The organism is Variovorax sp. GW821-FHT10C12 (assembly GCF_059415405.1).
Map to the genome: position 1 here is coordinate 57,672 of NZ_JBWKNE010000006.1, position 56,118 is coordinate 113,789.

Annotated in this window: 48 protein-coding genes and 1 tRNA gene (2 of these 49 running past the window's edge); 18 read left to right on the forward strand and 31 right to left on the reverse strand. The window is 68.7% G+C overall.

The window, feature by feature from the left end:
- From AC07OH_RS23295 to AC07OH_RS23315, 5 genes are all read left to right on the forward strand, one after another.
- Window positions 1-405, forward strand: the 3' portion of a protein-coding gene (locus tag AC07OH_RS23295; protein ID WP_369645173.1) for a GNAT family N-acetyltransferase. Its footprint begins 183 nt before the window's first position; 405 of the gene's 588 nt are visible here — the last part of the coding sequence; its start codon lies beyond the left edge, outside the window; its stop codon occupies window positions 403-405.
- Window positions 406-426: 21 nt separating this feature from the next.
- A complete protein-coding gene (locus AC07OH_RS23300; protein ID WP_062482585.1) occupies window positions 427-1,614 on the forward strand; it encodes a vWA domain-containing protein in 1,188 nt (395 codons plus the stop codon).
- Window positions 1,615-1,672: 58 nt separating this feature from the next.
- On the forward strand, window positions 1,673-3,604 hold the full coding sequence (locus AC07OH_RS23305; protein ID WP_495302287.1) for an autotransporter assembly complex protein TamA: 1,932 nt from the start codon (window positions 1,673-1,675) through the stop codon (window positions 3,602-3,604).
- 8 nt (window positions 3,605-3,612) lie between these two features.
- Window positions 3,613-7,710, forward strand: a complete 4,098-nt coding sequence (locus tag AC07OH_RS23310; protein ID WP_495302288.1) for a translocation/assembly module TamB domain-containing protein — start codon at window positions 3,613-3,615, stop codon at window positions 7,708-7,710.
- Between the two features lie 61 nt (window positions 7,711-7,771).
- Window positions 7,772-7,846: transfer RNA gene (locus AC07OH_RS23315), tRNA-Arg, on the forward strand.
- A gap of 69 nt (window positions 7,847-7,915) precedes the next feature.
- Here AC07OH_RS23315 and AC07OH_RS23320 read toward each other — a convergent pair.
- Together AC07OH_RS23320 and AC07OH_RS23325 are read right to left on the reverse strand one after the other, a co-directional pair.
- Window positions 7,916-8,299 carry a hypothetical protein gene (locus AC07OH_RS23320; protein ID WP_307696962.1) on the reverse strand — a complete coding sequence of 128 codons (384 nt, stop codon included), beginning with the start codon at window positions 8,297-8,299 and terminating at the stop codon, window positions 7,916-7,918.
- Window positions 8,300-8,368: 69 nt separating this feature from the next.
- On the reverse strand, window positions 8,369-8,905 hold the full coding sequence (locus AC07OH_RS23325) for a hypothetical protein (RefSeq protein WP_495302289.1): 537 nt from the start codon (window positions 8,903-8,905) through the stop codon (window positions 8,369-8,371).
- A 187-nt stretch (window positions 8,906-9,092) separates the two neighbouring features.
- On the opposite strand from AC07OH_RS23325, the gene AC07OH_RS23330 reads away from it, so the two are divergent.
- Window positions 9,093-9,494, forward strand: a complete 402-nt coding sequence (locus AC07OH_RS23330; protein WP_216846569.1) for a hypothetical protein — start codon at window positions 9,093-9,095, stop codon at window positions 9,492-9,494.
- Here the strand turns inward: AC07OH_RS23330 and AC07OH_RS23335 are convergent.
- The 10 genes from AC07OH_RS23335 to AC07OH_RS23380 are packed head-to-tail and all read right to left on the reverse strand — an operon-like array spanning window position 9,457 to window position 20,603.
- A complete protein-coding gene (locus tag AC07OH_RS23335) occupies window positions 9,457-10,179 on the reverse strand; it encodes an EthD domain-containing protein (RefSeq protein WP_495302290.1) in 723 nt (240 codons plus the stop codon). The two genes, AC07OH_RS23330 and AC07OH_RS23335, sit on opposite strands and share 38 nt — an antisense overlap.
- The gene (locus AC07OH_RS23340) at window positions 10,176-11,360 is read right to left on the reverse strand and encodes an NADH:flavin oxidoreductase/NADH oxidase (protein ID WP_495302291.1); all 1,185 of its coding nucleotides are present in this window, start codon (window positions 11,358-11,360) and stop codon (window positions 10,176-10,178) included. The genes AC07OH_RS23335 and AC07OH_RS23340 overlap by 4 nt, the downstream gene beginning before the upstream one ends.
- A 9-nt stretch (window positions 11,361-11,369) precedes the next feature.
- Window positions 11,370-12,293, reverse strand: coding sequence for a DMT family transporter (locus AC07OH_RS23345; RefSeq protein WP_495302292.1), 924 nt, complete (start codon window positions 12,291-12,293; stop codon window positions 11,370-11,372).
- A 1-nt stretch (window position 12,294) separates the two neighbouring features.
- On the reverse strand, window positions 12,295-13,263 hold the full coding sequence (locus AC07OH_RS23350; protein WP_095746773.1) for an MBL fold metallo-hydrolase: 969 nt from the start codon (window positions 13,261-13,263) through the stop codon (window positions 12,295-12,297).
- Between the two features lie 28 nt (window positions 13,264-13,291).
- Complete coding sequence (locus AC07OH_RS23355; protein ID WP_495302293.1) at window positions 13,292-14,002, reverse strand: ABC transporter ATP-binding protein; 711 nt, start codon at window positions 14,000-14,002, stop codon at window positions 13,292-13,294.
- A gap of 20 nt (window positions 14,003-14,022) precedes the next feature.
- Window positions 14,023-15,801 carry a branched-chain amino acid ABC transporter ATP-binding protein/permease gene (locus tag AC07OH_RS23360; protein ID WP_495302294.1) on the reverse strand — a complete coding sequence of 593 codons (1,779 nt, stop codon included), beginning with the start codon at window positions 15,799-15,801 and terminating at the stop codon, window positions 14,023-14,025.
- Window positions 15,798-16,721, reverse strand: a complete 924-nt coding sequence (locus AC07OH_RS23365; RefSeq protein WP_062469725.1) for a branched-chain amino acid ABC transporter permease — start codon at window positions 16,719-16,721, stop codon at window positions 15,798-15,800. The genes AC07OH_RS23360 and AC07OH_RS23365 overlap by 4 nt, the downstream gene beginning before the upstream one ends.
- 56 nt (window positions 16,722-16,777) lie before the next feature.
- Window positions 16,778-17,977, reverse strand: coding sequence for an ABC transporter substrate-binding protein (locus AC07OH_RS23370; RefSeq protein WP_062469728.1), 1,200 nt, complete (start codon window positions 17,975-17,977; stop codon window positions 16,778-16,780).
- Between the two features lie 60 nt (window positions 17,978-18,037).
- Window positions 18,038-18,814: an SDR family NAD(P)-dependent oxidoreductase gene (locus tag AC07OH_RS23375; protein ID WP_139704791.1), complete on the reverse strand. Its 777-nt coding sequence runs from the start codon at window positions 18,812-18,814 to the stop codon at window positions 18,038-18,040.
- A gap of 34 nt (window positions 18,815-18,848) precedes the next feature.
- Window positions 18,849-20,603 carry an FAD-dependent oxidoreductase gene (locus tag AC07OH_RS23380; protein ID WP_495302295.1) on the reverse strand — a complete coding sequence of 585 codons (1,755 nt, stop codon included), beginning with the start codon at window positions 20,601-20,603 and terminating at the stop codon, window positions 18,849-18,851.
- 191 nt (window positions 20,604-20,794) lie between these two features.
- On the opposite strand from AC07OH_RS23380, the gene AC07OH_RS23385 reads away from it, so the two are divergent.
- Entirely contained in the window at window positions 20,795-21,592 is a 798-nt protein-coding gene (locus AC07OH_RS23385; RefSeq protein ID WP_495302296.1) for an IclR family transcriptional regulator, read from the forward strand.
- A gap of 204 nt (window positions 21,593-21,796) precedes the next feature.
- On the opposite strand, the gene AC07OH_RS23390 is transcribed toward AC07OH_RS23385, so the two are convergent.
- The 6 genes from AC07OH_RS23390 to AC07OH_RS23415 are packed head-to-tail and all read right to left on the reverse strand — an operon-like array spanning window position 21,797 to window position 26,386.
- A complete protein-coding gene (locus tag AC07OH_RS23390; RefSeq protein WP_495302297.1) occupies window positions 21,797-22,543 on the reverse strand; it encodes a lysophospholipid acyltransferase family protein in 747 nt (248 codons plus the stop codon).
- 58 nt (window positions 22,544-22,601) lie between these two features.
- The gene (locus AC07OH_RS23395) at window positions 22,602-23,885 is read right to left on the reverse strand and encodes a dihydroorotase (protein ID WP_495302298.1); all 1,284 of its coding nucleotides are present in this window, start codon (window positions 23,883-23,885) and stop codon (window positions 22,602-22,604) included.
- Window positions 23,882-24,844 carry an aspartate carbamoyltransferase catalytic subunit gene (locus AC07OH_RS23400; protein ID WP_056577783.1) on the reverse strand — a complete coding sequence of 321 codons (963 nt, stop codon included), beginning with the start codon at window positions 24,842-24,844 and terminating at the stop codon, window positions 23,882-23,884. Before AC07OH_RS23400 ends, AC07OH_RS23395 begins: the two co-directional genes overlap by 4 nt.
- Window positions 24,844-25,341: a bifunctional pyr operon transcriptional regulator/uracil phosphoribosyltransferase PyrR gene (gene pyrR, locus AC07OH_RS23405; protein ID WP_495302299.1), complete on the reverse strand. Its 498-nt coding sequence runs from the start codon at window positions 25,339-25,341 to the stop codon at window positions 24,844-24,846. Before pyrR ends, AC07OH_RS23400 begins: the two co-directional genes overlap by 1 nt.
- Entirely contained in the window at window positions 25,338-25,790 is a 453-nt protein-coding gene (ruvX, locus tag AC07OH_RS23410) for a Holliday junction resolvase RuvX (protein ID WP_070062755.1), read from the reverse strand. The genes pyrR and ruvX overlap by 4 nt, the downstream gene beginning before the upstream one ends.
- Complete coding sequence (locus AC07OH_RS23415) at window positions 25,787-26,386, reverse strand: YqgE/AlgH family protein (protein WP_095948042.1); 600 nt, start codon at window positions 26,384-26,386, stop codon at window positions 25,787-25,789. The genes ruvX and AC07OH_RS23415 overlap by 4 nt, the downstream gene beginning before the upstream one ends.
- Between AC07OH_RS23415 and AC07OH_RS23420 the strand changes: the two genes are divergently transcribed.
- Window positions 26,387-27,889: a cryptochrome/photolyase family protein gene (locus tag AC07OH_RS23420; protein ID WP_495302300.1), complete on the forward strand. Its 1,503-nt coding sequence runs from the start codon at window positions 26,387-26,389 to the stop codon at window positions 27,887-27,889.
- Between the two features lie 68 nt (window positions 27,890-27,957).
- Here the strand turns inward: AC07OH_RS23420 and AC07OH_RS23425 are convergent, their stop codons facing one another.
- From AC07OH_RS23425 to AC07OH_RS23450, 6 genes are all read right to left on the reverse strand, one after another.
- Complete coding sequence (locus AC07OH_RS23425) at window positions 27,958-33,984, reverse strand: hybrid sensor histidine kinase/response regulator (protein WP_495302301.1); 6,027 nt, start codon at window positions 33,982-33,984, stop codon at window positions 27,958-27,960.
- Between the two features lie 31 nt (window positions 33,985-34,015).
- A complete protein-coding gene (locus AC07OH_RS23430; protein WP_495302302.1) occupies window positions 34,016-36,349 on the reverse strand; it encodes a methyl-accepting chemotaxis protein in 2,334 nt (777 codons plus the stop codon).
- Between the two features lie 42 nt (window positions 36,350-36,391).
- The gene (locus AC07OH_RS23435) at window positions 36,392-36,925 is read right to left on the reverse strand and encodes a chemotaxis protein CheW (protein ID WP_489061669.1); all 534 of its coding nucleotides are present in this window, start codon (window positions 36,923-36,925) and stop codon (window positions 36,392-36,394) included.
- A gap of 19 nt (window positions 36,926-36,944) precedes the next feature.
- Window positions 36,945-37,310, reverse strand: a complete 366-nt coding sequence (locus AC07OH_RS23440; protein ID WP_062479114.1) for a response regulator — start codon at window positions 37,308-37,310, stop codon at window positions 36,945-36,947.
- Window positions 37,310-37,708 carry a response regulator gene (locus AC07OH_RS23445; RefSeq protein ID WP_021012487.1) on the reverse strand — a complete coding sequence of 133 codons (399 nt, stop codon included), beginning with the start codon at window positions 37,706-37,708 and terminating at the stop codon, window positions 37,310-37,312. The genes AC07OH_RS23440 and AC07OH_RS23445 overlap by 1 nt, the downstream gene beginning before the upstream one ends.
- An 81-nt stretch (window positions 37,709-37,789) precedes the next feature.
- Entirely contained in the window at window positions 37,790-37,960 is a 171-nt protein-coding gene (locus tag AC07OH_RS23450; protein WP_099792923.1) for a rubredoxin, read from the reverse strand.
- A gap of 111 nt (window positions 37,961-38,071) precedes the next feature.
- Between AC07OH_RS23450 and thiD the strand changes: the two genes are divergently transcribed.
- Together thiD and hemL are read left to right on the forward strand one after the other, a co-directional pair.
- Window positions 38,072-39,034 carry a bifunctional hydroxymethylpyrimidine kinase/phosphomethylpyrimidine kinase gene (gene thiD / locus AC07OH_RS23455; protein ID WP_495302303.1) on the forward strand — a complete coding sequence of 321 codons (963 nt, stop codon included), beginning with the start codon at window positions 38,072-38,074 and terminating at the stop codon, window positions 39,032-39,034.
- On the forward strand, window positions 39,034-40,314 hold the full coding sequence (gene hemL, locus AC07OH_RS23460) for a glutamate-1-semialdehyde 2,1-aminomutase (protein ID WP_495302304.1): 1,281 nt from the start codon (window positions 39,034-39,036) through the stop codon (window positions 40,312-40,314). The genes thiD and hemL overlap by 1 nt, the downstream gene beginning before the upstream one ends.
- Before the next feature lie 16 nt (window positions 40,315-40,330).
- Here hemL and AC07OH_RS23465 read toward each other — a convergent pair whose 3' ends face one another.
- Window positions 40,331-41,731 (reverse strand): amidase family protein, encoded by a 1,401-nt coding sequence (locus AC07OH_RS23465; protein WP_495302305.1) that lies wholly within the window; start codon window positions 41,729-41,731, stop codon window positions 40,331-40,333.
- A 45-nt stretch (window positions 41,732-41,776) separates the two neighbouring features.
- Window positions 41,777-42,754 carry a Bug family tripartite tricarboxylate transporter substrate binding protein gene (locus AC07OH_RS23470; RefSeq protein WP_495302306.1) on the reverse strand — a complete coding sequence of 326 codons (978 nt, stop codon included), beginning with the start codon at window positions 42,752-42,754 and terminating at the stop codon, window positions 41,777-41,779.
- A gap of 159 nt (window positions 42,755-42,913) precedes the next feature.
- Between AC07OH_RS23470 and AC07OH_RS23475 the strand changes: the two genes are divergently transcribed.
- Both AC07OH_RS23475 and AC07OH_RS23480 read left to right on the forward strand, forming a co-directional pair.
- Window positions 42,914-43,810: a LysR substrate-binding domain-containing protein gene (locus tag AC07OH_RS23475; protein ID WP_062479122.1), complete on the forward strand. Its 897-nt coding sequence runs from the start codon at window positions 42,914-42,916 to the stop codon at window positions 43,808-43,810.
- Between the two features lie 144 nt (window positions 43,811-43,954).
- Window positions 43,955-44,431, forward strand: a complete 477-nt coding sequence (locus tag AC07OH_RS23480) for a hypothetical protein (RefSeq protein ID WP_056577761.1) — start codon at window positions 43,955-43,957, stop codon at window positions 44,429-44,431.
- A gap of 78 nt (window positions 44,432-44,509) precedes the next feature.
- Here the strand turns inward: AC07OH_RS23480 and purH are convergent, their stop codons facing one another.
- Genes purH through dusB form a run of 3 tightly spaced genes read right to left on the reverse strand, consistent with a single transcriptional unit; the run spans window position 44,510 to window position 47,457 of the window.
- On the reverse strand, window positions 44,510-46,117 hold the full coding sequence (gene purH / locus AC07OH_RS23485) for a bifunctional phosphoribosylaminoimidazolecarboxamide formyltransferase/IMP cyclohydrolase (protein ID WP_495302307.1): 1,608 nt from the start codon (window positions 46,115-46,117) through the stop codon (window positions 44,510-44,512).
- A gap of 16 nt (window positions 46,118-46,133) precedes the next feature.
- Complete coding sequence (locus tag AC07OH_RS23490; RefSeq protein ID WP_056577757.1) at window positions 46,134-46,370, reverse strand: Fis family transcriptional regulator; 237 nt, start codon at window positions 46,368-46,370, stop codon at window positions 46,134-46,136.
- A 28-nt stretch (window positions 46,371-46,398) separates the two neighbouring features.
- Window positions 46,399-47,457 (reverse strand): tRNA dihydrouridine synthase DusB, encoded by a 1,059-nt coding sequence (gene dusB, locus AC07OH_RS23495; RefSeq protein WP_070062764.1) that lies wholly within the window; start codon window positions 47,455-47,457, stop codon window positions 46,399-46,401.
- Between the two features lie 183 nt (window positions 47,458-47,640).
- On the opposite strand from dusB, the gene AC07OH_RS23500 reads away from it, so the two are divergent.
- Window positions 47,641-48,111: a YqaA family protein gene (locus AC07OH_RS23500; RefSeq protein ID WP_056577751.1), complete on the forward strand. Its 471-nt coding sequence runs from the start codon at window positions 47,641-47,643 to the stop codon at window positions 48,109-48,111.
- 117 nt (window positions 48,112-48,228) lie between these two features.
- Here AC07OH_RS23500 and AC07OH_RS23505 read toward each other — a convergent pair whose 3' ends face one another.
- A complete protein-coding gene (locus tag AC07OH_RS23505) occupies window positions 48,229-48,903 on the reverse strand; it encodes a glutathione S-transferase (protein WP_495302308.1) in 675 nt (224 codons plus the stop codon).
- A gap of 134 nt (window positions 48,904-49,037) precedes the next feature.
- On the opposite strand from AC07OH_RS23505, the gene AC07OH_RS23510 reads away from it, so the two are divergent.
- Window positions 49,038-50,027 (forward strand): trypsin-like peptidase domain-containing protein, encoded by a 990-nt coding sequence (locus AC07OH_RS23510; protein ID WP_495302309.1) that lies wholly within the window; start codon window positions 49,038-49,040, stop codon window positions 50,025-50,027.
- A 134-nt stretch (window positions 50,028-50,161) separates the two neighbouring features.
- Here AC07OH_RS23510 and ychF read toward each other — a convergent pair whose 3' ends face one another.
- Complete coding sequence (gene ychF / locus AC07OH_RS23515; RefSeq protein ID WP_307584454.1) at window positions 50,162-51,253, reverse strand: redox-regulated ATPase YchF; 1,092 nt, start codon at window positions 51,251-51,253, stop codon at window positions 50,162-50,164.
- Between the two features lie 262 nt (window positions 51,254-51,515).
- Between ychF and AC07OH_RS23520 the strand changes: the two genes are divergently transcribed.
- The 4 genes in view from AC07OH_RS23520 to AC07OH_RS23535 are tightly spaced (at most 42 nt apart) and all read left to right on the forward strand, a layout consistent with a single transcriptional unit that may run on beyond the window.
- Complete coding sequence (locus tag AC07OH_RS23520) at window positions 51,516-52,469, forward strand: sugar ABC transporter substrate-binding protein (RefSeq protein ID WP_495302310.1); 954 nt, start codon at window positions 51,516-51,518, stop codon at window positions 52,467-52,469.
- A gap of 42 nt (window positions 52,470-52,511) precedes the next feature.
- The gene (locus AC07OH_RS23525) at window positions 52,512-54,128 is read left to right on the forward strand and encodes a sugar ABC transporter ATP-binding protein (protein ID WP_495302311.1); all 1,617 of its coding nucleotides are present in this window, start codon (window positions 52,512-52,514) and stop codon (window positions 54,126-54,128) included.
- Between the two features lie 5 nt (window positions 54,129-54,133).
- Window positions 54,134-55,132 (forward strand): ABC transporter permease, encoded by a 999-nt coding sequence (locus AC07OH_RS23530; RefSeq protein WP_495302450.1) that lies wholly within the window; start codon window positions 54,134-54,136, stop codon window positions 55,130-55,132.
- Window positions 55,133-55,154: 22 nt separating this feature from the next.
- A protein-coding gene (locus tag AC07OH_RS23535; protein ID WP_495302312.1) for a LacI family DNA-binding transcriptional regulator crosses the window boundary here: on the forward strand, window positions 55,155-56,118 show its 5' portion. The gene runs 119 nt beyond the window's last position; the window shows 964 of its 1,083 coding nt (coding positions 1-964); the start codon lies at window positions 55,155-55,157; the stop codon falls past the right edge of the window.

The following is a 56,118-nucleotide window of genomic DNA, read 5'->3' on the forward strand; positions in this document are numbered from 1 at the left end:
GACCGCTTCGCCTTCGCCGTGACCGACGAAGCCAGCGGCACCGTGCTGGGCAGCACGAGCTTTCACGACATCCTTCCGGGCGTGAAGCGCGTCGAGATCGGCTACACTTGGTACGCCGAGCGCTGCCAGCGCACCCACGTCAACACCACCTGCAAGCTGCTGATGCTCACGCACGCGTTCGACACGCTGGGCTGCAACGTGGTGGGCTGGCGCACCGACAACTTCAACTTCGCCTCGCAGCGCGCCATCGAGCGCCTGGGCGCCAAGAAAGACGGCGTGATCCGCGGCCACGTGATGCGCCGCGACGGCACCATCCGCGACACCGTCATGTACAGCCTGCGCGCGGGCGAATGGCCCGAGGTGAAGGCCCAGCTGCAGTACCTGCTCGACAAGCCGCGCGGCTGAACGAAACACAAGGAGCGCTCCATGCTCATCGACTTCTTCTACACCCTGCGTTCGGCCAAGCTGCCGGTGTCGGTCAAGGAATACCTCACGCTGCTCGAGGCGCTCAAGTCCGACGTGGTGGGCCCGAACTCCGACGGCGCCTACGGCATCGACGACTTCTACTACCTCTCGCGCACCGCGCTCGTGAAGGACGAGAAGCACTACGACAAGTTCGACCGTGCCTTCGCCGCCTACTTCAAGGGCGTCGAAATGCTCACCGACTTCACCAAGGAAGTGCCGCTCGACTGGCTCAAGAAGACGCTGGAGCGCGAGTTCACCGCCGAAGAAAAAGCCAAGATCGAGAAGATGGGCTGGGACGAGCTCATGGAGACGCTCAAGAAGCGCTTCGAAGAGCAGAAAGAGCGCCACGAAGGCGGCAGCAAGTGGATCGGCACCGGCGGCACCTCGCCCTTCGGCAATGGCGGCTACAACCCGCAGGGCATCCGCATCGGCGGCGCCGGCAAGAACCGCAGTGCCGTGAAGGTGTGGGACCAGCGCGCCTACAAGGACTACGACGACACGCAGGAGCTGGGCACGCGCAACATCAAGGTCGCGCTGCGCCGGTTGCGCAAGTTCGCGCGCGAAGGCCACGAGGAAGAGCTCGACCTGGACAACACCATCCACTCGACCGCGGCCAACGCCGGCTACCTCGACATCAAGATGCGGCCCGAGCGCCACAACAACGTCAAGGTGCTGCTGCTGATGGACGTGGGCGGCACGATGGACGAGCACATCCAGCGCGTCGAAGAACTGTTCTCGGCCGTGAAGACCGAGTTCAAGCACCTGGAGTTCTACTACTTCCACAACTGCGTCTACGACTTCATGTGGAAGAACAACAAGCGCCGCTTCTCCGAGAAGTTCGCGACCTGGGACATCCTGCGCAAGTACAACAAAGACTACAAACTCATCTTCGTGGGCGACGCCACGATGAGTCCTTACGAAATCTTGCAACCTGGCGGCAGCGTCGAATACAACAACGAAGAGGCCGGCGCCGAGTGGATCCAGCGCCTCACGCACACCTTCCCCAAGTTCGCCTGGATCAACCCCGAGCCCCAGGGCGTGTGGCAGTACCGCCAGAGCATCGCGGTGATGCAGCAGCTCATGTCCAACCGCATGTACCCGCTCACGCTGCGCGGCCTCGAAGAGGCGATGCGCATGCTGTCCAAGTAACCCGCGGCCCCGCACAAGTGGGGGGCACCGCCCGCACGGGTGCTGTCAGAATGCCGCCATGGTCAGGGTGGCATCCGTTCTTTCGCCGGCGTTGTGGCCGGCTTTGCTTTTTTCCGGCGTCCTGCTTTTGCAAGGCTGCAGCCTGCTGCCTAAAAAAGAGGCGGCGGACACGGGTGCGTCCACCGTCGGCGTGGTGCGCAGCGGCGACAGCAACGGCGACACCGCCAAGGACGACGACAAGGCCAAGGCCGACGGCCGGCGCCGCGCCTTCACGGTCGACGTGCGCGGCCCCGAGACCGAGCGCGACTACCTGGCGCGTCACCTCGAAATCCAGCGCTACCGCGAGCTCGACGACCTGGGCGTGACCGAGGTCTCGCGCCTCATGGTCGCGGCCGAGGCCAATGCGCGCGAGCTGCTGGGCACGCTGGGCTACTTCACGCCCACGCTCACGCTCGAACTCAACGAAACACCCGACAGCACCGAGGCCCCGCGCGAGGTCGTCATCACCGTGGCACCCGGCGAGCGCACGAAAGTGTCGACCGTGCAGATCCGCTACGCCGGCCAGATCGCCGACGACCCCAGCGCCGAAGCGCAGCGCGACGCCATCCGCACCGGCTGGGCGCTGCGCGCCGGCGAGCCCTTCACGCAAGGCGCGTGGGACGACGCCAAGACCACCGCGCTGCGCAGCCTCACGGCCAAGCGCTTTCCCACCGGCAGCGTGGAGATCAGCCGCGCCGAGATCGACGCCGACCGCCACGAGGCCCGCCTCGGCGTGACCTACCAGTCGGGCCCCGCCTACAAGTTCGGACCGCTGGTGCTGCGCGGCGTGGAGCGCTACGACGCCGACGCCGCGCGCCGCATCGCGCGCCTGCCCACTGGCACCGACTACGACCAGCAGAAGCTGCTCGACGCCCAGCAGCGTCTGGCCAGCAGCGGTTATTACGACTCGGTGTTCCTCACGCTCGACACCGACAGCCACACGCCGCTGGCCGCGCCCGTGATCGCGCAGCTGCGCGAGGCGCCGCTGCAAAAGGTGGTGATGGGCGTGGGCTTCACCACCGACAACGGCCCGCGCCTGTCGATCGACCACACCCACAACCGCATGCCGCTGCTCGGCTGGCGCGCGGTGTCGCGGCTCTCGCTGGACAACGACATCCAGTCGCTGGGCACCGAGTGGAACGCCGTGCCCAACGACCGCGGCTGGCGCTGGTTTGCCGGTGGCGAACTCAAGAGCGAGCAGTCGGGCAGCTACGTGGTCGACAGCGGCCGGCTGCGCGGCGGGCAAAGCAAGTCGAGCGACCACATCGACCGCAGCCTCTTCCTGCAGTACGACTACGCCCACAACCGCGGCACCGACGCGCCGCCCTCGGCCTCGGCCGTCACCGCCAACTGGGGCTGGACCGGGCGCTACTTCGACGACAACTCGGCGCCCTCGCGCGGCTACGGCCTGGCGCTCGAAATGGCCGCGGGCTACACGCTCACCGGCCAGCAACTGCCCTTCACACGCACCTATGCGCGCTTTCTCGGCGTGCTGCCGCTGGGTGCGGCCGAGGACAAGAACGCCCGCGCGCGCCGCAGCCGGCTGCAGATGCGCCTGGAGGCCGGTGCCGTCGCGGCCAAGGACAGCGCGCAGATCCCGTCCACGCTGATGTTCCTCACAGGCGGCGACACCACCGTGCGCGGCTACAGCTACAAGCAGATCGGCACCGTGCGCGCCGACGGCAAGACCGTGGCGGGCCGCTACCTCGGCGTGGCCAGCCTCGAATGGCAGCGCCCCTTCGTCTACAAGGACAAGCTCACCGAATGGGAGAGCGTGGTGTTCGTGGATGCCGGCGCCGTGGCCGACAAGCCCGGCGAGCTCAAGCCCAAGGTGGGCGTGGGCGTCGGCGCGCGCTGGCGCAGCCCGGTCGGCCCGGTGCAGGCCGACCTGGCCTACGGCGTCGACTCGAAGAAATTTCGCCTGCACTTCCGCCTCGGCTTCACCTTCTGACCCGCTTCATGCCGACCACGCCCACCACAGCCACGCCCCGTCCCCGCTCGCGCACCCGCCGCGTGCTGCGCGCGCTGGGCTGGACGCTGACGGGCCTGTTGCTCGTCGTGCTGCTGCTCGCCGCAGGCACCTGGTGGTGGCTCGGCTCGAACACATCACTGGCCTTCGCGCTCGCCCAGGCCGCGCAGCGCCTGCCCGCAGGCCAGACACTCGAGAGCCGCGACGTGACCGGCTCGCTGCGCACCGGCGGTCGCATCGGCTGGCTCAAGTGGCAAAGCGAGAGCCTCGCGGTCGAGGTGAACGACGCCACGCTCGGCTGGCAGCTCGCGCCGCTGTTCCAGCGCAAGGTGCAGCTCGGCGAGATCCACGCCGCGCGCCTGTCGATCGAACGCCGTGGCCCGCCCAGCGACACACCGACCGAGCCGCTCACGCAGGTCGCGCTGCCCGTCGAAGTGGCCGAGGTGCCCTTCCGCATCGACGAGGTGCGCTGGGCCGGACCGCCCGCGCTGGAAGCCAAAGGCCTCGCAGGCCGCTACAGCTACCTGGCCGCGCAGCACGCGCTGGACATCGAAGGCGTCGACATCGCCGACGGCCACTACAGCGCCCGCGTGCGGCTGCAAGGCCCGGCACCGATGGCGCTCGACGCCACGCTCGACGGCCGCGTGAAAGCCCCGCTCGCCGAAGACCGCCACATCGAGGTGCAAGCCAAGGCCTCGGTGAAGGGCACGCTGGCCGGCCCCGAGGCGCGCCTGCAGGTCGCCGCCGACCTGCAGCCCACCGAGCCCGACGCCGAAGCGCCCATGGCCGCCCAGCTGCGCGCGCAGATCGCGCCCTGGCTGCCGCAGCCCGTGGTCGACGCCAAGGCCGACCTGCGCAACGTCGACGCCGCCAGCCTCTGGCCCGGCGCGCCCCGGACCCGGCTCACCGGCACCGTTGAGCTCGCGCCCGATGCCGCCACCGGCCCCGCCGCGTGGAAGGCCTCGGCCGACATCCGCAACGCCGTCGCCGGCCCGTGGGACGAACAGAAGCTGCCCCTCGAGCAGGTCCAGGCCCAGGTCGGCTTCAACGGCACGACCTGGACCGTGCCCGAAGCCACCGTGCGCGCGGGCGGCGGCCGCATCGACGCCGAAGGCAGCTGGAGCCCCGCGCCCTCGCCCTGGCAGGTGCGCGCCACCGTGCGCGGCGTGCGGCCCGGCGCGCTGTACAGCGAGCTGTCGGGCGCGCCCGTCGGCGGGCAGATCAGCGCGCGGCAGGCCGAAGACTCCGACACCCTCGTCTTCGACGTCGCCCTCCGCGCCGAAGGCAACGGCGGTGCCGGCAGCAAGGCGCTGCCCGGCTTCGGCCTGGACCGCGCGCTGGCGCAGGGCCAGTGGAAAGACCAGGTGCTCGACCTGCGCACGCTGCGCGTCGAGGCGATGCGCGCCAGCATCGACGGCAAGCTGCAGGTGCGCGTGGCCGAGCAGGCCGCCAGCGGCAAGCTCGCCCTCTCGCTGCCGGGCGGCAGCGCGCAGCTCGACGGCCGCATCGCGCCCACCACCGGCGGCGGCGACCTCCAGGCGCGCATCGACGACGCCGAGGTACTGCAGCGCTGGGTGCAAGGCCTGCCGGGCCTGTCAGCTGTGTTCGCGAACGCCAGCGCCAAGGGCAGCGCCCGCCTCGACGCCAGCTGGCAAGGCGGCTGGCAGACCGTGCAGCGCCGCATCGAAAACCCCGGCGCTGCCGCGCGCGGCAACGCCGAGCCCAGCCTCAAGGCCGCGCTCGCCGTGCCGCGCCTCGACCTGAACCTGCCCGCGGCCCAGCCCGGCGGCACGGCCACCAGCGTGCAACTGCGCGCACTGCAGGCCGACCTCGCCGGCAGCATCGCCCAGGCCACGCTGACGCTCAAGGGCGAAGCCACCACCGGCACGCAGAAGCTCGCACTCGACACCCGCGCCAGCGGCGGCCTCGCCAGCACCAACCAGTGGCGCGCCACCCTCGCCAGCCTGCGCCTGCAAGCCCAGGACACCGTCACCGCGCGCCCCGGCCAGGGCCCCTGGGTGCTGGAGCTGGGTCGCGAGGTCACGGCCACCGTGCGCGCCGCCGACAACCGCCTCGACGTCGAAGCCTCCGCCGCCGACGCCACCCTGCGCGGCCCGCTGCCCGGCACCGTGCGCATCGACTGGCAGCCGCTGCGCTTCAACCAGAGCGGCGCCGCGCCCAACCGCGTGTTCCGCCTGCAGTCCAAGGGCCAGATGCAGGGCCTGCCGATGGCCTGGGCCGGCGCGTTCGGCGCCAACGCCACGCTGAGCGAACTCGGCATCAGCGGCGACCTGCTGTTCAACGGCGACTGGGACATCGACGCCGGCGACACCCTGCGCGCCAAGGCCCGGCTCGCGCGCCAGAGCGGCGACATCCGCGTGCAGGCCGGCGAGGCCGCGCTCGTCACCCGCATCACCAGCACCGGAACCGGCACCGCGAGCGAACGCACCATGAGCTCGGCCAGCGGCAAGAACGAGGTCAACGGCGTCGACCTCACCGCCACCCCGGCCGGCCTGCGCCGCGCCGAACTGCAGCTCGACGCGCAAGGCGACGCCGTGCGCGCCACCCTGGCCTGGGACAGCGAACGCGCCGGCCGCCTGGACGCCGAGCTCGGCACCCGCATGCAGCAGCGCAGCGGCGGCTGGCAGTGGGCGCCCGACGCGCCCCTGAACGGCACCCTGCGCGCCGCGCTGCCCAACCTGGGCGTGTGGTCCATGCTCGCGCCGCCCGGCTGGCGCATCGCCGGCACACTCGACGCCAACGCCACCCTGTCGGGCAACCGCACTGCGCCGCGCTGGAACGGCACGCTCGGCGCCGACCAGCTCGCGCTGCGCGCCCCGGTCGAAGGCCTCGACCTGCGCGACGGCCGCCTGCGCGCCTCGCTCACCGGCGACCGCCTCGAAATTGCCGAGTTCACGCTCAAGGGCGGCGCCGGCAGCAACGCACGCATCGGCGGCCAGAGCGGCAACCGCAGCACCGCCGCCAGCGAAGCGCGCACCGACGGCGGCTCGCTCACCGCGCGCGGCGACCTCAGCTGGGGCAGCAACAACAGCACGACCAGCACCGGCATCCGCATGGCCCTGCAGGCCGAGCTGCGCGCCCTGCGCGTGCTGGTGCGCACCGACCGCCAGGTGTCGCTGTCGGGCAACCTGCAGGCACGGCTGGACGACGGCCAGTTCAACGTGCGCGGCAAGCTCAAGACCGACCGCGCCGTCATCATCCTGCCCGACGAGACCGCGCCCAGCCTGGGCAGCGACGTCGTCGTGCGCTCGGCCGCCAAGGACAAGGCCGCCGCCGAGGCCGCGCAGCGCGAAGCCGCCAAGGCCGACGCCCAGGCGGCCAAGGCCGCCAACAAGCCCCAGACCGCCAAGCCGCCCGACATCGTCGTCACCTTCGACCTCGGCGACGACTTCGCCGTGCAGGGCCGCGGCATCACCACGCGGCTCGAGGGCGAACTGGAAATCCGCAGCACCCGCCTGGACGCCCCGCCGCGCATCACCGGCGAGGTGAAGACCGTCAAGGGCCAGTACCGCGCCTACGGCCAGCAGCTCGACGTCGAGACCGGCATCGCGCGCTTCAACGGCCCCTTCGACAACCCCGCGCTCGACATCCTGGCCATCCGCCCGAACATCGCGCAGCGCGCCGGCGTGCAGATCACCGGCTCCGCGCAGTCGCCGCGCGTGAAGCTCTACGCCGAGCCCGCGCTGTCCGACGCCGAAACGCTGTCATGGGTCATCCTGGGCCGCGCCTCGGCCACCAGCGGCGGCGAGTCGGCTCTCTTGCAGCAGGCCGCCCTGTCGCTGCTCGGCAAGATCGGCGGCACCACCACCGGCGGCAGCCTGGCCAGCCGCTTCGGCCTGGACGAACTCGGCTTCAAGGGCCCCGGCAACGGCGGCGACCTGCGCGAGTCGGCCGTCACGCTCGGCAAGCGGCTGTCCAAAGACTTCTACATCACCTACGAACGCAGCCTGGGCGGCACCTTCGGCACGATCTTCATCTTCTACGACTTGACCAAGCGCCTCACGCTGCGGGGGCAGGCGGGACAGACGAGCGGGGTGGACCTGATCTATACGATGAAGTACGACTGAGGGCGGCCGGGACACCCCAAGCTGGTAAAGTGCGGGCCGCGCCGCAGCAGCGGCGCACACCGTCTTCGTAGTTCAATGGATAGAACGGGGTCCTCCTAAGACTCAGATACAGGTTCGATTCCTGTCGAAGGCACCATGAGGTCGCATCGCGCCGTCTCATGGACCGTCGAGGCGAGACGCCCGAAAGCCCCTCACTCCTGCCCGCTCAAGAGGTCGCGAACTTCTTCAGGCACGCCGCCGAAGCGTCCACTTCCTTGCTGAAGGGGAGCATGTCGGAGTACTTGGAACGGCGCAGTTCGTACGTACCGTCGTCATGAATGTCGGCCACGATGTACTGAAACGCTTGCGCGATCACGTCGACCCGGTACCCGAAGGCCCGCTTGGTCTGCCGGACATGCGTGGCGATCGCGGTGTTCTGCGCGCCCAGGAATCCATCGAAAACGCAATCCATGAACTCAGGCTGCTCGGCCTTGTTGTAGGTACCGTGATGCACGGTCCAGAACGTATCCGGCTTCGCCGCGGTCGTGGGGGCCGTCGTGCAAGCAGACAAAGCGCCAGCAGCCAGCGCAGCCAATACAACTCTCAACATTCCTCGTCCTCCAAGATTTTTGAGCCCCGATCGTAGTGGCTCGATACGCATGGAGGAGACGTCACCCACCTACTTGAACGGCGGCGGCACCCGGATCTGCTGCCACTCCTCCGGCGTGATGAACTTCGCGCACGTCGGCAACGCGCTGATGACGCGACGCTGCGGCTTCATCGGAACGAGTTGCGCGTTCTCCTCTTCCCGATAGAGGTTCACCCCGCAGGCTTCGTACGAGATGCCCTGCTTGCTCTCGATGTCGCGGCGCGCCTCGAAGCGTTCGCGCAGGTTTCGGAACGACTGCCCGACGATGCGGTAGCGCTTGCCTTCCTCGGGCAGGAACGAAAACGAAATCCGGCACGCGGCACGGCCGTGGTACTCGATGAGCGCCTCTTCCCCCGCGCGGATGAACATCGCACCCTTGAGTTCGGTGCGCCCGCGGTAGCAGCCCTCTGCATTGAGGTTGTTGATGACCACGTCGTCCTTCGACTCGACGGTGACCTGTGCCCGGCTTTCCTGCTCGGTCGGCAAACGGTATGGTGTTTCACAGGCGCTCAGCAATGCAGCGGCGGCGATGGCGAATGCGTGCGAGCGAATCGCTCTGGGTGACATGGTGCGGCCCTCCCCTTGGTCTTGCGGTGCCGCGCGATGCTAAGGCAGCCGCCCCCCGCGTACGCCCCGCCCCGCGCAGGGACGAGATTTCAATCGACGACCCGACGGCGCGATGGACTACTTTTGGATGCACCGCGTAACGGCATGCTGCCCTTCGTAGCAAGAGACAAACAACAGGGGGCACACAATGAACAAGACCGAGGCCTTGGCGGCCATGGTGGAGGTGGCACGGATCGGGCGCGGCATGACGCCCGCCGATGCACTCACGCAGCTGGGCGAGCTGATCGCGCAGGAGTCGCCGGACGATCCGGCGCATGACGTGAAGGTCGAAAAGCTGCTGCGCCTGGGCGCCTGCATCTGGTCGTTGCGGCGCGGGGTGTTCCTGCCGGAGCCGCCCGGGCGCGGCATGGAGCCCGAAGAGGCCACGGCGCCCGCCCGGGTCCGCGAGATCGCGCCCATCGGCACCGTCCCCGCGCGGGTCTCGCACCCCGCCGCCTACCAGCCGGTGATCCCGGCGCTGAGCACGTCGGTGCACTACGCACGCGCGGCCTTCACACCACCCGAAACTCCTCCACCACAAAGGCCGTGATCTCCGCCAGGAAGGTCTTGGCGTGCGCCATGGTGCGCTGGCCTTCGGGCGAGGCGAACGCGGCGTTCAGCGTGTCGGTGTCCTCGAACCACAGTTCCACGATGCCGTCGATCGGCAGCTCGGCGTAGCCGCAGGGCGTGCCCTTCTCGAACTCGCGCGCAACCACCACGTTCTGACGGTAGCCGGCCACGCCGGGCATGCGGCGCACGTGGTCGGCGTGCACCTTCCATTCGCGGCGGAAGTCTTCTTCGGACTGCGCGACCGGGCGGCGCAGGGTCGAGATGCGCTTGAGCATCGCCGGCCCCGCCGACGATGCGGACGACGGCGGCGCGATGACCTCGGTCTGCTCGACCGTCACGATATGCAGCCCGCCCAGGAAGTGGTGCTCGTCGGCGCGGATCTCCGCGGCGAGTTCACCGGTGTTGAAGGCTGCATCGGCCTGCGCCGCCGCGTCGAACTGCAGCTGCGAGAAGCCATCGAAGTCCCACGGTCCGCGCGCGAAGTCGATGCCGCGCTGCAGCCGGTCGGTCACGCGGTTCTGGCGGTAGGCGCGCAGCGTGGGCAGGCGCGCGACGAGCGGGCCGTGGCGTTCGCGCCAGTGGCGGCTGAAGGCCTCGTCGGTCCAGCCGGGCTGCTTGCGGATCAGGCCCATGCGCAGGGTCGTGGTCGTCGTGGGTTCGGTCATCGGTCGGTCTCCTTGTGGGGCTGCGCGTTCTGCGCTTCGGCGCGCGCACGCGCCAGGCCGGGCGCACGCTTGGCGAGCCACACGCCGTGGCGCACGGGCCAGCGCTGGTACTGCGGATCGGCGCCGAGCGCGGCGGCCGCGTGGTGCGGCCAGTAGGGGTCGAACAGGGCTTCGCGGCCGAGCGCGACGAGATCGGCCTGCCCGGCGGCGAGCACGGCCTCAGCCTGCTGCGCGTCGACGATCATCCCGACGGCCTGCGTGACCACGCCGGCCTCGCGCCGGATGCGCTCAGAAAAAGGCACCTGGAAGCCCAGGCCACGCGGCACGGGCAGCGCGCGCGTCTCTTCGGTGAGGCCGCCCGACGAGCAGTCGATCACGTCGACGCCGCAGCGCTTCAGCTCGCGCGCGAGCACCACCGAGTCGTCGAGGTTCCAGCCGTCGAGCGTGCCGTCCACGGCCGAGAGGCGGCAGAACAGCGGCTTGCCGGCGGGCCATGCGGCGCGCACGCGCTGCGCGATTTCCAGTGCGAGCGACATGCGGTTCTCGCGGCTGCCGCCGAGCGCATCGTCGCGGTGGTTGGCGTTGGGCGACAGGAAGCTCGCCACCAGGTAGCCGTGGCCGAAGTGCAGCTCGACCACGTCGAAGCCCGCCCGGTCGGCGCGCACGGTCGCATCGACAAAACGCTGCACGACCTCGGCCATGTCGGCGGCATCGAGCGCGCGCGGCGCCGACCAGCCGGGGCCGGCCGCGAGCGCGCTGGGGCCCAGGCGCTCCCAGGGTTCTTCGTCGGCCGCCATGCGCGCCGGGTCGATGGCCGCCCCGCCCTCCCACAGCGGCTCGCTGCCGGCCTTGCGGCCCGCGTGCGCGAGCTGCACGCCGATGGCGCTGCCTTGCGCGTGGACAAAATCGACCACGGCCTTCAGCGGCGCGATCTGGCTGTCGTTCCACAGGCCGAGGTCGGCGGTGCCGATGCGCCCGCGCGGATCGACGGCGGTGCTCTCGGTGAGGATCAGGCCCGCGCCGCCGAGCGCGAACTTGCCCAGGTGCACCAGGTGCCACGGCGTGGCATGGCCGCGCTCGGCGGCGTGCTGGCACATGGGCGAGATGACGATGCGGTTGGCCAGCATGAGCTCGCGCAGCTGCAAGGGCTGGAACAGCAGGGGAAGAGAAGAGTCAGGCATGTGAAGGAATCAAGGGGCCGGCGCAGCCACGGGCCGCGTGCCGAGCCAGGTGCCGCTCATCACTGCGGCAAAGCCGAACAGGTGCCACCACGTGAGCACTTCACCCAGCAGCAGCGCCGCGAACAGCACGCCGAACACCGGCACCCAGTAGAGAAAGACGGCCGTGCGCGCCACGCCGATGACGGAGATCGCACGGTTCCAGATGAGGTTGCCTACGGCGGTGGCCGCGATGCCCGAGAACAGCACGAGCGCCCACGGCCACAGGCCGGGAAAGAGCTGCGCCGCGCCGAGTTGCGACGGTCCGAGCAGGGTGTGCACCACGAGCATGAACGTGCCGATGAGGTAGATGACCCAGCTGATCGACAGCGGATCGACCTGCCGCGCCAGCCGCTGCACGCCCACGCCGCCGACCGCGAAGCTCACCACCGACAGCGCGAGCATCAGGTCGCCGATGCCGGCGCTCGACAGCCCCGCGCCCGGGTGGCTCAGCACCACCGCCGCCACGCCCGCGAAGCCCAGCGCCACGCCCACCATGCGGCGCGCCGTGAAGCGCTCGCCGAAGACCAGCGCGGCCATCAGCGCCGACACCAGCGGGCTCAGCGCCATGATGAGCGCGCCGTTGGTGGCGGTGGAACGCAGCAGCCCCTGCGCGAACAGGATCTGGTTGCCGTAGACCATGAGGAAGGCGCAGCCCGCCATCACCGCGAGTTGCCGCGCCGTGAGCCGGGGCACGCCGCCGCGCCGCCACAGCACGATGGCGCTGAGCGCGATGCACGCCACGCCCATGCGCAATGCCGCGAGCGGCAGCGTCTCGAAGGACGCGGTGAGCGCCTTCACGGCCGAGACGTTCACGCCCCACACCAGCATCGCGAGCAGCATCCAGCCCTGCACGGACGCGGGCGTGGCGCCGTGCGAAGGCGCGGGTTGGTTCACCTCAGCTCTCGAGGGCGTTCCACATCTCGATGTCGCGCTCGGCGGTCCAGATGCGCGGGTGCACGTGGCCGGTGGCTTCGTCGTAGGCACGGGTCACGTCGAAGGGCATGCAGTGGTCGAAGATCACCCAATGGCCGTAGGTCGGGCGCAGCGCGGCCACGGTTTCCTTGTAGATCACGTTGAGCGACTTGCCCTCGGCCACGCCGTTGTTCACCAGCGTGTAGACGTCGGAGATGAAGGCGCGCGTGGAAGCGATGGCCTTGCGCACGTCGGCGGCGTTTTCCAGTGCGGCGCCACGGCCGGGCACCAGCTTCTCGAAGCCGAAGCCGGCCAGGCGGTCCAGCGTGGTGGGCCAGTCGCGGAAGTAGCAGTCGCCCGCGTAGGCGGTGCTCTGGTATTCGACGAGGTCGCCCGCGAAGCAGATCTTCTGGTCTTCGAGGTAGGCGATGGTGTCGCCCTTGGTGTGGCCGCGGCCCACCTGTGCGATCTTCACTTCGAGCTTCTTGCCGAGCCACACGCTCATCGTGCCGTCGAAGGTCATGGTGGGCCAGGTGAGGCCGGCGGGCACCGACTCGACGTTGCGGAACAGGCGCGGGAAGCGGCCGATCTCGCTGGCCTTGTCCTGCTCGCCGCGCTCGACGATCAGGTCGTAGGTGTCGCGGCTGGCCAGGATCTGCTCGGCGCCTTCCTTGAAGTACGCCGACGCGCCCAGCACGCGCACCGCGTGGTAGTGGCTCAGCAGCACGTACTTGATGGGCAGCGGCGTGACTTCGCGGATACGGCGGATCACGTCCTGCGCCATCGCGGGCGTGGCCTGGGTGTCGACCACCATCACGGCCTCGTCGCCGATGAAGACGCCGGTGTTGGGGTCGCCCTCGGCGGTGTAGGCGTAGGCGTTCTCCGAGAGGCGGGTGAACGAGACCTTCTTTTCTTCGAGGTCGGCCTGGCTGGCGAATTTCTTGGTGGTCATGAATGGTCCTTTGATGTGAGCGGTGAATTCAATGCGTGCCGAGGTACGCGGACTTCACCTTGGGGTTGTCGAGCAGCTCGCGGCCGGAGCCTTCGAGCGTGATGCAGCCGGTTTCGAGCACATAGGCGCGGTCGGCCACGCCCAGCGCCTGCTTGGCCATCTGTTCCACCAGCAGGATCGTGAGACCCGAGCTGCGCAGCTGGCGGATGGCGTCGAAGATGTCCTTGATGATGAGCGGCGCCAGGCCCAGCGAGGGCTCGTCGAGCAGCAGCAGGCGCGGCTCGCTCATGAGCGCGCGGGCGATCGCGAGCATCTGCTGCTCGCCGCCCGACAGCGTGCCGGACAGTTGATGTTCGCGCTCCTTCAGGCGCGGAAAGCGCACGAACTCACGTTCGATGGCGCGCTCCACGAAGGCCTTGTCGTTGCGGCGCGAATAAGCGCCGAGCATCAGGTTCTCGCGCACGGTCTGGTCGGGGAACACGCCGCGCCCCTCGGGCGACAGCGCCACGCCCAGGCCCACGCGCTGGTGCGCGGGCACGTGCGTGCAGTCCTTGCCGTCCACGAGCACGCGGCCTGCGGCCACGGGCTCCAGCCCGACGATGCTCTTGAGCAGCGTGCTCTTGCCGGCGCCGTTGGCGCCGATGATGGTGACGACCTCGCCCGCGCGCACTTCCAGGCTCACGCCCTTGACGGCCTCGATGGCGCCGTACGAGACCTTCACCGATTCGATTTTCAACATGATGGTTTCGGTCCTCTGGCTCAGGCGGGCACTGCTTCGGGTTCTTCGTCGTCCACGCCCAGGTAGGCCTCGACCACGCGCGGGTTCGACTGCACCTCGGCGGGCTTGCCCTCGGCGATCTTCACGCCGTAGTCGAGCACGATCACGTGGTCGGAGATCGACATCACCAGGTCCATGTGGTGCTCCACCATCAGGATGGACACGCCGCACTTGCCGATGCGCACCAGCAGTTCGCCGAGCTCGGCCGTTTCCTGCGGGTTGAGGCCGGCGGCGGGCTCGTCGAGCAGCAGCAGCTGCGGCTCGGTGGCCAGCGCGCGCGCCAGTTCCACGCGGCGCTGCAGGCCGTAGGGCAGGCTGCCGGCGGGCCAGTGCGCCAGGTGGCCCAGGCCCACGAGGTCGAGCAGCTGCAGCGCGCGTTCGCGCGTGGCGCGCTCCTGCTTGCCGGCCGTGGGCCAGGCCACGAGCGACGACAGGAAGCCGTTGCTCATGCGGCTGTGCCGCCCCAGCATCACGTTGTCGAGCACCGAGAGGTCGGCGAACAACCGCAGGTTCTGGAAGGTGCGGCCCATGCCCAGGCAGCAGATGGTGTGCGCCGGCTGGCCCACGATGTTGCGGCCCAGGAAGCGGATCACGCCCGCGTCGGGTTCGACCACGCCGGTGAGCATGTTGATCATGGTGCTCTTGCCGGCGCCGTTCGGGCCGATGATCGCATGGATGTGGCCGCGCTGCAGGCGGAACGACACGTCCTGCGCCGGCTTCACGCCGCCGTACGACTTGGTCACGCCCTGCACCACCAGCAGCTCGCCTTCGCCACCGGGACCGATCTGGCCCGGCACGCCGTTGCCGGCCGCCCCTTCGCCGCGGTGGCGCGACTTCAGGAACCACTTGTTGAACAGGCCCACCACGCCGCCCGGCATCACGTACAGCGCGAACAGCAGCAAAAAGCCGTACAGGAAGTGCTGCGCCGAGGGCCAGCGCGCGAGCAGCGCGTCGGTCGCCGTGAGCAGCACCGCGCCCACGATGGGGCCGTACATCGAGCCCGCGCCGCCGAACAGCACCAAGAGCAGGATGAAGATCGACAGATGGAAGGTGATGAAGTCGGAGTTGATGTACTGGTTCTGCTGCGCCACGAGCGCGCCCGCGATGCCGCAGGTGACGGCCGCGACCACGAAGGCCATGACCTTGGCGCGGTACACGCGCACGCCCACCGACGACGAGGCGATCTCGTCCGCCTGCAGCGACAGCAGCGCGCGGCCGAAGCGGCCCTGCAGCAGGTTGCGCAGCAGCAGGTGCAGCGCGGCGCTGAGCACGATGCCCAGGATCACCCATTGCACGCTGCTCAGCGGCTGGCCGTTCCAGGTCAGCGGGCGGATGCCGTAGATGCCCTGCGCGCCGCCGAACACGTCGGTCCATTCGCCCACGAGCTTCTCGACCACGATGCCGAAGGCCAGCGTGACCATCGCGAGGTACGGGCCTTTCACGCGCAGCGAGGGCAGCGCGATGAGCACGCCGCACACGCCGGAGACAACCGCCGCGATCACCAGCGCGAGCCACGGGCTCAGCTCGGTGCGCGAGGTGATGAGCGCGACCGCATAGGCACCGGCCGCGAACAGGCCGGCTTGGCCCAGCGATTTCTGGCCTGCATAGCCGACCAGCACGTTCATGCCGGCGGCACACAGGTAGTAGACGCACATCATGAAGGCGATGCGCAGGTAGTAGTCGTTGCCGGACAGCGAGACCAGGCCGCACAGCACGGCCGCCACCAGCACCACGGCGGCGGGATGGGCGAGGCGCTTCATACCTTCTCCACCGTCGAGCGGCCGAACAGGCCCGTGGGCCGGAAGGCCAGCACCAGGATCACGAGCGCGAACACCGCGACCTCGCGCCACTGCGCCTGCCAGAGATTCACCATCGACTCGAGCACGCCCAGCAGGAAGCCGCCGATGACGCAGCCGCGCGGGTTGCTCAGGCCGCCGATCATGGCGCCCGAGAAACCCTTGAGCCCCACGGTCAGCCCCATGAAGAGCGACGCCTGCGCGATGGGCGCGAGCAGGAAGCCCGACAGCCCCGCCAGCGCCGAGCTGACGACGAAGGCGCCGATCATCATGGCGTTGGTGTTGATGCCCATGAGGCTGGCGACGTTGCCGTTCTGCGCCACGGCGCGCATGGCCTTGCCGATCATGGTGCGGTTCATCACGCGGTCGAAGCCGATCATCACGACCACGGCCACGCCCAGCGTCAGCAGTTCCTGCGGGCGCACGCCCACGCCGAACATGCGGATCACGGTGTCACCCACGGGTGCGGGCACCACCACGGGCTTCGGGCCCCAGATGGCCAGGCCCACGCTCTGCAGGATCACGCCGAAGCCCAGCGTGCTCATGACCCAGGCCATGCCCGGGCGGCCCGCGAACGGACGCACGCCAAGCACATAGAGCAGCCAGCCCAAGAGGCCCATCACGCCGAGCGCGGCGACCAGCGCGAACAGCTGCGCGCCCGCGCCGGGCACGGCATCGCCGAAGGTGGTGGAACTGAGCGGCTTGCCCAGCACGAGGAACAGCGCGCTCATGCCGATGAACGCGCCGGCCGAGACGAACTCGCCGTGCGAGAAGTTCAGCGTCTTGGTCGTCGTGAACGTGATGCTGAATCCGAGGGCCACCAGCGCATAGGCACCGCCGACGGCGAGCCCGCTGATGAGCGCCTGCAGGAGCGCTTCAACCATGGTGTGTATCTCCGTTGCGGAACGGGGCGGTGCCCCGTTCCTTTTGTCTCAGACGTTTATTGCTTGAAGTCGGCCGGCTTGAGCGCGCCGATCAGCGCGTCGCTGTAGGGCAGCAGCTTGCCGTCCTTCCAGCGGATCCAGACCAGATCCTTGGCCGTCAGGGCTTCGTGGTTGGTCTTGCTGAAGGGCTTCTCGTAGGTCTTGAGCACGCCCTGCACCGGCGTCTTCAGGTCTTCGAGCGCAGCACGCACAGCGGCGCCGTCGGTGCTGTTGGCCTGCTTCATGGCCTGGGCCAGCAGCAGCACCGAGTCGTAGCCGTGCAGCGCGAACGAGAACGAGCCCGGTGCCTTCAGCTTGCTGCCGATGCGGTCGAACAGCTTCTGCTGCACGGGCGTGCGCGTTTCGCTCACGGTGCGCATGAAGATCGGCTTCTCGGCCAGCGCCTTGCCGGCCGCGTCATAGAAGGTGATGTTGTCGGCCGCCCACGAGGTGAGCGTCAGCGGGAAGTAGTTGATCTTCTCCATGCTGCGCACCAGCTGCGCGATGGGCGTGCCCTGCGCCCACACCACCACGGTGTCGACGTTGGCGGCCTTCATCTTCGAGAGCTGCGAGGTCATGTCGGTGTCGCCCACGCCGAAGCGCTCGGTGGCCGCGATCTTGATGTCCTGCAGCTTGGCGATTTCTTCCATGTCCTTCAGGCCGCCCTGGCCGTAGCCGGTGGTCTCGGCCATGAGGCCCACGACCTTGGAGCCGGCCGTGTTGCGCTTCACGTAGGCCATGAGCGCGGCGACCTGCTCGCGGTCGACCATCGAGACGCGGAACATGTAGTTGTCGGCGCCCGCGCTCATGGGCTTGGTGATGTCGGTGCCCGAGCCCACGTTGCCCAGCACCGGAATCTTCTTCTGGTTGGCGATGTGCTTCCAGGCCATGGCGTTGCCCGAGTTGGTGGGGCCGAACACGGCGACGACCTTCTCGTTGTCGACCAGGTCGCTCATGTTCTGGATCGACTTCGGCGGCGCCGAGACATCGTCGCGCGTGACCAGCGTGAACTTCCGTCCGAGCGCGCCGCCGGCGGCGTTCAGGTCGGCAATGGCCGCTTCCATGCCCAGCACCGCGGCCTGGCCGCTCTGCGCCGAAGGCGAAGCCGAGAGGTCGCCGTTGTAGCCGAGCTTGATGTCTTGCGCGTAGGCGCCTGCCGAGAACGCCGCGAAGGCGGCGGTCGCGAGCAGGGTCTTGTACAGACGGATCGTTTTCATTCTTTGTCTCCTAAGGGTTGACGGACGGGGAACGGGAAATCGAAAAGGAAGAGGTGCGGCTCAGACGGCGAGGAAGCCGCCGTCCACCGGCAGCGTGATGCCGGTGACGTAGCGCGACATGTCGCTGGCCAGGAAGATCACCGGGCCCACCAGGTCTTCGGTCTGGCCGACGCGGCCCAGCGGGATGCGCGTCATGAACGACTCGAGGCGCTGCGGGTTCTCGCGCGTGGCCGCGGTCATGGGCGTCTCGATCACGCCGGGGGCCAGTGCGTTCACGCGCACGCCGGCCGGTGCGAGCTCCTGCGCCAGCGACTGCGTGAGCATCTTGATGGCGCCCTTCGAGGGCGAGTAGCCCAGGCTCGCGGCCTGCCCCGCGTAGGCGGCGATGGAGGCGATGTTGATGATCGAGCCCTTCGTCTGCTTGAGCACGGGGATGAAGGCCAGCGTGGTGTTGAAGGTGCCGTGCACGTTCACGTCGATGGTCTTCTTCCAGTTGGCCGCGGCGTTCGGGCTGCTGGTGGTCTCGCGGATGATGATGCCTGCGTTGTTCACCAGCAGGTCGACGTGGCCGACCTCTTGCGCCACGCGCGCCGCCAGTGCCTGGCAGGCCTCGGGCGCGGTGACGTCGAGCACGAACGACCAGGCCTCGCCGCCTTCATTGCGCACCAACTGCGCGGTCTCGGCCACGGTGGCTTCGTTCATGTCGGTGACGACAACGCGCGCGCCCGCCTGGGCCAGGCCGAGCGCGAGCGCGCGGCCGTTGCCCTGGCCGGCGCCGGTGATCAGCGCGAGGCGGCCTTCGAGCAGGCGCGGTGCGACGTGAGGAGGAAAGGGCATGGTCGGCTCCTTGGGTTGACTATCGGAACGGGGATCAGGCGCCGCGCGGCACGGCCACGGCTTCGCGCTGTTCGACGTGCAGGGGCACGGCCACTTCGGCCTGGGCGACCTGCAGGCCCGCGACGTAGCCGAAGGTGAGCGCCGGGCCGAGCGTGATGCCCGCGCCGGGGTAGTTGCCGCCCATCACGCTGGCCGCGTCGTTGCCGACGGCGTACAGGCCCTTGATCGGCTGGCGGTCGGCGTCGAGCACGCGCGTCTTCTCGTCGGTGACGAGGCCGGCGAAGGTGCCGATGTCGCCGATGACGAGCTTGATCGCGTAGTACGGGCCGTTGTCCAGCGGCGCGACGCAGGGGTTCGGCGTGACGTTGGCGTCGCCCTGGTAGCGGTTGTAGGCCTTGCTGCCCTTGCCGAAGGCGGGGTCGTCGCCGGTGCGCGCGCCCTGGTTGAACTCCTGCACGGTGGCTTCGAGCGCGGCGGGGGCGATGCCGATTTCTTTCGCCAGCTCGCCGATGCTCGCGCCGCGCTTGAGGTAGCCGGTCTTCAGGTGGCGGCCGATGGGCAGCGGCGCGGGCGCGACGCAGCCCAGGCCGTAGTCGCGCAGCGCCTTGTGGTCGCACAGCAGCCAGGCCGTGACCTCGGGCTCGCCCTCGCAGGCCTTGACCATCGCCTGCACGAAGTCGTGGTACGAGTTGCCTTCGTTGGCGAAGCGCTTGCCCTTGGGCGTGACCGCGATCACGCCGGGCTTGGCGCGGTCGATGAAGTGCGGCATGACGCCCTTGCTGCCGTCGGGGCGCGTGGTGACCGAGGCCGGCACCCAGGCCGCGGCGTGCGGGATGGTGCCGTCGACGCGGCCGCCCACGGCCTCGGCCAGGCGCAGGCCGTCGCCGGTGTTCGTGGAAGGCGACGGCGAGTAGTGCTCCTTGCCGGTGGGTGCGTGCGGGAACAGCTGCTTGCGGCGCTCCACGTCGTAGGGGAAACCGCCGCAGGCCAGCACCACGCCGCGTTTGGCGGTGATGCGCACCGACTTGCCTTCGTGCTGCACCACGGCGCCCGAGACGCCGTCGTACTCGACCACGAGCTTCTTCACGGGCGACGAGAGCCACACGGGAATGTCCAGGTCCATCGCGGCCTTGGCCAGCCGGCCGGCCAGCGCGTTGCCGTTGGTCAGCGTCATGCCACGGCCGTGGCGCACCACGTCCAGGAAGTGGCGGGTCAGGCGCTTGGTCACGTACCAGAACGAGGTCGGCGACTTGAAGGCCCGCATGAAGTGTTTGATCTCGGGGCCCGAGCCCAACATCATTCCGAACACCGTGAGCTCGGGCAGCGGCGGTGCCAGGTGCTTGATGCGCGCACCGAGCTCGCGGCCGTCGAACGGACGCGTGACCATCGAGCGGCCGCCGGGCTGGCCGCCGGGCGCTTCGGCGTGGTAGTCGGGGAAGACGGCCGGCATGTCGAACTGCACGCAGGTCTGGCGCGTGAAGAAGTCGATGGCCTTGGGGCCCATGTCGAGGAAGGCACCCACGCGCGCGGCGTCGAAGTGCGTCGTGGTCTCGTGCTTCATGTAGTCGAGCGCCGCGCCGGGCGGCTCATGGATGCCCTGCTCCGTGGCCAGGCGCGTGCCCGGAATCCACAGCCAGCCACCCGAGCGCGCGGTGGTGCCGCCGAAGCGCGGCTCTTTCTCGACCACCAGCACCTTCAAACCCTGCGACGCCGCCGTGACGGCGGTAGCCATGCCCGATGCGCCGCTGCCGACGACGAGGACATCGCATTCCCACGTGTTCTGTTCCATCTCTGCCTCTGTTCGCTCTCGTGTTGTGTGTACGACTTAAGTTGCGGCGGAGTGTAGGCAGCGATGTTGATATGGTCAAGTCGTTTAGTTACTATCAGATGATCAGTCATCGTCGATTGAACACGACAATATCAGTAGAAACCCTGATGGCTATACTCGCTCCCACTCTCAACCCCCACGCCGGGCGCCCCATGGAAAAGCCAAGACGTGGCATTCAATCCGTCGAAATCGGAACGCAATTGCTGGTCGCGCTCGGGCGGCACGTGGCGCCCATGGCGCTGCGCGACCTCGGCAAGTCGGCCGGCATTCCGGTCGGCAAGGCGCACCCCTACCTGGTGAGTTTTCTGAAGGTCGGCTTCGTGGTGCAGGACGGCACCGGCCGCTACGAGCTGGGCCCGCTGGCCCTGCAGCTGGGCCTGGCCAAGCTGCAGCGGCTCGACCCGATCAAGGAAGCCTCGCCGCTCATCGAGGCGCTCGCGTCCGAGACCGAGCAGAGCATCGCGGTCGCGGTCTGGGGCAACTTCGGGCCGACCGTGGTGCGGCTGGAAGAACCGATCCACCCGCTGCACGTGAACCTGCGCACCGGCACCGTGATGTCGCTGGCCTACACGGCCACGGGCCGGCTGTTCGCGGCGTATCTGCCGCCGAAGGTGGTGGAAAAAATGATGCTCGAAGACCTGGCGCGCACGCGCCCGGCCGACGGGCGCGGCGCCAGCGAGGAGCTGTCGAAGTCGCAGATCGAGGCGCTCCTGGTCGAGACGCGGCTGCACGGCGTGTCGCGCACGCTGGGCCAGCCGATTCCGGGCATCGACGCCTTCTGCGCGCCGGTGTTCGACTCGACCAATAACCTGGTGCTGGGCATCACAGCCATGGGCCCCGAGGCCACCTTCGACAGCGACTGGAACGGCCGCGTGGCCGTGCCGCTGAAGGCCTGCGCGCTGGAGATCTCGCGCCGCCTGGGCTTCGTGCCCACCGACGAAGCGGGCTGAACCGCCGGCCCATGCCGTGTAGGCAGGCGCTCACGCGCGGGGCCTGACTTTTCCCGCATGCGGGGCATGCCGGGGGCCTCATGCTGAAGGCCTTCGAAACGGAAACGGCCCGATTCCTCCTCACGGCGCCCCTGGCGTCGTTCAGCGCTTCCCCACCCGGGAGGCGCTTTTTTATGCCCGGCGCCGCCGTGCGATCAGGTCAGGTCAGTGGGTGTCGCGGCGCAGCTGCTGCACGTCTTCATGCAGCGAATGCGCCCAGCTGCGGCGCTCACGGCTGTACGAAGGCTGCGGCTCGCCGAAGCGCACGATGGCCAAGAGCGGCGGCGCGCGCAGCGTGTTCCACACCGAGGCCAGCAGGTTGTCGTCGTCGATGTAGCGCGGCGCCTGGCTGGTTTCGCCGGTGGCGGCGTCGGCAAAGCGCAGCGCGGCCGGAATCACCGGCGCACCTGAAGAAATCGCGGCCTGCAGCAGGTTGGCGTGAAACGGCAGCAGCCCGCGCCCGTCGCTCGTGGTGCCTTCGGGGAACACGCCGATCAGGTCGCCGCCGCGCAGCGCCTCGGTCATGTGGTGCACCACGCGCATGGCGTCGCGGCGCCGTTCACGCTCGATGTAGAGCGTGCCGGCGCCGGTGGAGAGCGTGCCGATCACCGGCCACTGCTTGACGTCCGACTTCGACACGAAGCGCACATGGCGCGCCGCATGGATGGCGGTGATGTCGAGCCACGACAGGTGGTTGCAGATGAGCAGCGCGGGCCCGTGCACGGGCGGCTCGCCCTGCACGCGCAGCGTGACGCCCATGATCTGCAGCATGCGCTGCGACCAGGCCTGCACGCGCGCGTTGCGTTCGTCCTGCGGCAGGTGCGGAAAGGTGAAGCGGATCGTCCACCAGCCCGACAGCGCATGCGAGGCCGCATGCAGCAGGCGCCAGCCGGCCTTCAACGAGTGCAGCATCTGGACGCGGGCCCTCTTCTTCTTTGTGACGACGTGCCGTGTGGCGAGCGGCCGTCGATCAGCCGTGCACGATGCGGCCGGCCACCAGCGTGTGGCGCGCGCGCCCTTGCATCGGGTAGCTGGAGAACGGCGTGTGCTTGCCCTGGCTGCGCAGCGCCTCGGGCACCACCTGCCACTCGAGCGACGGATCGGCGATGCACAGGTCGGCCACGCCGCCCTCGGCGATGCGGCCGATGCCGCTGGCCGCGTCGGCCGCGTTCAGCAGGCGCGCCGGCGCCGAGGTGACCACCTCGATGGCGCGCGCCAGGCCCGCGCCGCTGCGCTCGCCCCACTGCAGCGCGAGCGGCAGCAGCAGTTCGAGGCCGGTGGCGCCGGGTTCGGCTTCGGCGAAAGGCAGGGTCTTGGCGTCGGCCTCGACCGGCGTGTGGTCGGACACCAGCGCGTCGATGGTGCCGTCGGCCAGCGCGGCCGAGAGCGCGTCGCGGTCGCCCTGCTGGCGCAGCGGCGGGTTCAGGCGCGCGCGGCTGTCGAAGAAGCCGATGTCGGTGTCGGCCAGGTGCAGCGAGTTGATGCTGACGTCGCAGGTGATCGGCAGGCCCTGCGCCTTGGCCTCGCGCACCAGCGCCACGCCGCGGGCGCTGGAGATGCGGCACAGGTGCACGCGCGCGCCGGTGCTCTTCATGAGCTCGATGATGGTGAAGATGGCGATCGTCTCGGCCGCCACCGGCACGCCGCCCAGGCCCAGCCGTGTGGCGAGCGCGCCGCTGGCGGCCACGCCCTTGCCGAGGTCGCGGTCCTGCGGGCGCAGCCACACGGTGTAGCCGAAGGTGCTGGCGTACGACAGCGCGCGCTGCAGCACCTGCGTGTCGGCCAGCGGCACGTCGGCCTGGCCGAAGCCGATGCAGCCGGCCTCGGTGAGCTCGGCCATCTCGGTGAGCACGCCGCCAGCCAGGTTGCGCGTGAGCGCGCCGAGCGGGAACAGGCGCGCGCACTGCAGCTTTTCGGCGCGGAACTTGAGCATCTCGACCAGGCCGGGCTCGTCGAGCACGGGGTCGGTGTCGGGCGGGCACACGAGGCTGGTCACGCCGCCCGCGATGGCCGCGGCCATTTCGCTTTCGAGCATGCCTTCGTGCTCGTAGCCCGGCTCGCGCAGGCGCGCGGCGAGGTCGACGAGGCCGGGCGTGACGATGCAGCCCGTGGCGTCGAGGGTGCGCTCGGGCTTGAAGCCCGCCGGCGCGCGTCCGATGCCGGCGATCTTGCCGTCGGCGATGGCGATGTCGGTGGGCTTGTCGGTGCCCGAGGCGGGGTCGACCACGCGGCCGTTGGTGATGAGGATGTTCATGCTTCGTTCCCTGCCACGATGCTCATCACGGCCATGCGGACCGCGATGCCGAAAGTGACCTGCGGAAGGATCACGCTCTGCTTGCCGTCGACCACGGCGGAGTCGATCTCCACGCCGCGGTTGATCGGGCCCGGGTGCATCACGATGGCGTCGGGCTTGGCCAGCTGCAGTTTTTCCTGCGTGAGGCCGAAGGTCTTGAAGAACTCCTGCGACGAGGGCAGCAGCGCGCCGCTCATGCGCTCGTTCTGCAGGCGCAGCATGATGACGACGTCGCAGTCCTTGATGCCTTCTTCGAGCGTGTGGCACACGCGCACGCCCATGCCGGCCATGTCGGCGGGTACCAGCGTCTTGGGGCCGACCACGCGCACTTCGGCGCAGCCGAGCGTGGTGAGCGCATGGATGTCGGAGCGCGCCACGCGCGAGTGCAGCACGTCGCCGACGATCGCGACCGTGAGGTTCGAGAAGTCTTTCTTGTAGTGGCGGATCGTGTACATGTCGAGCAGCCCCTGCGTCGGGTGCGCGTGGCGGCCGTCGCCGGCGTTCACCACGTGCACGTGCGGCGCGACGTGCTGCGCGATCAGGTACGGCGCGCCCGACTCGCTGTGGCGCACCACGAACAGGTCGGCGGCCATGGCGCTCAGGTTGGCGATGGTGTCCAGCAGCGACTCGCCCTTGGTGGCCGAGGAGCGCGCGATGTCCAGGTTGATGACGTCGGCCGACAGGCGCTTGGCCGCGATCTCGAAGGTGGTGCGGGTGCGCGTGCTGTTCTCGAAGAACAGGTTGAACACGCTCTTGCCGCGCAGCAGCGGCACCTTCTTCACCTCGCGGTCGCTCACGCTGGTGAAGTTGGCGGCCGTGTCGAGGATGTGCGTGACGATGTCCTTGGGCAGGCCCTCGATCGACAGCAGGTGGATCAGCTCGCCGTTCTTGTTGAGCTGCGGGTTTCGCTTGTAGAGCATTAGGTGTTGTCCTCCACCTTGAGGCTGAAGGCGCCGTCGTCGGCGCGTGCGAGGGCTAGCAATTGGGTGTTCGGCAACGTGAGCGTCGTCGCGGCGAAGTCGGCGGCGACCGGCAGTTCACGGCCACCGCGATCCACCAGCACGGCGAGTCGCACGCAGGCGGGGCGGCCGAAGTCGAACAGCTCGTTGAGCACGGCGCGGATCGTGCGGCCGGTGTAGAGCACGTCGTCGAGCAGCAGCACGTCGGCGCCGTTCACGTCGAAGGGCAGCGCGGTCTGCGCGCTGGCCGAGAGGCCGCGGCGCGCGAAGTCGTCGCGGTGCATGGCCGACGAGATGATGCCGGGGGCACCGGCCAGGCCCAGGTCCTTCTGCAGGCGCTCGACCAGCCAGGCGCCGCCGGAGGTGATGCCCACCAGTTTCGTCTCGGGGCGCATCAGCGCCTTCACGCCGGACAGCAGCGTCGTGTAGAGCGCTTCGGCATCGGGGATTGAACTCACGGGAGACTCCTCAAAAACTGTTCCAGGATGATGCAGGCCGACGCCGCGTCGGCATCGCGGGCGCCGGACGACAAGGCCTCGGTGGTGCTGTAGCGCTCGTCGACCTCGAACACCTGGAGATTGAAACGGCCGCGCAGCTGGCGCGCGAACTTCTGGGCGCGGCGGGTGTTCTCGTGCGGGGCGCCGTCGGGGTGGTAGGGCACGCCGACCACCAGGGCGTCGGGCTGCCATTCCTTGATGCGCGCCTCGACCTGGGCAAAGCGGGCGTCGGCGCCCTCGGCCTTGATGGTGGCCTGCGGGGTCGCCGTGCGCAGCAGCCGGTTGCCGCTGGCCACGCCGGTGCGCTTGGCGCCGAAGTCGAAGGCCAGGAAGCTCTGGAAATGCGCGGGAACGGCGGCGGGGACAGGAACAGGGGCGGATGCGGGCGCGTCGGACATGACGTCGCTCATGCGTGGCCCGCGTCGGGAGACAAGGTCCAAGCCTCGAGCCCCAAGAGCATCAACGCCTTGTCGTAGCGCTTTTCCACCGGCGTATCGAAGATCACGGCCGGGTCGGCCAGCACCGTGAGCCAGCTGTTCTCGGCCAGTTCGGACTCCAGCTGGCCCTCGCCCCAGGCCGAATAGCCCAGCGAGACCAGCACCTTGCGCGGGCCGGCGCCGGTGGCCAGGGCCTCCAGCACGTCTTTCGAGGTGGTCATTTCGAGCCCGCCGGGGATGGTCATGGTCGAGGCGTAGACCGATTCCTCGGGCTTCTCGGCCTGGGTGAACACCGGCTCGTGCAGCACGAAGCCGCGCTCGGTCTGCACCGGGCCGCCCTGGAAAACGGGGGCGTCGCCCAGCTCGGGGCGGGCCAGGTGGAGTTCGATCTTCTCGAACAGCACCTTGAGGTTGATGTCGCTGGGTTTGTTGATCACCAGCCCGAGCGCGCCGCGCTCGCTGTGTTCGCAGAGGTAAACGACGCTGCGGTTGAAAGTTTTGTCTTCCATCCCCGGCATCGCGATCAGAAAGTGATGCGTCAGGTTCATCGGGGCAGAATCGGCAGCCATATGCCCCCGATTTTACTGGCCGTCGACAAGACCTATCCCAAAGGGCTCATGTGGTTTCGCCGGGACCTCCGGGTGGACGACAACGCAGCGCTGTACCGGGCGCTGCGGGCCTGCCGGCAGGTGGTGTGCGTTTTCGTGTTTGACCGGGCGATCCTGGACGCCCTGCCCGGCGCGGACCGGCGGGTCGAATTCATCCGCGAATCGCTGGTGGAGCTCGAAGCCGAGCTGCGCGGCCTGGGCAGCGGGCTCATCGTGCGGCACGCGGTGGCCGCCGAGGAGATCCCGGCGCTGGCCCATACGCTCGACGTGCAGGCGGTGTTCGCCAACCGCGACGACGAGCCCGACGCCCTGGCGCGCGACGCCCGCGTGCTCGGCGCGCTGGCCAACACGGGCATCAGCTTCCACACCTTCAAGGACAGCACCGTCTTCGACCGCGACGAGGTCATGACCAAGGCCGGCCTGCCCTACACGGTGTTCACGCCGTACAAGCGGGCCTGGCTGGCGAAGGTGGATTCGTTCTTTTTGAAGTCGTACCCCGTGCGCAGCCACGCCGACGCGCTGGCGCCGCCGCCCCCGGCCCTGGGCGGGCCGGTGCCCACGCTGGGCGACATCGGCTTCGAAAGCACCAACCTCCAGACGCTGGAGATCCCCACCGGCACGCGCGGCGCGGGCGCGCTGTTCGAAGATTTCTTCGAGCGCATCGACCGCTACGACGAGGCGCGCAACTTCCCGGCCGTGCGCGGGCCCAGCTACATGGGCGTGCACCTGCGCTTCGGCACGGTGTCGATCCGCCAGCTGGCCAGCGTGGCGCACCAGCTGGCGCTGCAGGGCAACAGCGGGGCCGCGACCTGGCTCAGCGAGCTGGTCTGGCGCGACTTCTACTTCCAGATCCTGGCGCACTTCCCGCACGTGCACGCGAACGGCGAATCGAAGAGCTTTCGCCCCGAGTACGACAAGGTCCAGTGGCACCACGGCAAGCACGCCGACCAGCTCTTCGACGCCTGGTGCGAGGGCCGCACCGGCTACCCGCTGGTCGATGCCGCGATGCTGCAGATCCGCCAGAGCGGCTACATGCACAACCGGCTGCGCATGGTGGTGGCGAGCTTCCTGTGCAAGGATCTGGGGCTGGACTGGCGGCGCGGCGAGCGCTACTTTGCGCAGCACCTCAACGACTTCGAGCTGGCCTCGAACAACGGCGGCTGGCAATGGGCCAGCTCGACTGGATGCGACGCCCAGCCCTACTTCCGCATCTTCAACCCGGTGACGCAGAGCGAGCGCTTCGACCCCGAGGGCAAGTTCATCCGACGCTACCTGCCGCAGCTCGCGGGGCTGTCGAACGTGGCGATCCATGCGCCGTGGATGGCCACACCGGTCGAGCTGGAGGCGGCAGGCGTCAGGCTGGGCGAGAACTACCCGAAGCCGGTGGTGGACCACGCCGAGGCGCGGGAGAAGACGATGCAGCGCTACGCGGCGGCACGCGCCAAGGCCTTGCAAAAGCCGTAACCCAAGAGAAAAGGGCCCCGAAGGGCCCTTTTCTTTGCCGCGCCGATTACCGGCGCTGCCGAGCCTGATCAGGCCGCCGCCAGTGCGGCCGGCTCGCTCGTGTAGGCACGCACCAGGCGCAACAGCTCCTCTTCCGAGTAGGGCTTGCCCAGGTAGTGGTTCACGCCCAGGTCGCGCGCGTACTCGCGGTGCTTCTCGGCGATGCGCGAGGTGATCATGATGATCGGCAGCTCGGCCAGCGCGGTGTCGGCGCGGATGTTGCGGGCCAGGTCGAAGCCGTCCATGCGCGGCATCTCGATGTCCGACAGCACCACGGCCGGGCGCTCCTGCTGCAGCCGTTCGAGCGCCTGCAGGCCGTCGGCCGCGAGCGACACGCGATAGCCTTCGCGCTGCAGCAGACGCTGCGTGACGCGACGCACGGTGATGGAGTCGTCCACCACCAGCACGAGCGGGATCTGCGGCACCACCGGGGCGAAAGCCGCCGGTGTCTGCGGCGTGCTGGCGTCTGCCGACGCAGCGTGCGTCGGTGCGGCCAGCGCGGCGGTCTGGCGCGCGCGCGCCTGGTCGCCGTGCACGGCCGCCAGCGCCACCGGGTTGTAGATCAGTGCCACCGCGCCCGAAGCCAGCACCGAGATGCCGGCCAGGCCGGGCAGCCGCGCGAGCTGCGGGCCGAGGTTCTTGACCACGACTTCCTGGTTGCCCAGCACTTCGTCCACGTGCAGGGCGACGCGCTGCGCCGCGCTTCGCACGATCACCAGCGTGTTGTTCTTGGTGGCGGCGTGCTCGCTGCGGATGGAGTGCTGCAGCAGCGCGCCGGCCCAGTAGAACGGCACCTGCTCGCTGCCGAAGGCAAAGCTGTGGTTCAGGTAGGCGGCCTCGAGATCGGCACCGCTCACGCGCTGCACGAGTTCCACGAGGTTCGACGGCACGCCGATCGACACCTCGCCCGCACGCAGCATCACCACGTGCGTCACGGCGGTGGTCAGCGGCAGCACCAGCTTGAAGGTGGTGCCCTGGCCCGGCGTGCTGTGCGTTTCGATGCGGCCACCGATGGCGGCGATCTGTGCGCGCACCACGTCCATGCCGATGCCGCGACCGGCCAGTTCGGACACCTGCCCTGCCGTCGAGAAGCCGGGCTTGAAGATCAGCTCGGTGGCTTCTTCGGGCGACAGGTCCTGGTCGTGGCCGAGCAGGCCGAGCGCGCGGGCGCGTTCGGCGATGCGTTTCTGGTCGAGGCCGGCGCCGTCGTCGCGGAAGCTCACCGACACGTCGTTGCCTTCGTGGTGCAGGTCGATGACGATGAGGCCGCTGGCGTCCTTGCCGGACGCCTCGCGCACCGCCGCGTCTTCGATGCCGTGCGCCACGCAGTTGCGCAGCAGGTGCTCGAAGGCGGGCGTCATGCGGTCGAGCACGCCGCGGTCCATTTCGATGGAGCCGCCGACGATGTCCAGGCGCACCTGCTTGCCGGTGTCCTTCGAGGCCTGGCGCACCACGCGGTACAGGCGGTCGGAGATGCCTTCGAACTCCACCATGCGCGTGCGCAGCAGGCCGCGCTGCAATTCACGCGTCTGGCGAGCCTGCACGCTCAGGTCGTCTTCCGTGGCCTGCACGGTCTTCTGCAGGGTGCGCTGCACGGTGGCCACGTCGTTCACCGACTCGGCCATCATGCGCGTGAGTTCCTGCACGCGGGTGAAGCGGTCGAACTCGAGCGGATCGAAGCTCTGCTGCGAGTCCTTGGCCTGTGCCAGGCGCGACTGCATCTGGCTTTCGGCCTGCACCTCGATGTCGCGCAGCTGCTGGCGCAAGCGGTCGAGGTTGCCCGTGAGGTCGGCGAGCGAGCCGCGCAGCTGGCCGAGTTCGGCCTCGAGGCGCGAGCGCGTGATGATGACCTCGCCGGTCTGCGCCACAAGGCGGTCGAGCAGCTGGGTGCGGATGCGCACCGCCTGGCTCGATGCCGCACGCAACGGTGCGAGCATGGCCGTCGCGGGGCGCGGCAGCGAAGACGGCGAGGCAATGGACTCCACCGATGCCCCATCGGCAGCGGCCTCGGCCTGGTCGTCGTTCGCCGACACCAGGGTGTCGGGCGCCACCTGCACGCGCTGGATGGCGGGTGCGGTCGGGCTGGCGGTCGCGATCAGTTGGGCCACCTCGACCTGGGCGGCGTCGTCGGCCGCGCGCAGGGCGTCGAAGGTGTGTTGCAGCGTGTCGAGGCGGGCCAGCAGCTTCTCGATGTCGGCCCGCTCGGCGCCCTGGGAACCCAGGAGTTCGATCTCGGACTCCATGCGGTGCGCGCGCTCGCCCAGGCGCATGGCGCCGGCCAACCGTGCACTGCCCTTGAGCGTGTGCAGCGTGCGCAGCACCGAGGCGCGCGGCGCGGCATCGTCGGGGTGGTGCGACCACTGGCGCAGCGCCTCGCCCAGCTGGGGCATCAGTTCGGCAGCCTCTTCCTCGAAGATCGGGAACAGGTCGACGTCGACCGCATCGGCCAGGTCGATGGCGTCTTCGTTGTCGTCCAGTGCCACGTCGGCAAAGGCGTCGTTGGCCACGATCTGCTTCGGGATCAGCGTCTCGAAACGGGCCGCGGCGATTTCGGGCGGCATCGGCGCGGCGGCGATTTCGCGCAGCGCCTGCAGCGTCGCTTCGGACGGGTCGCGCAGGAAGCCGACGGCGAACTGGTGCAACAGGCGACGCAGCTCGTCGGCCGCGGCGACCAGCACCACGCCCTGCTCACGCGTGCCGCTGCCCTGCATCTGCAGGTGCTGCAGCGCGGATTCGAGCAGGCGGGCCATGCCCGAGAGGCTGTGGAAGCCGACGGTGGCCGAGCTGCCGGCCAGCGAGTGCGCCAGCGCGATGGTCGAGTCGGGCAGGCGCTCGTGGGTTTCGAGCGCCCATTCGCCGACATCGGTCGCCAGCTGGCGGGACCATTCGTCGGCTTCGTTGAGGTAGACGTTGTACAGCGCGATGCCGATGCGCAGCGGGCCGATCACCTTGACCTGGTCTTCGGCGCTCGGTGCGACGGAAGACTCGGGTTCGGGAATGCTCTCGGCCAGCACAGGCTCGGGTTCCGACACGGATTCCGGTTCGGCCACGACGGCAACAGGCGGCGTTTCGACGACGACGGGAGCCTCGGGTGCGACTTCGATGGCCGCCGACACAGGTTCCGGTTCCGGCTGCAGTTCAGCCGGCACTTCCAGTGCGGGCAGTTCTTCGGCGACTTCAATGACCTCGACGGGCGCCACCACCTCGGCGACAGGCTCTGCAGCAGCCAGCGGCAGCGGCTCGGGCGTCCATTCGAGATCGGGCAGGCCCGACGCGGTCGGCACCGTCGCTTCGATTTCCGGGGCGGGCTCGGGTTCGGCGTGCGACACGGCGGGCTCGGCCGGTGCATGCGTCTTCGGGGGCGCGAGGAAATCGAAATCGTCGCCGCTGGGCAGCACGTCGAGCGGCGCGGGCGCGGTCTCTTGCTTGCCTTCGAAGTCGAGGAAGTCGGTGGACGCGAAATCGTCGTCGGGCTCGGGTGTGACAGGCTTGGTCGGTGCGTGTGGCGCTTCTTGCGCCTGCTGCCAGTCGGAGAAGTCCAACGTGGCGTCAGGGGCTGCGACATCTTGCGGCGTCAGCGACAGGTCGGGGAGCTCAGGCAGCTCCGGCAGCGCGATCGGCGCCGGCTCCGCGGCGATGTGGCGTGCGGCGACCGCGAGTGCTTCGGCGTCGGCCACGCGCACCGGTGCGGGCACGGGCTCGCCGGCCAGCAGCGCATTGGCCACGCGGCTGAACGGTGCCGAGTGCCAGGTGCCTGCATCGCCGGCGGCAATGGCTTCGACCCACTGGCTGAAATCGCCCAGCATGCGCTCGGTGCTCGACAGCAATTCGGGCGTGGCATCGCGCTGGTCGGCCAGCCAGGTGTTAAGCACCTGTTCCAGCGACCAGGCGGCATCGCCGAAGTCGGTGAGGCCGACCATGCGCGAGCTGCCCTTGAGCGTGTGGAACGCGCGGCGCAGGATGGTGAGTTCTTCGGTGTCGCCGGGACGGTGGCCGAGCGCGGTGATCGCGGCCAGGCCGTTGCCCACCACTTCACGGGCTTCGTCCAGGAAGATGTTCTGCAGGTCGTCTTCTTCGAGCTCGGTGACCTCGGTGTCGGGCAGCGCCGACGGGCCGCTGATCTTGGTGGTCCAGCTCTCGGCCTTGCGGCTGAATTCTTCCAACGGCGATGGCTTGGTCTTGCGGTTGGGCGTGGCCAACGCGGCGAGCTTGGAAGCGATCTGCGCGTCGACTTCCTCGATGCTGAGCACAGGCTCGGCGGCCGGTGCGGCGGCGCCTTCGACCGGAGCCGCGGCATCGGCGGCGTGGCGGCCCATCAGCGGCTTGAGTTCGCCGGCCTCAGCGTCGAACACGAACAGGCGCTTGGCCAGTGCAGGCTGGTAGCCCAGCATGTCGATGAGGAAACCCAGCGCGCCCAGGTTGTTGCCGAGCGCGTCGAACGTGGCCATTTCCTCAACGGGCGAGCGATTGACCTGCAGCATCTGCTCGACGTCGTCACGCATGCGCTGCACGGTGTGCGCGGCCTGTTCGAGCCCCAGCACCGAGAACACACCGCGCATCTGCATGAGCTGGGTGGGCACGGTGCGCAGCAGCGGCTTTTCGGCCGGGCGGCGGAAATACTGGTCGAGCGATTTCTCGAGTTCGCTCAGGTGGCTGCGCAGCTCGTCGACCACGGTGCCCATGGTCTGGCGGTCGCTGACGCGGCGGTACAGATCCTCCATCCACGGCTCGAGCGGCTCGGAACGGCCGCCGTCGCGCACACGTTCGATGCGGCCGGCCAGCTGCAGCGTGCGGGCGGTGAGTTGCGGGTCGCTGGGGTCGAGGTCTTCGAGCGCAGCTTCGAGGTACAGCACCGAGGTGGCGACTTCCATCGCCAGTTCGGTGTCGGGCGGCTGGCCGGAACGCACCGAGGCGTCCACGGCGTGCGTCAGCGCCTGCACCATCGGCTGGCTCGGCGGGTGCAGCTTGTGCAGCGATTCGCCGAGCTGCGCGAAGGTGTCGGCCACCTGGCGCGTGCGCGTGATGTCGCCGCCCGAGAGCGCCGACCACATTTCCTTGGCGGTCTCGATGCGCTTGCGCGCCTGCGAGAGCACCAGCGGATCGAAGCGGCCGAACTGCACCACGGTGTAGTCGACGCTCGGTTCCTGCGTCACGCCCCAGGCGCTGCGCACGGTGCGCAGCGTGGCGGCGTCGTCCTGCGCGCCGGGCACGGCCTGGGCGCAGAAGAACAGCAGGTCCTGGCCGAGGCGATCGGACACCACGCTGTCGCCGCGCGCCAGCGTGGCGTACTGCAACAGCACGCGCGAGGCCGCGCGCTTGACGTAGGTGTCGAAGGGAATCAGGCCCAGCGCGAGGGCTTCGAAGAAGCCCGCAGCCAGCGTCCAGAAGCTCGCGACGCGCGGCAGCAGCGCACCGCGGCCAAGCCCCAGGCACAGCGCATGCAGTCGGCGTGCAGCCTGCGGATCGCTGCTCTTGACCAGCTGCAGCACTTCGCGGTCGAGCCGCGAACGCACGGACGGGTCGCAGGCCAGCGCAGCCTGCGTGAGCGCAGGCTTGACCTCGACCCAGCGCCACGCGGTGCTCCACAGGTCTGCCGGGTGGACGCGCTCATTGCCGCCCAGCTCCAGCACATCGCGGTACTGCGGGAACAGCGCCACCGACGACACGGCCTTGCCGGCCAGCAGTGCGCTGAGGAAATCGGTGACGGCAAAGCCGGCACGCTCGATCTTGTGCACGGCACTCTCGGTGCAGCGCTGCGGCTCGGCGATGAAGCCCTGCACCGCGAATTCGATGGTGCCGAGCACCAGGGCGGGCGAGCTGTGGCCCACCATCTGCAGCGCGCCGACGGCCTGGTGCAGTTGCTGGCGGGCCATCTGCAGCGGGCCGCTCTCGGGCTCCGTGGCACTGCCCACGTCGCGCACGAAACGCCGCAGCGACTTGCCGACACCGTCGAGGGATTTCTGGATTTCTCCCAGCACCCAGGCCAGCGGCCCGAGGTCTTCGGTGGCCGGCATGTTGCCGGCGAGGGGGGCCGTGGCAGGGGTTTGAATCGACACGTGGTTGCTCGCCGTTCTTATCTATCTGTTGTCACGCAATCTTGAAACGAGCTACGGAGCGACGCAGTTCTTCGGCCATCTGCGAGAGCTCGCGCACCTGCTGGGCCGTGGTCCGCGTGCCTTCTCCGGTCTGTTCCGTCACGGCAAAAATGTGCTGGATGTTGGCGGCCACCACGTTGGCCGAATCGGCCTCGCGGGAGGCGGACTGCGAAATCTGCTCGATGAGGTCAGCGAGTCGGCGCGACACGCGGTCAATCTCGGACAGCGCGGTACCCGCGTTGTCGGACAGCTTGGCCCCTTCGACCACACCCTGCGTGGAGCGCTCCATGGCGCCCACCGCGTCCTGGGTGTCGGTCTGAATCGCCTTCACCAGCGCCGAGATCTGGCGCGTGGCGTCTGCGGAGCGTTCGGCCAGTCGCTGAACTTCTTCCGCCACCACCGAGAAGCCTCGGCCGGCTTCACCGGCGGATGCGGCCTGGATGGCGGCGTTCAGAGCCAGCACGTTCGTCTGTTCGGTAATGTCCGAGATCAGCTCGGTGATTTCGCCAATCTCTTGCGACGATTCGCCCAGGCGCTTGATCCGCTTGGAGGTTTCCTGGATCTGGTCGCGGATGGAGTTCATACCGCCGATGGCGTTCTGCACGGCCTGCAGACCCGAGGATGCAGCCTGCAGCGACTGGCGCGCCACCGTGGCGGACTCTTGCGCTTGCGTGGACACGCCGTTGATTCGCTCGGCCATGGTCAGCACCGACTGGCCGGTTTCGCGAATTTCGCGCAGTTGTTCGGTCGAGGCGGCCAGCAGCTCGGTCGAGGTGTTTTCCACCTGCGACGTCGTCTGCGCCACGCGGGTTGCCGTGTTCTGCACGTTGCCCACCAGCAAACGCAGTTCTTCCACCGTGTAGTTCACCGAGTCGGCGATGGCGCCGGTGATGTCCTCGGTCACGGTCGCTTCCTGCGTCAGGTCGCCTTCGGCCACCGTTTGCAGTTCGTTCATCAGGCGAAGAATGGCGGCCTGGTTGGCGTTGTTCACGCGGCCGGCTTCGTCGGACGCCTGTTCGGCAGCCAGACGTTCGCGTTCGGCGACGGCGGCACGTTCGCGGCCTTCGCGCACCTGCACGAAACCGATGGCGCCGGCCAGAGCCAGGGCGGCCAGCGAGAGCACGAACAGCAGCACGATGGTGCCGGCGCCCAGGCCGGTGCGGGCCGAGAGCTTTTCTTGCAGGTCGCCCAGCGACTTACGCAGCGGCTCGCTGTCGGTCAGGATGGACGCCTGCGCTTCGCGCGCAGCCACCAGACCTTGCAGGTTGCCCAGAATGGCGGAAGCCTGTGTGCGCATCTGCTCGTAGGTCTTCAGGATGGCTTCGAGCTGCTGGCGGGTCTGCGGGTCTTTCGAGCCGGGGAAGCGCTGCTGTGCGTTGCCGTCGAGCAGGCCGCGGGTGGTTTCCTGGAAGGTGTTCAGGTCCTTGCCCAGCAGGAACACGGCGTCGGGGTTCACACCCTCGACCGTGAAGAACTCGTTGGTCGACTTGCCGATGCGCTGCGTCAGCATCACGAGCTGGCCGGCGGCCGAGATTTCGGGCAGCGTGGCGTTCTGCTGCATCTTCAGCGACGCAACGGTTTCCGTCATTTCGAGCAGCGTGGACGACTGCTGGTTGATGTCGCGCAAGGCGGCACCCACCTGCGTCAGGATCTGGCGCTGGGCCAGCACGGCCTTGGCGCTCGCGTCGGCGCGGGTGACCAGCGGGTTGATCTTGTTCATTTCCTCGTCGTACTGGTTGCCGACGGCTTCCAGGCGCAAGGCGTCGTCGCCGTTGGTCAGGCCCTGCACGCGGCGCGAGAGGTCGTCGGCGCTGTCCTTCACTTCGACGAACGCCGAGGCGCTGCCGACGAGGGCCTGCGAGATCGATTTCGCCAGACGCTGCGATTGCATCAGCGACTGGCCGGTGGCCGCCACCTGCTGCGCGAGGCGTTCCGCGCGAAGAATGGCGGAGCCGGCGACCAGCAACAGCGCCAGCACCACGATGGCCAGCAGGATCGCCAGCACGCGCTGCTGCTTGGCGGGGTTGGCACCCATGCCGCCGCCCGTGACGCCAGCCAGCGGTGCCGCTTCGAGCGTGGCCGCGTTGGCGGCCTCGACGGAGGCGGGGTCGCCCAGCGCGTCGATGCCACCGAAGCCGGTGTCGGTCACGGCGGCAGACGACGAAACGCCGTCGCCCTTCTTGGCGAGGCGGATCGTTTTTTCGTCCGGAACCTGAACCGTGTCGACATCGTCGAGCGATATCGAACCGGAGCCGTCGACGCGGGCCTTGTCGTTCCCGTTGTTCGCGGGGAGTAATTTCTTGAACTTGTCGGCGATCGAGCTCACGGTCGGTCCTTCAGGTGGTTGCCAGTGCCATGTGCCGAAGCACTACGCACCAATACTCAAAAACTGGGGTTGCTGCGAAAGCGCCTGCAGGTTGACTTCCTGCCAGCGCTCCCCTGCTGCGTCGGTGTACAGATGCCCATGCCAGGCAGGTGCGTCTGCGCCCGGGGCATCGGCGGCCGTGAAGGCCTCCGCGCCCCGCAACCCCGCCAGTCGGTCGACCAGCAATGCGCAGTTGACTTCGAGCAGCTCGTTGAATGCCACGAGCCGCGATTGCATGCGTGCCGCCTCGGTGGCGGCGGGGGCGCCCGGCGCACCGGACGCGAACGCCGACAGCTGCACGACGCCATACAGGCCGCCGCGCAGGTTGGAGACGCCGAGGAACCAGGGCTCCGTGTAGGGCACGGGCTGGGGCGGCGTCCAGGGAAAGATTTCGCCGGCGTGCGCCAGCGGAAAGAGGTACTTGCCCTCACCCGCCTCGACCGCCAGCCAGTTCGCGGCCACGCCCGTGGTGCGCGCGGCCTGGAGGCGGCTCGCAAGCCGGGACTGGAAGGCGCGCAGCGCGTCGCGATTCGCCATGGCGTACGCAGGTTCCCGGTCAGGCGAGCGCGCTGATCTTGGACATCAGATCGGCCGCGTTGACCGGCTTCACGATGTAGTCGCGTGCGCCCTGGCGCATGCCCCAGACACGATCGGTTTCCTGGTTCTTGCTGGTGCACAGGATGATCGGGATGGCCGCGTACTTCGGGTCGCGGGCGATGGCGCGCGTGAGCTGGAAGCCGTTCTGGCCGGGCATGACCACGTCCATGAGGATCAGGTCGGGATGGTCTTCCTCGAGGCGGCGCATCGCGTCGTCGGCGTTTTCAGCCGTCTTCACGGAGAAACCGTTCTTCTGGAGGAGGTCGGTCAGGAACACCAGTTCCGTCTTGGAGTCGTCGACGACGAGGATTTTTCGAATCGGCATTACTGCACTTCCTGTTGAACAATGCCAAACTGCTGCACGGCCTGCAGCAGCTGGTCTTTGGTGAAAGGCTTGGTGAGATAGTCCTGGGACCCGACCATGCGGCCGCGGGCCTTGTCGAATACGCCGTCTTTCGAAGACAGCATGACGACCGGGACATTGGAGAAATGTGCGTTGCGCTTGATGATGGCGCAGGTCTGATAGCCGTCGAGGCGAGGCATCAGGATGTCGCAGAAAATCAGGTGAGGCTTGTGGTCGTTAACCTTGGAGAGCGCGTCGAAGCCGTCTTCCGCGAGAAGAACCTCGTGCCCACCCTGCTTCAAAAAAATCTCGGCACTGCGCCGGATGGTGTTGCTGTCGTCGATGACCAGCACCTTGTAACCAGATCCATTCGGGCCCATTGCAAACGCTCCTGCTCATGAGACTTGGATGCCCGCCGCGCCGAACATCGACGCAGATCGCGTAGCCCTATGCCATGCTTGTCAGATCTCAACCATTTCGAAGTCTTCCTTGCGCGCACCGCACTCAGGACAGGTCCAGTTCATCGGCACCTCGGCCCAGGCCGTGCCTGCCGCGATGCCGTCTTCCGGTACACCAACCGCTTCGTCATAGATCCACCCACAAATCAGGCACATCCAAGTTTTCGTGTTCATCGGAGCTTAAAGTCCTTGTTCATTAAATGCAACGAGTGTATCTATGCGTATCTCACTGGCAGACCGTAAACGTCGCGCCTATGCCACCATCCAGGGGATTTCGCCAGGCGTATGACCATCTACTTACATTCAGACGAGAACGCCCGCAAACCGGGCAATCTTAACGACCCCTCGCAGGACGACGAGGCGCTGAGCGAACGCGACCTGAATCCCCCCTGCGTGCTGGTGTTCAATGCCAGCGATCCGAGCGGCGCGGGCGGCCTGGGCGCCGACGCACTGGCCATGGGATCGGTGGGCGCTCACATCCTGCCGGTGGTGACGGGCGCCTACGCCCGCGACACGGCCGAGATCTTCGACCACTTCGCCTTCGAGGAAGAGGCCGTGGCCGAGCAGGCCCGCGCCATCCTGGAAGACGTCGAAGTCCAGCTGATCAAGGTGGGCTTTGCCGGCACCCCCGAGGCGCTGAGCACCATCGCCGAGACCGCCGCCGACTACCCGGACGTGCCCGTGGTGGCCTACATGCCCAACCTGTCGTGGTGGGACGAGAACCTGATCGAGGCCTACCTGGACGCTTTTCGCGACCTCGTGCTGCCCCAGACCACGGTGTTGGTTGGAAACCACAGCACGCTGTGGCGCTGGCTGCTGCCCGACTGGAGCGGCGAGCGCCCGCCCGGCGCGCGCGACATCGCCAAGGCCGCCGGCGAGTTCGGCGTGCCTTACACATTGGTCACCGGCATGGTGCTGCCCGACCAGTTCATCGACAACGTGCTGGCCTCGCCGCAGTCGGTGCTGGCCAGCGAGAAGTACGAACGGCTCGAGGCCGTCTTCGCCGGTGCGGGCGACACGCTCTCGGCCGCGCTCGCGGCCCTGCTCGCCAGCGGCACCGACCTCGTGGCCGCCACGACCGAAGCGCTCGCTTACATGGACCGCTGCCTCGACGCGGGCTTCCGCCCCGGCATGGGCCACGTGCTGCCCGACCGCCTGTTCTGGGCCGAGCCCGAGGACGACGAAGACGACGACGAACCCGACACCCCTCCCGATTTCGCTTTACCCCCGCACGACACGCGACACTGATGACTGACCAGAACGACATTCTTTTCGAGCGCGCCCGCGCCGTGATCCCCGGCGGCGTGAACTCGCCCGTGCGCGCCTTCAAGGCCGTCGGCGGCACGCCCCGTTTCATCCAGCGCGCGCAAGGCGCCTATTTCTGGGACGCCAACGACAAGCGCTACATCGACTACATCGGCTCCTGGGGTCCGATGATCCTGGGCCATGGCCACCCGGCCGTGGTCGAGGCCGTGCAGAAGGCCGTGCTCGAAGGCTTCTCGTACGGCGCGCCGACCGAGCGCGAAATCGAACTGGCCGAAGCGATCCTGGCCCTGGTGCCGTCGATGGAGATGGTGCGCCTCGTGAGTTCGGGCACCGAGGCCGCCATGAGCGCGCTGCGCCTGGCGCGCGGCGCCACCGGCCGCAAGACCGTCGTCAAGTTCGAAGGCTGCTACCACGGCCACGCCGACGCGCTGCTCGTGAAGGCTGGCTCGGGCCTCGCCACCTTCGGCAACCCGACCTCGGCCGGCGTGCCGCCCGAGGTGGTGCAGCACACGCTGGTGCTCGAGTACAACAACCTGCAGCAGCTCGAGGAAGCCTTCGCGCTGCACGGCAAGGACATCGCCTGCCTGATGATCGAGGCGATCGCCGGCAACATGAACTTCGTGCGCGCCACGCCCGAGTTCGCCAAGCGCTGCCGCGAGCTGTGCACGCAGCACGGCGCACTGCTGATCTTCGACGAGGTGATGACGGGCTTCCGCGTCGGCCTGCACGGCGCGCAGGGCGTGCTGGGCATCACGCCCGACCTCACGGTGCTCGGCAAGGTGATCGGCGGCGGCATGCCGCTGGCAGCCTTTGGCGGCCCGCGCGCCATCATGGAACAACTCGCGCCGCTGGGCCCGGTCTACCAGGCCGGCACGCTGTCGGGCAACCCGGTGGCCACCGCCTGCGGCCTGGCCACGCTGAAGGAAATCTCGAAGCCCGGCTTCTACGAGGCGCTGGCGAAGAAGACCCGCACGCTGGTCGACGGCCTCAAGGCCGCCGCGGCGGCTGAAGGCCAGCCCTTCAACGCCGACAGCGAAGGCGGCATGTTCGGCTTCTTCCTGATGAACGAGCTGCCGCAGAACTACGCGACGGTGATGACCACCGACAACGCCCAGTTCAATGCGCTGTTCCACGGCCTGCTCGACCGCGGCGTGTACATCGCGCCGGCACTCTACGAAGCAGGCTTCGTGAGCGCCGCGCACAGCGAGGACGACATCGCGGCCACCATCGCGGCGGCGCGCGAGATCTTCAGCAAGCGCTGACGCGCGTCCTCCCCGCTCAGGCGGGGTCGACCGCCGCCACCGGCCCGGCCTCGGCTTCGAGCACTTCAGCCGCGGCCAGGCAAAGGTCTTCGCGGAAGCGGTCGCTCACGAGCTGCACGCCCGTGGGCAGCCCGTGGCGCAAACCCATGGGCACCGACAGCCCCGGCAATCCCAGGATCGCGGTGGACAGCAGCGGGCTCTGCGCATCCAGGATCTCCCGCATTGCGGCGCTGCCGCGCTGGTCTGCGTCGACCGGGAACGGATGGCGCCACGACACCGGCATCAGCAGCAGCGGATGGCGCTGCAGGAACAGCGCCCATTCACGCATCAGGCCCGTGCGCGCAGCCAGGGCGCGCATATAGCTTGCTGTGTCGAACTGCGGCGCGTGCGCATCCATGGCGCGGTAGGCCTGGCGGATGGTGTCGTCGCCGTCGCGCATCAGCGCCTCTTCCACCAGCAGCCGGCTGTCGGCCATCGTCAGCGACAGCCAGAGGTCCGCCGTCTCGCGCAGGCGCGGCGGCTGCGCGGGCTCGACACGGTAGCCGGCGCGCTCCAGACGGCGCGCGGCGCGCTGCAATGCATCGGCCACCTCGGGGTCGCAGGCGTAACCAGGCAGCTCGGTGCACAGCGCCACGCTGACGGGGCTGCCCGATGTGGCCGATTCCAGCGGCGCGGGCGCCCACCACGGGTCGCGCACATCGCGCTGCGCCATCGCGGCAAAGGCCAGCCGCAGGTCGCGCACGCTGCGCGCCAGCGGCCCCTGCACCGACGTGAGCTGGACCACCATCGGCCGCTCGCCCGCACCTGAAGGATTGAAGGCCGGCACGCGCCCGAAGCTCGGGCGCAGGCCGTACACGCCGCAGGCATAGGCCGGGTAGCGGATCGATCCGCCCTGGTCATTGCCGTGCGCGATGGCACCGATGCCCACCGCGACCGCCGCCGCCGCGCCGCCGCTCGAACCGCCCGGCGTGACGTCGGCGTCGTGCGGATTCAGCGTGCGCCCGTGCGCTGCGTTGTCGGTGAACCAGCGCATCGAGAACGCGGGCGTGTTGGTGCGGCCGACCACGATCGCACCGGCGCGCTGCAGGTTCGCCACCACGGGGCTGTCGTCCTTCGCCACGACGCTGCGGTAAGCCTCCACGCCGTTGGTGGTGGCGTGCCCACGCTGGTCGACGTTGACCTTGATAGTGACCGGCACGCCATGCAGCGGCCCCGTCGCTTCGCCGCTCGCCAGCGCCGCGTCGGCCTGCGCCGCAGCGCCCAGCGCTTCGTCGGCACAGCGGTCGACCACGGCGTTCAGCTGCGGGTTCACCGCGTCGAGCCGCGCCAGGCTGCTGCGCACCGCCTCGACGCACGAGACCTCGCGCGCCTTGATGCGCTGCGCCAGGTCGGCGGCTTCCAGTTGCCAGAGTTGCATGCGTTGTCTCCTTGAGAAAAATGAAATCGGTGGCGGGGCCGTTCGTCAGTCGCCCTTGACGCCCGCGCGCCGCACGGCGTCGGCCCAGCGCGGCTTCTCGCGCTTCATCAGCGCGCTGAGCTCCTCGGGGCTTGAAGGCAGCGCCTCGATCGACAGCGCGGCGTTGGCGCGCACCACGGCCGGGTCGGCCAGCGCGGTGCGCAATGCGGTGTTGAGCCGGTCGACCGTCTTGCGCGGCGTGCCCGCCGGCGCCATGAGTGCGCCCCAGGCCACCACATCGAAGCCCGGCACGCCGCTTTCGGCCACCGTCGCCACCTCAGGCAGCACGCCGGCGCGCTTCGCGCTGGTCACGGCGATCGCCTTGACCCGACCCTGCTGGATGAACGGCAGCACCGCCGAGATGTTCTCGATGGTCACGTCGAGCTGGCCGTTGACCATGTCGCCGACCGCCTGCGTGCCGGTCTTGTAGGGCACCTGCACCATCGTCAGCCCGGTCTCGGCCTTCAGCAGCTCGCCGGTCAGGTGGCCCGCGCTGCCGATGCCGGGCGAACCGACCGACAGCTTGCCCGGATGCTCACGCCCGTAGGCGACCAGCTCCTGCAGGTTGCGCACCGGCAGGTCCTTGCGCACGATCAGCACGTAGGCGTTGCTCGAGATCAGGCCGACCGGCACCAGGTCTTTCTCGGGCGCATACGGCAGCTTCGAGAAGAAGGCCGGGTTGATGCTCAGCGTGACGAGGTTGCCGTAGCCGACCGTGTAGCCGTCCGGCGCGGAGGTGGCCAGCGCCTGTGTGCCGACGATGCCGCCGGCGCTGGGACGGTTGTCCACCGCCAGGGCCTGGCCCAACTCGCGGCCCATCGCGTCGGCCACGGGCCGCACGGCCACGTCCACGCCCGACCCGGCGGCGTAGGGCACGATGAATTTCAACGGGCGCTCGGGGTACTGGGCCGAGGCGCCGAGGGTGACGGCAGCAAGCCCGGCCAAAAGGGTGCGGCGGGTCCACGCGAATGACAGTGCAGGCACGAAGGTATCTCCTGTGAGAAGCCCGCCGCTCACCATGAGACGACCGGTGCGCAAAGTCTAGAAATCGGCCGCGCGCCGGAAAAGACAATCGCTTGTCGCGATGACAACCTGTGTTTGTCTGGGGATCACCCGGTGGCGCCGCCCGGCAGAATGCGCCGCATGAAGGACCACCAGCTCAAGGCCTGGCTGCGGCTGGCCGACACCGGCAGCATCCGCGCCGCTGCGCGCAGCCTGCACCTGAGCCAGGCGGCCGTGACCAAGGCGATCCGCGAACTCGAGGCCGAGGTCGACGCCCAACTGGTGCTGCGCAGCTCGCGCGGCATCGAGTTCACCGAGTGCGGCCGCCAGCTCACCGTGCGCGCGCGGCTGGCGCACCAGCAGCTCGAACTCGCGCGCCAGGACATCCGCATCCTGCAGGGCAGCCAGCACGGGCGCGTGGCCGTCGCCGTGACGCCGATGGTGTTCCTGGGCGTGCTGCCCGAGGTGGTGCGCGCCTTTCGCAAGGCGATGCCGCATGCGCAGCTCAAGCTCTTCGATGGCCTGATTCCCCAGGTGCTGCCGCTGCTGCGCGAAGGCACGATCGACTTCGCGGTGGCGGGCCCGGTGGCCGCGGCGCTCGACGCCGACTTCGCGTTCGAGCGGCTCGACATGATCGAGATGGCAGTGCTCTGCCGGCGCGGCCATCCGCTGAACCGCGCCACGCGCTGGGAAGAAGTGGCAGGCGCCGAATGGCTGATGCACCTGGCGCCCGGCAGCCAGCACACCTTCCTGCTCGAACAGTACGCCGCGCAGGGCCTGCCGCTGCCGGAGCACCGCATCGAGGTGGCGTCGTTTGGCGTGAGCTGGGGCCTGCTCACGCGCAGCGACGCGCTGATGGTCGGGCCGGCCGGCATGCTCACCATGCCGCCGTATGCCGATCTGGTGGAGCGCGTGCCGCTCGCGATGCCGGTGCCGCCGCTGGAGCTGGGCATCGTCTCGCCGCGCGGCAAGCCGCTGTCGCTGGCGGCGCTGCGGCTGGCCGAGCTGTTTCGCAAGTACCTGGCGCGGCCCGCCTGAGCGATGTCATCGTTTTCGCGAAGGCCGCGTGTATATTGCGCCGGCGTTCGCGGGGCCATTCCCGCGCGCGCAGACCCAAGGGAAGCCGTCATCGCAGCCACCATCGAAGCCGCGAGACAGACCAAATTTCAGGATGCCCCGCCCATGACCCCCTTGCGCATGCTGCCGCTGCTGAGTGCCCTTCTTTTGCCGGGCCTCGCGCTGGCGCAGTCCTTCGAGCCGAAGAACATCTGGGTCAACCCCGGCTTCTACTCGGCCCATTTCGACAGCGGCAAGGGCCTGGAAAACGCCAACCCGGGCCTGGGCTTCGAGTACCCGCTGAACGACACCTACCGTGTCACGGCCGGCACCTTCCACAACAGCAACCGGCGCCAGTCGCACTACGTCGGCCTGTACATCCTGCCCTTCGAGTTCTACGGCGTGAAGTTCGGCGCGGTGGTGGGCGGCTTCGACGGCTACCCCGACTACCGCAACGGCAACTGGTTTCCCGCCATCATTCCGACGGCCGCCATCGAGGGCAAGAACTGGGGCCTGAACATCGCCTACGTGCCGACGATCAAGAACCGGTTGTACGGCGCGATCAGCTTCCAGCTCAAGTACCGCTTCGGCACGCACGAGTAGCAACGACGGCCACAAAAAAAGCCAGGGCCGCGTGAGCGACCCTGGCCTTGTTCGGGCAGGCCCCGCAGGGCCGCAGGCTCAGTGGCGGAAGTGGCGCACGCCCGAGAACACCATCACCACGCCGCGCTCGTCGGCCGCGTCGATCACTTCCTGGTCGCGCATCGAGCCGCCCGGCTGGATGACGCAGCCCGCGCCCGCGTCCACCACCACATCGAGGCCGTCGCGGAACGGGAAGAAGGCGTCGCTCGCCACCGCCGTGTCCTTGAGCGACAGGCCCGCGTGCTCGGCCTTGATGCTGGCGATGCGCGCGGAATCGAGGCGGCTCATCTGGCCGGCGCCCACGCCCATGGTCATGCCGTCGGCGCAGAACACGATCGCGTTGCTCTTGACGTACTTCGCGACCTTCCAGGCGAACAGCAGGTCTTGCAGCTGCTGCGGCGTGGGCTGCTTCTTGCTGACCACCTTGAGGTCGGCCAGCGCCAGCTCGTGGTTGTCGGCGGTCTGGATCAGGAGGCCCGAGCCGACGCGCTTGACGTCCATCGCGTTGCGGCCGTTGTCCCAATCCGTGCTGCCGCCCTTCGGCAGTGCGATCTCGAGCACGCGCACGTTGAGCTTGGCCTTGGTGGCCTGGAACACTTCCAGCGCTTCGGGCGTGTAGCCCGGTGCCATCAGCACTTCGACGAACTGCTTGTTGACGGCCTGCGCGGTGGCCAGGTCGACCGGGCGGTTGAAGGCGATGATGCCGCCGAAGGCCGAGGTCGGGTCGGTCTTGAAGGCCTTGCTGTAGGCCTCGAGCGCATCGGCGCCCACGGCCACGCCGCAGGGGTTGGCGTGCTTCACGATCACGCAGGCCGGCACGTCGAAGCTCTTGACGCATTCCCACGCGGCATCGGCATCGGCGATGTTGTTGTAGCTGAGTTCCTTGCCCTGCAATTGCTTGGCCGACACGAGCGAACCGGGCGCCGGGTACAGGTCGCGGTAGAACGCGGCCTGCTGGTGCGGGTTCTCGCCGTAGCGCAGGTCCTGCACCTTCACGAAGCGGCCGTTGCTCTGCGCCGGGAACAGCGAGCGCTTGGGCGCGGGCTGGCCGATGCTGGCGTCGAAGTCGATGGCCGAGAGGTAGTCGCTGATCGCGCCGTCGTAGTCGGCGATGCGGTTGAACGCGGCCACCGAGAACGCGAACTTGGTCTTGTCGCTGAGCTTGCCGTCGGCCTTGAGCTCGGCCAGCGCCACGGCGTACTGCGAGGCGTCGGTAAGCACGCCCACGTCCTTCCAGTTCTTGGCCGCGCTGCGCACCATCGCCGGGCCGCCGATGTCGATGTTCTCGATGGCGTCCTCGAGCGTGCAGCCGGGCTTGGCCACGGTGGCTTCGAACGGGTACAGGTTGACCACCAGCAGGTCGATGGTGTCGATGCCGTGTTCCTTGATCGCGGCGACGTGCGCGGGCAGGTCGCGGCGCGCCAGCAGGCCGCCGTGGATCTTCGGGTGCAGCGTCTTCACGCGGCCGTCGAGCATTTCGGGAAAGCCGGTGTGGTCGGCAACTTCGGTCACCGGCAGGCCGGCATCGGCCAGCAGCTTGGCGGTGCCGCCGGTGGACAGCAGCTTGACGCCCAGGCCATGCAGGGCCTGCGCGAATTCAAGGATGCCGGTCTTGTCGGAAACGGAAAGGAGTGCGGTCTGAGCCATGGGATATGCCGTGGAGTTATTTCAAAAGTTTGTGCTCGACCAATTTCTTGCGGAGCGTGTTGCGGTTCAGGCCCAGCCATTGGGCGGCCCGGGACTGGTTGCCTTCGGCGCGCGTCATGACGACGTCGAGCAGGGGTTTCTCGACCACACGCACGAGCATCTCGTACATGCCGTCGGGTTCGGTGCCCCGCAGATCGCGAAAGTAGCTGTCCAGACTGCTGCGAACGCAGTCCTCGATGTGTTTCTTGCTCATTGCTTGCTTCTTCTCTTTTTGTCTTCGCTCAATCGACGGCGCACGCCGTCTCCTCTTCTCCCGCCGGCTCCTCGTCTGCCGTCGGGGCGGGCATGCGGTCCATGCGGTCCGCAAGCCCCTGAAAATAGTCGTCGACCGCGCGCAGCTGGCCGGCGCAGTCTTCGATGGCGTTCATGCGTGCGCGGAACGCCTCGCCGTCGGGCAGCGCACGCACATACCAGCCGATGTGCTTGCGCGCCGTGCGCACGCCGCTGAACTCGCCGTACAGCGCGTAGTGCTCCACCAGGTGGTCGAGCAGCAGCCGGCGCACCTCCGCTACCAGCGGCGGCGCCAGGTGGGTGCCGGTGTCCAGGAAATGCGCGATCTCCCGGAAGATCCACGGCCGGCCCTGCGCGGCGCGGCCGATCATGACGGCGTCGGCGCCCGTGGCCGCGAGCACGTCGCGCGCCTTCTCGGGCGAGCGGATGTCGCCGTTGGCCACCACCGGCACGCGCACCGCGGCCTTCACGGCGGCGATGGTGTCGTACTCGGCGTGGCCCTTGTAGCCCTGCTCGCGCGTGCGCCCGTGCACGGTGAGCATCTGCACGCCGGCCGATTCGAAATCGCGCGCGAGCTTCACCGCGTTGCGGTGGTCTTCGCTCCAGCCGGTGCGCATCTTGAGCGTGACCGGCACGTTGAAGGGTTGCGCCGCATCGACCACGGCCTGCACGATTTCCAGGGCCAGCGGCTCGTCGCGCATCAGCGCCGAGCCGGCCCACTTGTTGCAGACCTTCTTGGCCGGGCAGCCCATGTTGATGTCGATGATCTGCGCGCCGCGCTCGATGTTGTAGACCGCGGCCTCGGCCATCATGGCCGCGTCGGTGCCGGCAATCTGCACCGCAATGGGGCCCGGCTCGCCGTCGTGGTTGGCGCGCCGCGAAGTCTTCAGCGTGTTCCAGAGTTCCTTGCGCGAGGTGACCATCTCGCTGACCGCATAGCCCGCGCCGAGTTCGCGGCACAGCATGCGGAAGGGCCGGTCCGTCACGCCGGCCATGGGCGCGACGAACAGCCGGTTTTCCAGCGTGTGGGTGCCGATCTGCAAGGTCATGGGAAGGAGTGCTGTGCGGGTCGGCTGCTGAAAAATGAGGCACGATTGTAGCCACGTGGCATTTCAGCGACTGAAACGATTTACGCCTTTTTGCGCTTGCGACACAGGCGTAAACACCAGTATTTCGCGGGGCCTTCTCCGACGCGGTCGCGACGTGAGCGCTGCCTATACTTCGCCGACCTTATGCAAGCCTGGCTCGACGCACTCCTGGCGCTCCTCGCGCTCCCCCAGTACGGACTTTCGACGCTGTTCATCGCGGCCTTCGTGTCCGCCACCTTGCTGCCGGTGGGCTCCGAACCGATCCTGTTCGGCCTGCTGAAACTCAATCCCGAGATGTTCTGGCAGGCCATCGCCGTGGCCACCATCGGCAACACGCTGGGCGGCGCGGTCGACTGGTGGATGGGCTACGGCGCGCACAAGGTGGCCGACAAATACTCGCACTCGAAACACCACCTGCGCGTGCTCGGCTGGCTCGAGCGGCTGGGCCCGAAGGCCTGCCTGTTGAGCTGGCTGCCGATCGTGGGCGACCCGCTGTGCGCGGTCGCCGGCTGGCTCAAGCTGCCGTTCTGGCCCTGCGTGGGCTACATGGCGATCGGCAAGTTCCTGCGTTACGTGACGATGACCTACGCGCTTCTATACGTCTTTCCGTCATAAGGACTTGGCTCGCCCCCAGGCTGCGCGCACTTCGTGTCGCTTCGCCAACCCCCTACCGGGGGCAGGCAGGCCGCTTCGGGCGGCCGTGCGCGGCGGCCTCGCGCAGATGCAAGAAACTCAGCTCAGCAGTTCGTAGGGGCCGCCGCGTTCCAGCGCGCGCTTATAGGCCGGACGCGCATGGATGCGCTCCAGGTAGGCCATGAGCTTCGGCCGCTTCGCATCGAGGCCGCCGCGCGCCCGCGAGGCTTCGACCACGAAGCTCATCTGGATGTCGGCGCCCGTGAATTCATTGCCCGCGAACCACTCGCTGCGGCCGAGTTCGGCCTCCATGAAATTCAGATGGCCCGTGATGTTCGGATGAATGAAGGCCGACTTCGCCTTCGCCGCGATGGCCTTGGCGATCGGCTTGGCGAAGAAGGGCATCTTGCTCGTCTCGATCCGGTCGAACACCAGCTTGAGCAGCAGCGGCGACATCGCCGTGCCTTCGGCGAAGTGCAGCCAGTAGCGGTAGCGCAAGGCCTCCGGCGAGCCCGGCGCGGGCGCGAGCCGGCCCTGGCCGTAGCGTTCGATGAGCGACTCGATGATCGCGCCCGATTCCGCCAACGTGGCGCCGTCGTCGGTCGTCACCACCGGCGACTTGCCCAGCGGATGCACGGCCTTCAGCGAAGCGGGCGCCAACATGGTCTTGGGGTCGCGCTGGTAATGGACGATCTCGTAAGGCAGCTCGAGTTCTTCGAGCAGCCAGAGCACACGTTGCGAGCGCGAGTTGTTCAGGTGATGGACAGTGAGCATGGCGAATGAAAGCCTTCCGGCGGAGGATGCAGCGGGCGCGCAGTCTAACCACAACGCACGCGGGTTCCGGGCGCCCGCTGCGACAGCGTCACCGCCTACGGCAAACCGTGGGTCGGGTTCCTACACTGACCCGGATGGCTCCTCACTTCACGCGGCGCCGCCGCACCTCGCTGTTCATCACCGGACTCTGGCTCGGCCTCGCGGCCTGCCAGGCCTGGGCGCTCACGCCCGAGGAGGTGTTCCGCAAGGTCGCGCCCGCTGTCTGGACCGTGAAGGGCGAACGCGGCAACAACCAGACCGCCATCGGCAGCGCGGTCGCCGTGACCCCGGGCGCGCTGGCCACGGCCTGCCACGTGGTCGACGGCGCCGTCGCAGTCACCGCGGAGCAGGGCCCGACCACATTGCGCATCGCCCGCATCGTGCGCGACCCCGATCCGTCGCGCGACCTGTGCGTGCTCACGAGCGAAACGCCGCTGCAGCTGCCCGCCGTGCAGATCGTGCCCGCCGCCGAGTTGCGCGTCGGCCAGCGCGTGTTCGCCGTCGGCAGCCCGCATGGCCTCGAACGCACGCTGAGCGAGGGCCTGATCTCGGCGCTGCGTCCGCGCGCGCCCGGGCAACTGCCGATCGTGCAAACGTCGGCGCCCGTATCTTCAGGCTCCAGCGGCGGCGGGTTGTTCGACACCGAGGGCCGGCTGGTCGGCGTGACCGACAGCGTGGCGCCCGGCGGCGCGAACCTCGGCTTTGCCTACCCGGCTCAATGGGTGATGGAACTGCCGCAGCGCGTGACCACGGAGCTGGCGACATGGCGCGATCTGCTGAAAAGCACCGGCGTGATGTTCGGCCCCAACGGGGAACCCGCGCCGTCCGGCCATGCCGAGCTGTCGGACCTGCAGGCCCTGCCCTCCATCGGCGCCGACCCGACCCCGGTGCGCAACGCCTACCGCCAGTTCCTGCTGCAGGCCCGGCCCCGGATCTTCCTGATCACCGGCGATCAGAAGTTCGGCACTGCCACCAGCTCGGCCGCGCTGACCGAGCATCTGAAAGGCTGCACCGAACGCAAGGTGACATGCGCCGCCTACGCGGTCGATGACACCGTGGTGTGGGGCAAGCAGAAGACCGAATGATCGAAGCGGCTCGCCGCAAGGCGGCCCCTTCGTGAAACACCGAGGAACCGGCTTCGCCGGGCCTCAGGTGTTGCCCCCGGTAGGGGGTTGGCGTAGCGGACACGCAGTGCCGCGCAGCCTGGGGGCGAGCGAAATCAGGAGCTGAAGAGGAAGTTCATCACGTCGCCATCCTTGACGACGTATTCCTTGCCTTCCGAACGCATCTTCCCCGCGTCCTTCGCACCCTGCTCGCCCTTGAAGGCGATGTAGTCGTCGAACGCGATGGTCTGGGCGCGGATGTAGCCCTTCTCGAAGTCGCCGTGGATCACGCCGGCGGCCTGCGGGCCGGTGTCGCCGATGTGGATGGTCCAGGCGCGCACTTCCTTCACGCCGGCGGTGAAGTAGGTCTGCAGGCCCAGCAGCTTGAAGGCGGCGCGAATGAGGCGGTTCAGGCCCGGTTCTTCCTGGCCGATTTCGGCGAGGAACATCTTCTTGTCTTCGTCGTCCATCTCGGCCAGGTCGGCTTCGATCTTGGCGCAGATGGCGACCACGGGCGCGCCCTGCTTGGCGGCGTACTCGCGCAGGCGGTCGAGGTAGGGGTTGTTCTCGAAACCGTCCTCGGCCACGTTGCCCACGAACATCGCGGGTTTGGCGGTGATGAGCGTGAAGCTCTTCACCAGCGGCTGTTCTTCCTTCGTGAACTCCAGCGCGCGCACGGGCGTGTTCTCGTTCAGCGCGGCCTGGCAGCGTTCGAGCAGGCCGACAAGCTTCTGCGCGTCCTTGTCGCCCGAGCGGGCGACCTTGGTGTGGCGGTGCAGCGCCTTCTCGACCGTGGCGAGGTCTGCCAGGCAGAGTTCGGTCTGGATCACTTCGATGTCGGAGATCGGGTCGACCTTGCCGGCCACGTGGATCACGTTCTCGTCGTCGAAGCAGCGCACCACGTTCACGGTGGCGTCGGTCTCGCGGATGTGCGCCAGGAACTTGTTGCCCAGGCCTTCACCGGTGCTGGCACCGGCCACCAGGCCGGCGATGTCGACGAACTCGACGATGGCGGGCACCACGCGCTCGGGCTTGACGATCTCGCTCAGCTGGTCGAGCCGCGGATCGGGCACTTCCACCACACCCACGTTGGGCTCGATGGTGCAGAACGGATAGTTTTCCGCTGCGATGCCGGCCTTGGTCAACGCATTGAAAAGGGTGGATTTACCGACGTTGGGCAGGCCGACGATGCCGCATTGCAAACTCATGGGAGGTCCTCTTGGGTAACCCCCGATTTTAGGCTGACCGGGTTCTCCCCCGGGCTGGGCCCACTTCCGGCCACTGCCGCGCACCTTTTCCCAGACGTTCTGAGGCGCACGAAGACCCTCTGGCAGCGGCTTTCCGGCCCGAAAAGCTCAGGGTTAGACCCGACTCGCAAACGTTTGCGCAAACGTTTCCCTCGATTAACATCGGAGCCCCCGGCACAGACCGGCGTTCCGCTCTGACCCCTCATTTCAGGAGACATCCACCATGAAGTTCACCCGCCGTACCCTGCAAAGCGCTGCCGCATTGACCTTGCTGGGCGCCATCGCCGGAACGCCCGCCTTCGCGCAGGACAAGCCGAAGGTCGCGCTGGTCATGAAGTCGCTGGCCAACGAGTTCTTCCGCACCATGGAAGACGGCGCCAAGGCGCACCAGAAGGCCAACGCCGCGCAGTACACGCTCGTGGCCAACGGCATCAAGGACGAAACCGACACCGCCGCCCAGATCAAGATGGTCGAGCAGATGGTGGCGCAGAAGATCAACGCGCTGGTCATCGCGCCCGCCGATTCGAAGGCGCTGGTGCCGGTGATCAAGGCCGCCATCGACAAGGGCATCCTGGTCGTGAACATCGACAACCAGCTCGACGGCGCCGCCCTGAAGGAAAAGGGCATCCAGGTGCCCTTCGTCGGCCCCGACAACCGCGCCGGCGCCAAGCTGGTGGGCGACGCGCTGGCCAAGGAGCTGAAGTCGGGCGACAAGGTCGGCATCATCGAAGGCGTGTCGACCACCTTCAATGCACAGCAGCGCACGCTGGGCTACCAGGACGCCATGAAGGCCGGCGGCATGACCGTGGTCGGCGTGCAGTCGGGCCAGTGGGAAATCGACAAGGGCAACACCGTGGCCGCCGGCATGATGCGCGAGCACCCCGACCTGAAGGCCCTGCTGGCCGGCAACGACAGCATGGCGCTGGGCGCCGTAGCGGCCGTCAAGGCCGCGGGCAAGACCGGCAAGGTGCTGGTGGTGGGCTACGACAACATCGGCGCCATCAAGCCGATGCTGAAGGACGGCCGCGTGCTCGCCACCGCCGACCAGTTCGCCGCCAAGCAGGCCGTGTTCGGCATCGAGACCGCGCTGAAGGCCATCGCCGACAAGAAGAAGCAATCGGAAATGCCGGCTGAAGTGAAGACCGACGTGATCCTCGTCACCAAGTCGTCCAAGTAAGCCCAAGCCCTCCGTTTCCCTCAACAAGAAGAAGACTCCGTTTTGACTGCCGCCACCGACGCCGCCCTGCACCCGCCCTTACCCACCGCGGTGCTCTCGTTGAGCACCGTGGGCAAGGACTACGCGGCGCCGGTGCTCGACGGCGTTTCGCTCGAGCTGCGCGCCGGCGAGGTGCTCGCCCTCACGGGCGAGAACGGCGCGGGCAAGAGCACGCTGTCGAAGATCGTCTGCGGGCTGGTGCAGCCCACGCGCGGCGGCATGCTGCTCGATGGCCAGCCCTTCGCGCCGGCCTCGCGCCGCGATGCCGAGCGCCTGGGCGTGCGCATGGTCATGCAGGAACTCGGCCTCGTCACGACGCTGTCGGTGGCCGAGAACCTGCTGCTCGACCGCCTGCCGCACAAGAGCGGCTGGATCCGTCGCGCCACGCTGCACGAGCTGGCCGAGCGCCAGCTCGCCAAGATCGGCCTGGACGGCATCGACCCGGCCACGCCGGTGGCGCGGCTGGGCATTGGCCAGCAGCAGATGGTGGAGATTGCGCGCAACCTGCAGGACGACACGCGCGTGCTGGTGCTCGACGAGCCCACCGCCATGCTCACGCCGCGCGAAACCGCGCACCTGTTCGAGCAGATCGAGCTGCTGAAGCTGCGCGGCGTGGCGATCGTCTACGTGTCGCACCGCCTCGAAGAACTGCAGCGCATCGCCGACCGCGTGGCAGTGCTACGCGACGGCAAGCTGGTCGATGTGCGCGCCATGGCCGGCGTGCGCGAATCCGAACTGGTGCAGCGCATGGTCGGGCGCGCGGTGCACGAGCACGAAGGCCGCGCGCGCCGCGTGGCGGGCCCGGTGCTGCTGAGCGCGCGCGGCATCGGCCGGGCGCAGGTGGTGCGCGACGTCGATCTCGAACTGCGCGCGGGCGAAGTCATGGGGCTGGCCGGCCTGGTCGGCTCGGGCCGCACCGAGCTCGTGCGGCTGCTGTTCGGCGCCGACCGCGCCGACCGCGGCGAGGTCGTGCTGCACGACGGCACGCCCGCCGCACAGCCCGTGCAACATGCGCGCAAAGGCTGGCGCTCGCCAATGCAGGCCATTCGCGCGGGCATCGGCCTCGTCACCGAAGACCGCAAGTCGCAGGGCCTGCTGCTGTCGCAGCCGATCCGCGTCAACGCCACGCTGAGCGACCTCGGCGCGATCTCGCACGCCGGCTGGCTGCGCCGCACCAAGGAGCGGCAGATTGCACGCCGGCTGGTCGAGCTGCTGCGCATCCGCTCGCGCAGCATCGAACAACCCGTGTCCACACTCAGCGGCGGCAACCAGCAGAAGGTGGTGTTCGCGCGCTGGCTGCACCGCGAATGCAAGGTGCTGCTGCTGGACGAACCCACGCGCGGCGTGGACGTGGGCGCGCGCGCCGACCTGTACGCCGAGCTCGACCGCATGACCGACGCCGGCAAGGCGCTGCTGATGGTGTCCAGCGACCTGCGCGAGCTGATGGCCATGTGCGACCGCATCGGCGTGATGAGCGCCGGCCGGCTGGTCGCGGTGTTCGAGCGCGGCGAGTGGAGCGAACAGTCGCTGCTCGCTGCCGCCTTCAGCGACGCCACGGGCCGCGTGCCCGGTTCCCCGGCGGATTCCACCGCCCCTGCCCCGACTTCTGCCGACGCATGACGACCATGAACGCCGCCTCCCCTTCTTCTTCCGCTGCCACCAGCAAGCCGCCGTCCGCGCTCAAGGGCCAGCTCGGCACCTACCTGGGCCTGACCGTCGTGCTGCTGGGCATGATTGCGCTCTTCGGCTCGATGAGCGAATACTTCCTCACGCGCGAGACCTTCATCTCCATCGCCAACGAAATCCCGGCGCTGGCCGTGATGGCGGTGGGCATGACCTTCGTGCTGATCATCGCGGGCATCGACCTGTCGGTGGGCTCGGTGCTCGCATTGAGCGCGGCCGTCACGGCCGCCGCCATCCTCGAATGGAAGCTCTCGGTGCCGCTGGCCGCCATGCTCGGTCTGGCCACCGGACTGATCTGCGGCACGGTGACAGGCGCGGTGTCGGTCGCCTGGCGGCTGCCGAGCTTCATCGTCTCGCTGGGCATGCTCGAGGCCGTGCGCGGCGGCGCCTACCTGGTCACCGACTCGCGCACGCAGTACGTGGGCGATGCCATCTCGGGCCTGGCCGCGCCGTGGATCGGCGGCATCTCGGCTGCCTTCGTGCTCGCGGTGGTGCTGGTGGCCGTGGGGCAGCTGGTGCTCACGCGCTCCGTGTTCGGCCGCCATGTCGTGGGCATCGGCACCAATGAAGAAGCCATGCGCCTGGCGGGCATCGACCCGCGGCCGATCCGCATCATCGTCTTCGCCGTCACCGGCCTGCTGGCCGGGCTCGCGGGCCTGATGCAGTCGGCCCGCCTCGAAGCGGCCGACCCGAACGCGGGTGTCGGCATCGAGCTGCAGGTGATCGCGGCCGTGGTCATCGGCGGCACCAGCCTCATGGGCGGGCGCGGCTCGGTGGTCAACACCTTCTTCGGCGTGCTGATCATCGCGGTGCTCGAGGCCGGCCTGGCGCAGGTGGGCGCGAGCGAACCGAGCAAGCGCATCATCACGGGCGCGGTGATCGTGGTGGCCGTCATCATCGACACCCTGCGCCAGCGCCGGGCCGATCGTCGACTGGCCTGAGCCTCAAGGAACCCACACAACCATGGCCACCATCAAGGACGTCGCACTCCAGGCGGGCGTTTCCGTCACCACCGTGTCGCACGTCGTCAACGACACGCGCCACGTGAGCGCCAAGGTGCGCGAGCGCGTCGAGCTGGCGATCCGCGAGCTGGGCTACGTGCCCAACGCGATGGCGCGCAGCCTCAAGAGCAACACCACCTCGACGCTGGGCATGCTGATTCCCAACAGCTCCAACCCCTACTTCGCCGAGATCGTGCGCATCGTGGAAGACCGCTGCTTCGGCGCCGGCTACACGCTGGTGCTGTGCAACACCGACGACGAGCCCCGGCGCCAGAGCGTGTACCTGCAGGTGCTGGCCGAGCGCCGCATCGACGGGCTCATCGTGGTGTCGACCGGCGCCGACGAGGACGACTCGCTCGCCACCCAGCTGCGCGGCCTGCGCATTCCCACCGTGCTGGTCGACCGCGAGATCGCCGATCCGGCCTGCGACCTGGTGGAAACCGCCCACATGCAGGGCGGCCTGCTCGCGGTGCGGCACCTGCTGTCGCTGGGCCACAAGCGCATCGCCTGCATCGGCGGTCCGCTGGGCGTGACCTCGAGCGAGCAGCGCATCGAAGGCTGGCGCATGGCACTGGCGGAAACCGGCTCGGCGCCGAGCGCCGACGCGCTGCTGTGGCGCGGCGGCTTCACCAGCCAGGGCGGCTACGAGGCGATGCACGCCATCCTGCGCACCGAGCAGAAGCCCTCGGCCGTGTTCGTGTGCAACGACCTGATGGCCATCGGCGCGCTGCGTGCCGCACACGAAAGCGGCGTGCGCGTGCCCGACGAACTGTCCATCGTGGGCTTCGACGACATCGAACTGTCGGCCTACACCAGCCCGCCGCTCACCACCGTGGCCCAGCCCAAGGAGCGCATCGGCGCGCTGGCGGTCGACATGCTGCTGGAGCGCATGGGCGGCAAGCGCCGCGACGCACGCAAGGTCGTGC

What these genes read in the sequence shown, in the direction of transcription:
- AC07OH_RS23300 (WP_062482585.1), top strand. Translation starts at nt 427, where the DNA reads ATGCTCATCGACTTCTTCTACACCCTGCGTTCGGCCAAGCTGCCGGTG.
- AC07OH_RS23330 (WP_216846569.1), top strand. Translation starts at nt 9,093, where the DNA reads ATGAACAAGACCGAGGCCTTGGCGGCCATGGTGGAGGTGGCACGGATC.
- AC07OH_RS23360 (WP_495302294.1), bottom strand. Translation starts at nt 15,801, where the DNA reads ATGAAGCGCCTCGCCCATCCCGCCGCCGTGGTGCTGGTGGCGGCCGTG.
- AC07OH_RS23325 (WP_495302289.1), bottom strand. Translation starts at nt 8,905, where the DNA reads ATGTCACCCAGAGCGATTCGCTCGCACGCATTCGCCATCGCCGCCGCT.
- hemL (WP_495302304.1), top strand. Translation starts at nt 39,034, where the DNA reads ATGACTGACCAGAACGACATTCTTTTCGAGCGCGCCCGCGCCGTGATC.
- AC07OH_RS23510 (WP_495302309.1), top strand. Translation starts at nt 49,038, where the DNA reads ATGGCTCCTCACTTCACGCGGCGCCGCCGCACCTCGCTGTTCATCACC.
- AC07OH_RS23475 (WP_062479122.1), top strand. Translation starts at nt 42,914, where the DNA reads ATGAAGGACCACCAGCTCAAGGCCTGGCTGCGGCTGGCCGACACCGGC.
- AC07OH_RS23385 (WP_495302296.1), top strand. Translation starts at nt 20,795, where the DNA reads ATGGAAAAGCCAAGACGTGGCATTCAATCCGTCGAAATCGGAACGCAA.
- AC07OH_RS23520 (WP_495302310.1), top strand. Translation starts at nt 51,516, where the DNA reads ATGAAGTTCACCCGCCGTACCCTGCAAAGCGCTGCCGCATTGACCTTG.
- purH (WP_495302307.1), bottom strand. Translation starts at nt 46,117, where the DNA reads ATGGCTCAGACCGCACTCCTTTCCGTTTCCGACAAGACCGGCATCCTT.
- AC07OH_RS23365 (WP_062469725.1), bottom strand. Translation starts at nt 16,721, where the DNA reads ATGGTTGAAGCGCTCCTGCAGGCGCTCATCAGCGGGCTCGCCGTCGGC.
- AC07OH_RS23310 (WP_495302288.1), top strand. Translation starts at nt 3,613, where the DNA reads ATGCCGACCACGCCCACCACAGCCACGCCCCGTCCCCGCTCGCGCACC.
- AC07OH_RS23395 (WP_495302298.1), bottom strand. Translation starts at nt 23,885, where the DNA reads ATGAACATCCTCATCACCAACGGCCGCGTGGTCGACCCCGCCTCGGGC.
- AC07OH_RS23480 (WP_056577761.1), top strand. Translation starts at nt 43,955, where the DNA reads ATGACCCCCTTGCGCATGCTGCCGCTGCTGAGTGCCCTTCTTTTGCCG.
- AC07OH_RS23530 (WP_495302450.1), top strand. Translation starts at nt 54,134, where the DNA reads ATGAACGCCGCCTCCCCTTCTTCTTCCGCTGCCACCAGCAAGCCGCCG.
- AC07OH_RS23500 (WP_056577751.1), top strand. Translation starts at nt 47,641, where the DNA reads ATGCAAGCCTGGCTCGACGCACTCCTGGCGCTCCTCGCGCTCCCCCAG.
- AC07OH_RS23400 (WP_056577783.1), bottom strand. Translation starts at nt 24,844, where the DNA reads ATGCTCTACAAGCGAAACCCGCAGCTCAACAAGAACGGCGAGCTGATC.
- AC07OH_RS23465 (WP_495302305.1), bottom strand. Translation starts at nt 41,731, where the DNA reads ATGCAACTCTGGCAACTGGAAGCCGCCGACCTGGCGCAGCGCATCAAG.
- AC07OH_RS23420 (WP_495302300.1), top strand. Translation starts at nt 26,387, where the DNA reads ATGCCCCCGATTTTACTGGCCGTCGACAAGACCTATCCCAAAGGGCTC.
- ruvX (WP_070062755.1), bottom strand. Translation starts at nt 25,790, where the DNA reads ATGAGCGACGTCATGTCCGACGCGCCCGCATCCGCCCCTGTTCCTGTC.
- AC07OH_RS23450 (WP_099792923.1), bottom strand. Translation starts at nt 37,960, where the DNA reads ATGAACACGAAAACTTGGATGTGCCTGATTTGTGGGTGGATCTATGAC.
- dusB (WP_070062764.1), bottom strand. Translation starts at nt 47,457, where the DNA reads ATGACCTTGCAGATCGGCACCCACACGCTGGAAAACCGGCTGTTCGTC.
- thiD (WP_495302303.1), top strand. Translation starts at nt 38,072, where the DNA reads ATGACCATCTACTTACATTCAGACGAGAACGCCCGCAAACCGGGCAAT.
- AC07OH_RS23505 (WP_495302308.1), bottom strand. Translation starts at nt 48,903, where the DNA reads ATGCTCACTGTCCATCACCTGAACAACTCGCGCTCGCAACGTGTGCTC.
- AC07OH_RS23340 (WP_495302291.1), bottom strand. Translation starts at nt 11,360, where the DNA reads ATGCCTGACTCTTCTCTTCCCCTGCTGTTCCAGCCCTTGCAGCTGCGC.
- AC07OH_RS23350 (WP_095746773.1), bottom strand. Translation starts at nt 13,263, where the DNA reads ATGACCACCAAGAAATTCGCCAGCCAGGCCGACCTCGAAGAAAAGAAG.
- AC07OH_RS23380 (WP_495302295.1), bottom strand. Translation starts at nt 20,603, where the DNA reads ATGGAACAGAACACGTGGGAATGCGATGTCCTCGTCGTCGGCAGCGGC.
- AC07OH_RS23320 (WP_307696962.1), bottom strand. Translation starts at nt 8,299, where the DNA reads ATGTTGAGAGTTGTATTGGCTGCGCTGGCTGCTGGCGCTTTGTCTGCT.
- AC07OH_RS23440 (WP_062479114.1), bottom strand. Translation starts at nt 37,310, where the DNA reads ATGCCGATTCGAAAAATCCTCGTCGTCGACGACTCCAAGACGGAACTG.
- AC07OH_RS23375 (WP_139704791.1), bottom strand. Translation starts at nt 18,814, where the DNA reads ATGCCCTTTCCTCCTCACGTCGCACCGCGCCTGCTCGAAGGCCGCCTC.
- AC07OH_RS23445 (WP_021012487.1), bottom strand. Translation starts at nt 37,708, where the DNA reads ATGGGCCCGAATGGATCTGGTTACAAGGTGCTGGTCATCGACGACAGC.
- AC07OH_RS23415 (WP_095948042.1), bottom strand. Translation starts at nt 26,386, where the DNA reads ATGGCTGCCGATTCTGCCCCGATGAACCTGACGCATCACTTTCTGATC.
- ychF (WP_307584454.1), bottom strand. Translation starts at nt 51,253, where the DNA reads ATGAGTTTGCAATGCGGCATCGTCGGCCTGCCCAACGTCGGTAAATCC.
- AC07OH_RS23355 (WP_495302293.1), bottom strand. Translation starts at nt 14,002, where the DNA reads ATGTTGAAAATCGAATCGGTGAAGGTCTCGTACGGCGCCATCGAGGCC.
- AC07OH_RS23390 (WP_495302297.1), bottom strand. Translation starts at nt 22,543, where the DNA reads ATGCTGCACTCGTTGAAGGCCGGCTGGCGCCTGCTGCATGCGGCCTCG.
- AC07OH_RS23335 (WP_495302290.1), bottom strand. Translation starts at nt 10,179, where the DNA reads ATGACCGAACCCACGACGACCACGACCCTGCGCATGGGCCTGATCCGC.
- AC07OH_RS23370 (WP_062469728.1), bottom strand. Translation starts at nt 17,977, where the DNA reads ATGAAAACGATCCGTCTGTACAAGACCCTGCTCGCGACCGCCGCCTTC.
- AC07OH_RS23490 (WP_056577757.1), bottom strand. Translation starts at nt 46,370, where the DNA reads ATGAGCAAGAAACACATCGAGGACTGCGTTCGCAGCAGTCTGGACAGC.
- AC07OH_RS23305 (WP_495302287.1), top strand. Translation starts at nt 1,673, where the DNA reads ATGGTCAGGGTGGCATCCGTTCTTTCGCCGGCGTTGTGGCCGGCTTTG.
- AC07OH_RS23435 (WP_489061669.1), bottom strand. Translation starts at nt 36,925, where the DNA reads ATGGCGAATCGCGACGCGCTGCGCGCCTTCCAGTCCCGGCTTGCGAGC.